Below are 57,671 nucleotides of genomic sequence, written 5' to 3'. Positions count from 1 at the left end.
CGGTACTCGTTGATTCGACTTCACCATGTTCTATTTTACACTTGCAAGAACCACAAACACCGGCGCGGCATGCGCCAATAATCGGCAATTGCCCTGACTCAAGAATATGAAGTAAATTTTCATCGTAAGGGACGGTTTGTTCAAAATCAAAGCTGGGTATACTAACGGTGACAGAAGGATGAGAATTTATGTGAGTTGCGTTAGTTGACTCAACATGAAAGCTTTCATGATAGAAATGGGCCATATCAAAGCCCAATGTATTGAGTGATTGCGTAATGTCTTGCATAAAGCGCTGCGAGCCACACAAAAAGATCGTGTATTGTTGTATGCGATTATAGTTCGCGCTTAAAAATTCAGGTGTCACACGACCAACCGATGAACAGTCAAGTGCCTGCGTACTGATACGTTTTTTTAAACGTAAATGATAATGAAATTGCGTGTTTAATTCGGCTAATTGTGGCAGTTTAGCATCATAAATAATGTTATCTTCATCTTTTGCACAGTGTAAAAAGTCTATTTCTATATCGCTTTGATGGTTTAATAAATAATTGGCCATTGAAAAGACTGGTGTAATACCGCATCCCGCACTGATGAAGAGTATTTTTTGTCGATAAGGACGGTCGATAATATTAAATTCTCCCGCAATATCTTGTACCAATACTTCTTGGTTAGGTTGAAGATGATCAATTAACCAATTAGAGACAAGTCCATTGTTTACTCGTTTAATGGTTAATTGAATAATTTGGTTATTTGGCTGAGAGCTGATTGAGTAAGCTCGTACTTGCGTTGTATTATTAATTGTCACGCTGAGTAAAATAAACTGACCAGGTTTAAAATTAAGTGGTGAGGCTTCTTTCGTTTGAAAATAAAAACTTTCCGTATCCTCGGTTTCTGCGTGACGCTTAATCAGTACTAAAGAAGTCGTTTTAAATGACATGGTTTGACCTTAACTTATTATTGTAAGCCCTTATAAAATAAGGGCTACATTGAACTTAACGATGATTAAGCGGCTTTTGGCGCTAAAATTTTTGTTAAATCATCAGTCGCGTCAGTGGTGGCGCGTAAATCAAATTTTTCTTGTAAAATATGAATCAAATTATCGGTTAAAAACCCCGGCATCGTTGGTCCGGTATAAATGCCTTTAACACCCAGTGCTAAAAGCGTTAATAAAATCACGATCGCTTTTTGTTCAAACCAAGAGAGAACCAGCGTAAGGGGTAATTCATTGACGCTGCAATTAAAGGTTTCGGCTAAGGCAAGTGCTAATTGAATTGCGGAATAGGCATCATTACATTGACCAATATCGAGTAAACGTGGGATACCATTGATATCACCAAAATTTTGTTTATTGAATCGATACTTACCACAGCCTAAGGTAAGAATGACACTATCTTGTGGCACTTGATTTGCCATATCGGTGTAATAATGACGTTCACCTTTACTTCCATCACAACCCCCAATAAGAAAGAAGTGTTTGATATTGCCAGCTTTGATTTGTTCCACAACAGTTGGCGCGACATTCATTAAAGTATTACGTGCAAAACCAATTGTAATATAATGTTCTAATTCAGTATGCTGAAATCCTGGTTGAGCGAGTGCTGCATCGACAACCTGACTTAAATCATCACCTTCAAGGTGGGTAACGCCAGGCCAGCCGACAATACTGCGGGTAAAAATACGGTCGGCATATTGACCAACAAACGGGTTAATGATGCAATTTGACGTCATAATTACCGCGCCCGGAAATTTAGCAAATTCGCTTTGCTGATTTTGCCATGCACTACCAAAGTTACCAACTAAGTGAGAGAATTTTTTTAATTCTGGATAAGCGTGGGCTGGTAGCATTTCGCCATGAGTATAAATGTTGATCCCAGTGCCTTCGGTCTGTTCTAAAATTAAACGTAGATCATGAAAATCATGTCCAGAAACCAAAATACACTTACCAGCAATCGGCTTTGTATTCACTTGAGTTGGTGTCGGATGTCCAAATGTATTGGTTTCACCATTATCAAGCATTGCCATGACTTGATAATTTAATGTACCAATGTCCATTGATAATGTCAGTAATTGATTAAGATCCGTTGGATTATCACCTAATATGTTCATAATGCGATGGTATTCAGTACAAATTTGGTCATTAAATTGACCTAATACAGCGGCATGTTCCATATATGCAGCGGCACCTTTTAAACCATACAAAGCAAGGAGACGCAAGCCGATGATATCCTCACTCACTTCACCTTTACCCCGATTAAGGATGACATGCGGTGCCATTTTTAATAGCTCTTCTTTACTGTTTGGATAACGAATTTGTGCGCAATAAGTCAGCGAAGGTAAGGTATGATTTGCTTGTAACACAGCAGCTTTCGCTAATTGTTCAAGCTTTTGACTATTGATTTCAGCTTGTTGAATGTAATTTAACATTCGTTCAGGATCAAAATTAACATTGGTTAATGTCGAAAAAAACGTTTGAAAAGACCAACGGTCAATATCACGATCTATAATTTGGTATTGGTGGCAGATTGAAGCCCAAAACGAAACACGTTGTAATGCTGCGACTAAAACATCTTGCAGATCGGATACTTCAGCCGTTTTACCACACATGCCTTGTGCATAGCTACATCCTTTAGATGCAGGCGTTGTTATAGTTTGCTCACATTGAATACAAAACATCATTGCTCCTTTAATTATTATTTATTGTTTATTGATATAAATCTTATTATGCTTAAAACATATATATAAAATACATGTTTAAGATTTAAAAAGCAAAATGATTTTGAAACAACATTAAAATTTACATAATATTTAACCAAAGATAATGATTGTTAACAGATTTTGTTGGAAAAAATCTTTACAATTAAAAGCAGTGTTACATCAAATATTGGAGATGTGTTATGAAAAAAATTATGTTAACGGCGTGTTCAATTGTTTTTGTTTTATCTGCTCAAAATGCCCTCGCTGAAACAGATCATCATGCTGTTAAGCAAAATGCGAATACTATGACAGTTGAGTATATGAAAGCCATGGATGATATGCATAAACCGATGATGGATGGTGTGATGTCACAAGATCCTGATGTTGCGTTTGTGAAAGGAATGATCCCACATCATCAAGGGGCGATTGATATGGCTAAAATTGAATTGAAATATGGTAAAGATCCTGAGATTAAAGCGTTAGCTGAAGAAGTGATCAAGGCCCAAGAAAAAGAAATTGAATTTATGAAACAGTGGCTTGAAAAACACCAAGCCAAATAGTTGATCTTTTAATGAAAAACAGGCTAGTAATAGCCTGTTTTAGTGTTAACAAAATTTATCAACGAAATACTGCATAATTCTTGCATCGCCAGTCAGCTCTGGATGAAACGAACAAACTAAAATATTATCAGACTCAGCCATCACACAATGATCATCAATATAAGCAAGTGGTGTGACATTACCTGCAAACGATTCGATGTAAGGGGCTCGAATAAAAACAGCCGGAATGTGCTGACCAATGTTTACAATATCCAGATTCGTTTCAAAACTATCCACTTGACGTCCAAATCCATTACGTTCGACCACAATATCAATCAGTGCTAATGGCATTACCGTTCGATCGGCCTGAGTAATGTGTGTTGTTGTTTTAGCACATAAGACTAATCCGGCACAGGTACCAAAAATGCCTTTACCCGATTTTGCTAACTGTTTGATGGGGTCATACAGGCCATTTTCTTTAATTAATCGGCTAATAGCGGTCGATTCACCGCCAGGAATAATTAAGCCATCTAACGATTGAATCTCATCCGGTTGTTTCACTAGTATTGGTTTAACGTTATCTAGTTTAGCTAACATGGTTAAATGTTCGCTAACCGCACCTTGTAGATTTAAAACCCCGATCCGTTTCATTACCAACCTCGATCTTGCATACGCTCGGAATCTGCAAGTTTACTGATTTCAATCCCTTTCATTGCACTACCCAAGTTTTTGGATAATTCAACAATACGCGGGTAATCATCAAAATGTGTCGTTGCTTGTACAATTGCTTTTGCAAATTTTTCAGGATTATCTGATTTAAAGATACCAGAACCAACAAATACTCCGTCAGCACCAAGTTGCATCATTAATGCGGCATCAGCGGGTGTGGCGATACCGCCTGCTGCAAAGTTAACCACAGGGAGTGTTCCTAAACTTTTAATTTGTAAAACAAGTTCATAAGGAGCGCCGATCTCTTTAGCGTAAGTCATTAGCTCATCATTATTTTTACTTGTTACAATACGAATTTGTTCATTAACTTTACGCATATGTCTGACGGCTTCAACAATATTTCCCGTACCTGGTTCACCTTTAGTTCTTAGCATTGAAGCGCCTTCACCAATACGACGTAACGCTTCACCTAAGTCACGACAACCGCATACAAAAGGGACAACAAATTCATTTTTTAATAAGTGATATTGTTCATCAGCAGGCGTTAATACTTCACTTTCATCAATGTAATCAACACCCATTGCTTCCAGTACGCGAGCTTCGACAATATGACCAATTCGGGCTTTTGCCATGACTGGGATTGAAACGGCATTCATGACGTCTTCGACGATCGTTGGATCTGCCATTCTTGCAACGCCACCTGCTGCACGGATGTCTGATGGCACACGTTCAAGAGCCATAACCGCAACGGCTCCTGCTTGTTCAGCAATTCGAGCTTGTTCTGCATTGATAACGTCCATAATCACGCCACCTTTTTGCATTTGTGCCATCCCGCGTTTTACCGTTTGTGAACCTAATGTTTTATTATTCATTTTTCTCTCCAAATCCAGTTTCTATTCGACTTGGTTATTATGGAAAAATAATTAAAGCAAAAAAACAGCCAATTGGACTATTTTTATACCATCCAATTTTGTATGATAGTTGACGAAAATACTTTAAATCGGGGAGCAAATTGACCCGGTGATGCATAAATTAGATTGCTACATAATAATTTTTTGTTTATCCGTCGCTTGTACAATCAATTACTGTGTTTTCAAATCATCTCGACTAGACCATGCTAAATCAGCTTCACAACGTTATTATGGCTGATTACATTGCCTCAGAAAATCGCGAAGGGCATAGGCTGGCTTAGTCAGTAGCCTTTAAACATTACATTATTAAACATTAGGCGAATTATGTGGACTCAACAACAATTAAACCAGTTTGATGGTGTACTATTTAAAAAGTTAATTGCACTGATCGAAAAACACATTGAGCAAGGTTTACTGATTCCTGATGAAAAATTACCAGCAGAGCGTGAACTGGCCAAAAAATTACAGATTAACCGATCAACGGTTGTTCATGCATTGGATCAATTAACGGAACGCGGTATTTTAGTCAGGAAACGAGGCAGTGGTACATTTGTGAATGCAAAAAAATGGGGATTACAAGTTTATCCTACCATTAATTGGCATTTGCCGACTAATTTTAATAAAACATATTCCGTTTATCAGCAAAAAACACAACAACGAAAAGACCAAGCTATTGCTAAACAACAGCCACTTTGCGATCTTGCCAATGGTGACTTGCCTGTTAGCTTAATGCCTAAATTGACGTTGCCTGAAATGACTTCGCAGGAGCTTGTTTATCAAGAAAAAAACAGTGATATGCTACAAACTGGATTACCATCACTTAAGTCACACATCGCAAACTATATGCAGCAACAATTTAATATGTCGGTGAGTCAAGACGAAATATTAATTACATCGGGTACTCAACAAGCATTGTTCTTAATTACGCAAGGGCTACTGAAGCCCGGCGATGCAATTGGGGTTGAAGCGCCTTCATATTTTTATTCATTACCGCTTTTTCAGGCTGCGGGGGTGCGTATCTATGGTATCAAAATGGATCATGAAGGGATTGTTATTGATGATTTACAAAAAACACATGACACCTTTCATTTAAAATGGATTTTTTTAAATCCGGTGTTTCAAAACCCTACGGGTACTGTGATGAGTGAACGCAGGAAGCAAGCGGTGTTATCTTTTTGCTATCAAGCATGCATTGGTATTGTTGAAGACGATGCTTATAGTGCACTCTATTTTGATTCACAGGTCAATTATCACCCAATAAAAAAAGTTGATAATCATAATCAAGTGATCTATCTGGGATCATTATCTAAATATATAGGGAAAAGTATTCGAATCGGTTGGATGGTTGCCCCTACCAAGATTATTCAGCGTTTGGCTGAAATTAGGCAACATATTGATTCGGGGTTAAGTATTTTGCCTCAATTATTGGCTGAGGACTATTTACAACATCACTATCAATACCATCAAGACGTTTTACGACATCAATTAAAAATAAAACGAGATCAATTGATTGAGCAGCTCAATGCCCACTATCCAAGTCAGATTACTTATTGTGTGCCACAGGGTGGGTTTCATTTGTATGCACACCTTAATGTTAAAAATAATAAACAATTTGATGAGTTTTTAAATATATGGTTAGCAAAATCTATTCTTGTGGCTAAAGGTGAAAATTTTGGAGATTCAATTGGAAATATTAGATTAAGCTATGGACATTTTTTAGGAAATCTGCTTTGATATACAAACTCTTTGTTTTATATATCATACAAACATGGAAAAATTTAATTGTCGAGTCACATCAAGTCATAAATTACTTTTGATTGCCGGAACGGGTTGGCTATTTGATGCCATGGATATTGGTCTATTGGCTTTTATTTTAGCTGCGTTAAAAGTTGACTGGCATCTTTCAGCTCAACAATTAGGATTAATTGGCAGTATTAACTCGATTGGGATGGCTGTTGGTGCATTTGTTTTTGGTCTTTATGCTGATAAAAAAGGGCGCAAATCTGCATTCATTATCACCTTATTGATGTTCAGTATTGCAAGTGGGCTAAGCGCTTTTGCCTGGGGATTAGGCAGTTTACTGGTACTTCGTTTTTTCATTGGTATGGGATTGGGTGGCGAATTACCCGTTGCCTCGACTTTAGTTAGCGAAAGTGTCCCTGCTGAAATTCGTGGTCGCGTTATTGTGTTACTTGAAAGTTTTTGGGCATTAGGGTGGATTTTAGCTGCTTTTATTGCTTATTTCTTAATTCCGTTGCCTGCAATTGGTTGGCGGGGTGTGATGTTGTTAAGTGCAATTCCTGCTTTTTATGCGCTCTATTTACGTTTTAATCTCGCTGATTCTCCTTGTTATCATGTGTTAAATCAGTCAGCTAAAAGCGAATCGATTTGGCTAAAAATCCAAATGTTATGGCAAAAATCCTATCGAAAAAGTACATTGATGCTTTGGATTTTATGGTTTTGTGTGGTGTTCTCATATTATGGGATGTTTTTATGGTTACCGAATGTGATGATGCTTAAAGGCTTTAGCTTGGTCCAAAGTTTTGGTTATATGCTTATTATGACGCTCGCGCAATTACCTGGCTATTTTACTGTCGCTTGGTTAATTGAGCGTGTTGGGCGTAAGTGGATTTTAGCCAGTTATTTATTGGGTACCTTAATGAGCGCTTATTTGTTTGGTATGGCTCAAACGACAGAAAGTTTATTATTGTTTGGCGTCTTATTGTCTTTCTTCAATTTAGGTGCATGGGGGGCCATGTATGCTTATACGCCCGAGCAATATGCCACGCATATTCGTGCAACCGGGGCGGGTATGGCAGCGTCGATAGGGCGGATTGGGGGAATACTCGGGCCTTTAATGGTTGGGTCAATGGTAACAGCAGGATTTGCGATTTCGACCATTTTTATGGTGTTTGCGATATCACTATTCATTGCTATTATTGCGGTTATCGTGCTGGGTCAAGAAACCAAACAGCAAAGATTACTTGATTAGTGAAGTCATCCTTCAACGTCGTTATTAACCACGTTGAAGGGCTGCAATTACTTAATCAAATCAGCTAAAATTTTAATACCTTGCTCAATTCGTTCTTCAGGTACGGTAACAAAGGCTAAACGTAAACAGTTCTTTTGTGGATGAGTCGCGAAAAACGATTCCCCAGGCACGAACGCCACGTTATTTTTGACTGCTTCAGCGAGTAATGTCGTCGTATCAATGTGTTCTGGTAATACCACCCAAATAAACATCCCTCCCTCTGGTTTTGTCCAACGTACTGATTTAGGCATGTATTTTTCAAGTTGTTCTAACATAAATTGACAACGTGTTTTGTATAATTCACGAATTTTAGGAATATGATCACCTAAATAGCCATCTTTGATCACGTGGTAGGCAATATGCTGTGTGTAACTTGGTGTATGTAAATCAGCAGCTTGTTTTAATTGGACTAATTTGCGAATAAAATCTGCAGGACCAACAACATAACCTAAACGCATACCGGGTGCTAAAATTTTAGAAAATGAACCCAGGTAAACGGTATTATCGGGCGCAAAGCTAAGTAGGCTTGGTAAACGATGTCCTTGATAATCCAATTCCCCGTAAGGGTCATCTTCAATCATGAGTAATTGATTGGCTTTTGCTTTATCGGCTAATTTTTTACGTCTTTCAGCTGATAAGCGTCTTCCCGTTGGGTTTTGGAAATTCGGGATGGTATAAAGAAAACTGGCTGATTGAGCAACACTATCGCTTAATTCATCAGGATTAAGACCGTGTTCGTCGCTGGCAATGGATACGTATTCAGGTTCATACTGGGTAAATGTCTGTAAGCCACCTAAATAGGTTGGGGTTTCAACCAGGACTTTAGTTCCCTTGTCAATCAGGGCCTTACCAATCAAATCAAGTGCTTGCTGTGAACCTGTAACAATCAAAACATTATCTGTGGTTAGGTTAGTCTGTTCGCGTTGGTTAATTAAGTTTACGACCCATTGACGTAATGGTTTATATCCTTCTGTAGGACCGTATTGTAAAGCGCTAAAGGCCTCATCACTGTTCATGATATCATCTACTGCTTGTTTGATCTTTTTAACCGGGAAGGTGTCTGGTGAAGGCAACCCTCCAGCAAATGAAATCACATGAGGAAGCTCTGTTACTTTAAGAATTTCTCTGATTGCTGAACTTTTTAGTGCGGCAGCACGCTTAGAAAATTGCCACATAGATGATGACATGATAAATACCTTAGAATTTTTATTTTAAGAATACAAATATAATACTTGCAAATTTGTTTGTCATTATTAAAAACAAAAATTAGAATAGATAATTGTATTTTGTGCCAGTTAGGTAACATCGGGGATGGTATCAATATATTCGGTAAACAATCTGATGATGATCTTCAACATAAAAAACCATACCAAAGATCGACACCGTAAACATGCCTTTCGTCCAATAACGTGATGATGTGAGCGGTATAAAACAAAAATATGATAATCAATAGAGATGAAAGAATGGAAAATCGAATCAAAGTGATCTGGAAAGTACTGTTTATTGTGATACTTATTTTAGTCTCACTGGTCCCGTTTTATTTTATGCAACACTATGCCCAAGCTGTCATCAATGAACAATCAACCTTGAATCATTTGGCTGCGCAATCCGCAAATTACCTTTCAGGATTAATGGATTCCGTGCAGGGGCAATCGACCACCCAACCGATGATAGATTTAAAAAGCCGTTATCAATTTGCGCTCAATCATCTACAAAGTGCACCATTGACGTTAGGCCTAGTGTTTCTATGGTTGCTGGTTATTGATGTAATAAATTCATCACGATTAAGTTTGGTAAGCTATCTGCTAGTGGGTGTTGGATTGGTGTTATTTTACTTAGTCGAATTAGTATTTGCACGTTATGTCCAACCCGGTTTTGCGTTTTTCATTCCAGCGATTATTTTTGCTTTATTATTGTCGGGTTATGTAACAAGCGCACTAAGGAATGTCGTTGCAGGTACAGTATTTGGTATTGGTTTATTAATGATTTACACATTGGCATTTTATTTGGTCAGTGAAATCGATAATATTTTAATGTATGGTGCGATTTGTTTAGTCGTTGCTTTTGTCGTGGTTATCATCATGACACGTCATATTGACTGGAATGCGCCAGCTGAGCGAGTCAAAGGCGGCGCTAAAAAACTAAATTAATAAATATAAGTTGAGAAGAATATGTCAATTGCGACAATTGAAGTCAGTTTAGGTGCGTTATGCCATAATGTGGCATTACTCAAACAATTAAGTCCAGCAAGTCAAGTTATGGCAATTGTAAAAGCCAATGCGTATTCGCATGGAAAAGAAAAACTGGCCAGTGTGTTAGACGATCGTGTTGATTATTTTGGTGTGGCTCGTTTAGAAGAAGGCATCGAATTAAGAAAAATTGGTGTTAAATCGCCCATCTTGTTACTCGAAGGATTTTTCCTACACGATAATATTCAATTGTTGCTTGATTATGAACTTGAAACAGTTATTCACTGCCCTGAACAATTGGCAAAATTGACTGAAATAGCATTACCTACCTCTTTAAAAGTCTGGTTTAAACTTGATACAGGGATGCATCGTTTAGGGTTTCGTTGTGATAATGCATTGTCCTACTTTACACAATTAGCACAGTGCCAAGCAATACAAAAACCGATTAATGTCATGAGCCATTTTAGCTCAGCAGATGTGCTAAACTCCGAACAAACTTTGCAACAACTTGCTAAATTTGATCAGTTTATTGATTCTGTTGCAGACTGTTCTATCGTTGGTAAACAATCGATTGCTGCGTCTGGTGGTATTTTAGCTTGGCCAGCGTCTCATCGGGATATTATCCGCCCGGGTATTGCATTATATGGTGTATCTCCATTTAACTATAATGAAGAGGGTAAAGCGACCGGTGTTGATTTCGGTTTACAGCCTGCCATGACGCTGAAATCAGAAATTATCACGGTACGTGAACATAAAAAAGGGGAATCAGTGGGTTATGGACTGATATGGCAAAGTGCTCGCGATACGCTACTTGGTGTGGTGGCAATGGGATATGGTGATGGTTATCCAAGAGATATTTTGCCAGATACTCAAGTCTGGGTGAACGGACGATTAGTACCTATTGTCGGGCGTGTTGCAATGGATATGATCTTGATTGATTTAGGGCCAGATACCCAAGTGCAAGCCGGCGATGAAGTTGTTTTTTGGGGGAATGAATCACTCCCTGTTGAAAAAATTGCAGCACATTCCGGGATGAGTGCTTATGAACTCTTAACGCGCCTAACAGAACGCGCTAAATTACATTATGTTGATTAATCATTTATGAAAAAGAAATGCTTTATTTATGGTTTACTGGTATTGATGCTGCTTCTCAGTGGTGTCATTGGTTCCGCGTATTGGTATTTGCAAAATTTTGCACAAAAGCCTATTCACTTAGAACAACCTGACCAAATTTTTACTTTAAAACGTGGTACTTCCGTTAGCCACTTTGTTAAACAAGTCGAGCAACAAGCACTTGTTGACGATGCATATTTAATCCCTTATCTGATGAAACTCAATCCAACTTTGCGAGAGATTAAATCGGGTACTTATGTTTTATCACCAACGATGACCGTAGAGCAATTTTTACAACTGCTCGTGAGTGGTAAAGAAGTGCAATTTGCGATTCAATTTGTTGAAGGTAAACAAGCAAAGGAGTGGATTAGTGCGCTGGAAGCAGCCCCAGATATTGAGCGTAAACTCAGTGGTCTGTCATTAGCTGAAATCAGCCAACAACTCGGTATTGATACCTCTATTGAGGGATGGTTATATCCCGATACGTATCATTACACGATGAATACCTCAGACGTAGCCATTTTAAAGCGTGCTTATCAAAAAATGCAAACAGCACTGCAAACCGTTTGGGATGAACGTGATGAGGGTTTACCGTATAAAACACCGTATGAACTACTCATTATGGCATCGATCATTGAAAAAGAAACGGGTGTGGATGCTGAACGCAGTAAAGTTTCATCTGTTTTTGTTAACCGCTTAAAATACAAAATGCAACTGCAAACAGATCCAACTGTAATATATGGCATGGGCGATAGTTACAATGGACGCTTACTGAGTAAAGATCTACGGAATAAAGACAACCCCTATAATACTTATGTGATTGCGGGCTTGCCACCAACACCGATTACGATGCCCAGTTTAGCTTCGCTAAAAGCGGCTGCGCATCCGGAACAAACAAATTATCTGTATTTTGTTGCTGATGGATATGGTGGGCATACGTTTACCACCAATTATAAGCATCATAAGCAAGCCGTTGATGAATATTGGCGTTTAATGCGTGAAAGAAACAAAACCAATGATACAAAATAATATACTCAGGGCGTCATCCAATGATCATCCCGACATATTATCAATTTGGTATCGTTCCGTTAAAGCAACCCATCTGTTTTTAACTGAACTTGATATTCAGACACTTTATCATGGGTTAAAGACTCAGTGGCTCAGTAGCGTTGAATTATGGGTCATTGAACATCATCAGCGCATTGTCGGTTTTATCGGGTTTGATGAACATAAAATTGAAATGTTGTTTGTTGATGAGCCTTATCAAGGACAAGGTTTTGGCCGCCAATTGATTGATTTTGCTAAAACCCGTTATGACCCTTTATTCCTTGATGTGAATGAACAAAATCCTGCGGGTTTCGCTTTTTATCAAAAACAAGGTTTTACCCTTATAGGGCGCAGCGCAACAGATGCTCAAGGTAATCCATTTCCATTGATGCATATGCAATACATTCAGTGAGTTTTTACACTATAATTATAGGTTATGACAATAATTTAACGAAAAAATAGCCCACATTGAGTGGGCTATTTTATTCTGTCATGATGAATTATGCGACTTTAGCTGCCTGTTTTAAACGATCTTTGAGTTCTGTATACAATTTTTGTACATGTTGCTCTGCCCAACGTTGATCATCGATTTTTAATACATTCACGGCTGAGTGTTTATATTCCGGCGTTCGAGAAACCGGATCAAGGTGATCTAAGGTCAGCTCATTACACGCACCAATCCACCATTGATATGTCATGTATACTGCACCTTTGTTTGCTCTTGGGGTAATGTCAGCACGGGTGATGACCTTACCACGTCGTGATTGAACATATACCAAATCCCCTTGTTCTATGCCTAAACGGCTTGCGTCAGCAGGATTGATTTGTACATGACCGGGCTCATCTGCCAACGTTTGTAATGGACGGCAATTGCCTGTCATCGAACGACAAGAATAATGGCCCACTTCGCGGACAGTACACAATACCATTGGGAATTCCTCGCTTAATTGCTCCTTTGGCGGGATCCAATCTGCACTGACTAATAAGCCTTTGCCATTAGGTCGGTCAAATTTATTATCATGGTACAAATATTGTGAACCAGGGTGATCTTCATTTGGGCAGGGCCACTGAACATAACCTAAATCAGCCATTTTTTCATAGGTTGCGCCTTGATATTGATCGCAAAGCATACGCAATTCATCCCAAATTTGTTTGGTATTATCGTAGTGCATTGGATACCCCAGCTTTGTGGCAATTAAGCTAATGATTTGCCAATCAACTTTGACATTGCCAGTTGGTTCAATGGCTTTTTCAAAATACTGAAAGCCCCTGTCCGCACTGGTATAAACCCCTTCATGCTCTCCCCATGAGGTTGCGGGTAAAATCACATCAGCTTCAGCGGCTGTTTTCGTCATAAAAATATCTTGTACTATCAAAAAGTCGAGTTTATTGATCGCTTCACGCATTGTTGATAATTCAGGATCAGTTTGTAGTGGGTCTTCCCCCATAATGTAATACGCTTTAACGTGACCTTCTAAAATTTTATGAGGAACTTCGGTGATGGTATAGCCTGGATTTTCAGGTAATGTTTTGACTTTCCAAGCTTTAGCAAATTTTTTGCGTACATGTGTATCAGCCACTTTTTGATAGCCAGGATAATCTTTGGGCGTAGCGCCCATATCACATGCACCTTGTACATTATTTTGACCACGTACCGGCCCCACACCAACGTTCGGTCTACCAAGGTTTCCAGTAATTAAGGCCATACTGGATAACCCTTTAATGACATCTGTACTTTGCCCCCATTGTGTCACCCCCATTCCCCATAAAATGGTGGCAGCGGAAGATTTACCGTACATATAGGCGGCTTCGCGAATCTGTTTTGCTTTTAAGCCAGTGATATCTTCGACATATTCAGGTGTATATTTATCAATGACGGCTTTGAGTTCTTCAAAACCTTCAGTATTTCGGTCTACATATTCTTGGTTATAGAGGTTTTCATTAATGAGCACATTTAAAAAGGCATTAACTAACGCCATATTGCTACCATTTTTGAGTGGTAACCAAATATCCGCAATGCGCGCAGTCTCAATGTAGCGTGGATCACACACAATAATTTTTGCCCCTTTTTCTTTGGCTTTAATGATACGCCTTGCCACAATAGGATGGGAGTCTGCGGCATTGTAACCAAAAATGAGTAGGCATTTTGTATCTTCAAGTTCGACAATTGAATTACTCATCGCGCCGTTACCGAGCGTAACTTGTAGGGCAGCAACAGAAGGACCGTGGCAGACCCTTGCACAGCAATCAATGTTATTGGTACCGATGACAGCACGGGCAAATTTTTGCATGACATAGTTAGTCTCATTGCCAGTACCGCGTGATGATCCGGTTAACATAATTGCATCAGGCCCATGTTGCTGCTTAATATCACTTAAGCGATGTGAGACATAATCAATCGCTTCATCCCAGCTGACGGCTTCAAATTTACCGCCTTTTTGACGACGGATCATGGGGGTTTTAAGGCGTGGGGTTAAAATTTGTGTATCATTTAAAAAATCCCATCCGTAATATCCTTTTAGACATAACTCACCTTGGTTGGTAACACCATTAGCACCTTCTGCAGCAATGATTTTATTATCTTCAACTAAAAGATTAATTTTGCAGCCTGAAGCACAATATGGGCAAACGGTTAATGATTTCTTCATAATCTGGCTCTCTGTTTATTAGGTGTGAATATTCAGCTGATGCCGTGCCTATTTGCATAGCACATAACATTCGATTATTGATTTTAAAGCTGAATAAAAATGTTCATTTCCTCAAGGGCTGTTCGTCTTTGTTTTTCTTGAATCATTTTGTCAACAGCACGCGGTTCAACGAGTGTTAAGGTTTTGGTTGGACAAACTGAAACGCAAGCTGGACCATTAGGGTTTTCTGCACAGAGATCACATTTTAGGGCTTGTGTTTGATACTGTTCACTGCCACGAGCTTGGTCAAAGCCTAAGTTTTGCGTCACCACTGACATCGCACCAAAAGGGCAAGCAATGACGCAGGTTTTACAGCCAATGCAACGTTCTTGAATGACTTGGATACTGTTATTTTTACGAATAATCGCATCAGTCGGGCATGCATTAGCGCAAGGTGCGTTATCGCATTGTCGACACATGACTGGCACCGTAACGTTCATGCCTTTAATGACACGTAAACGTGGGTTAAAGTTATCTGAAGTCATATTGATATCATTAGCATGTGACATCACACAGGCTATTTCACATGTTTTGCAGCCAATACATTTATTGGCATCGGCTATAATAAATCGGTTTGTCATGATGCTTTCTCCATATCGGCTAATTGGTTTGATTGACTATTCTCAGCAACATTCAAGTACTGCATAATACTTTTAGCGGCCATTCGACCATCCGAAATTGCGGTAACAACTAAATCTGCGCCTCGTACTATATCGCCACCTGCAAAAATTTTAGGATTGTCGGTTTGACAGGCCAATTTTTGGTATGTGATTGGAATCGCCGCGATCGTACCACGACGAGTTAATTGAATGCCTTCTGCACGTAGCCATGAGATGTCATGCGGTAAAAAACCAAATGCAACAATCACCACGTCGGCTTCAAGCACGAACTCAGACCCTTCAATTGGTTGTGGACTACGACGACCTTTGGCATCCGGTTGGCCAAGTTCTGTTTTGACCATACGAATACCAATGACATGATTGTTTTCATCTACCTCTATTTTGATTGGCTGCATCATAAACATAAATTCAGCACCTTCTTCACGGGCATTTTTAACTTCTTTTTTTGAACCCGGCATATTGCTTTCATCACGTCGATAGGCACAAATAGCGCTTTTGGCGCCTTGCCTAATCGATGTACGTAAACAATCCATTGCCGTATCACCGCCGCCGAGTACCACAACCCGTTTGTCTTTGGTATCGATATAAGGTTCAGTCTCCAGTTGTGTTAGCCCCATGACCTGTTTGGTATTGGCGGTTAAAAAAGGCAATGCCTGATATACGCCATTAGCATCTTCATTTTCAAGTTTTGCCTTCATTGATTCGTAGGTACCTATGCCCACAAATACGGCATCATAATCATTTAATAAATCGGTCATCATGATATCTTTGCCAATTTCGGTATTCAGCTGAAATTCAATTCCCATTTCAGTAAATATTTCACGCCGACGCACCATAATCGTTTTTTCAAGTTTAAATGCGGGTATACCAAAGGTCAGCATGCCGCCAATTTCAGGATGGCGATCAAACACGACCGGTGTTATGCCGTTTCGGATTAACACATCCGCGCAAGCAAGCCCCGCTGGGCCGCCACCAATCACGGCGACACGTTTTCCGGTAGACTCAACATAAGACGTGTCTGGACGCCAACCCATAGCGAACGCTGTTTCTGTCACATAACGTTCAATGTTACCAATCGTGACTGCATCACCTTCGTTTTTCAGTGTACATGCACCTTCACACAATCTATCTTGTGGGCAAACACGGCCAGTAATTTCAGGTAAACTGTTAGTACTATTTGATAGTTTTGCGGCCTCAATGATGTTGCCTTCTTTTGCCAGTTTTATCCAATGGGGAATGCGGTTATGTAGTGGGCATGTCCATTCACAAATTGAATTAGGCCCACAGCTAAAACAGCGTGATGCTTGTAATTCTGTTTGTTGTTTAGTAAACCCACGATAGATTTCATGGTAAGTGGTTTTACGTTGTGCTAATGGCGTTTTCTCGGCATCCAATCGGGGAATGGAAATCAACCTAGCAAACGGTGTTTCTTCACTGGTAAAGGGGGAAATTTGTTTACGCGTGATCGCTCTATCTTGTGTTGTACTAAAGGCGGTTTGCTGTTGTTTTTGCATGCGCTGTTCATAAAGCTTATCGATACTGACCAATTTAATTGAGCCAGTAGGGCAGGCAGCTTGACAAGCTGGGCTTTCACGTCGCCCATCACACAGATCGCATTTATGGGCGACAATCGTATTAAAGACGCCTTCACTGTTACCGATGCCGAGTGAACCTTCAATCGATTCATCAACCATACGGATTGCACCAAATGGGCAAGCGACGACGCATGCCTTACAGCCAATGCACAGTGATTTATCTAAGTAGACTTTTTCTTGCCCTTGCTTAAGTGCATGCGATGGACATGATCTGACACAGGGGGCATTTTCACATTGACGACATGCTAAAGCCGTATAGACTTTTTTGCGTCCTTGAGTAATTTTGTGAACTTTTATTCTTGGCTGAAATTGCTCACGTATATCAGGATGTTGGCCCTGATGATAGGTGAACACACAGGCAACTTCACAAGCGTGGCACCCAATACAAGTTTGGGGATTAGCGATAATAAATTGCGTCATATTTGCTCCAATTATCAAATAACACGTACAGCAACAGGCAGAAAATCGTCAGTCCATTGACAGATGCTTTTCTACTGATATCCGTATGTCTTATTTTTGTACTATTACTTCGTGTGTAATTATTATTTTTTTGATAATTGAAGATTAAATTGTCATCAATTATAAAGAATTTTTTAAAATAAAAAATAATAATTATTAATATCTCTTACTAATAACCATATGAAAGCTAATAACTTATTTTGCAAATTTTATAAAAATGGTTAAATTTTTTTAGGTTTAATTGTTTAATTTGATAAAGATCAAATTAAACAGCTAGGCTCTGTTTGAGCAATTAATAATCAAGTATTAATCGTTAATAAATATTAAATGAGAGTGATTGTTATTTGGTTTTTTTGCATTAAATAACTTATTTGAGATTGTATGGGCTCATAATTCGTTGCACGGAGAAAGTCAGCAAAAATGAGAGGAATCGAGATTTGCCGATAACGTTCATTTTCAAGTTGATTGCATGTATGATAAAATTGTCATAATTTGCCTAAGTTAGGCGCATCGAATAGCAAAAACAATTAGGTGTATTTTGAAAAAGTCAGACACAGCTGTAAAGAAACCCCCAAAAACGAAATTTACCAATAGACAAATTGGAATTGAAGTCCTTTTATTGTTAGTGACTGTGGCCGCAGTATACCTGTTACTTTCACTTATTTCATTTGATCCCGCCGATCCAGGTTGGTCACAAACCGCTTGGCATGAGCCGATTCGCAATTGGGGCGGGGTTGTTGGCGCTTATTTATCGGATATATTATTGCAGTTTTTTGGATTTGTTGCTTATAGTGTGCCCATTTTGATGGTTGTGCTTTGTGTTCAAGCGATGATTCATTATTACTACCATAATGATAAGCCAGTAAATTATTTCAGTTTATCACTGCGAGTAATTGGTATTTTAGCTTTTTTATTTAGTGCAACGGGCTTTTTTGCGCTTAATATTCAAGACTTAGAACAATTTCAAGCCGGTGGCATTTTAGGTGACATTGTTGCAGATGAAGTATTGCCTTTTTTCAATCATATTGGCGCTTCAGTCCTATTGTTTGCTATTTGTATTGCTTGTATTACCTTATTAACAGGCCTGTCGTGGTTATTTATTGCCGAAATGGTGGGGGCATGTGTTGTGATGATCGCAACGCCTATTTTGACCCTCATCGTATCGTTATTTAAACGCTCGACACATAAAATTAAACAGCGTCAAGATGATGAACAAAATCGGCAGCTTGATATTGAACTGGCGGAAGTTGAAGATTTGGCTCCGATTGAATCATCAACATCTCAAATCAAGGCATCACAAGATACCTCTGAATTACAAGACGACAATCAGCAGGATTCACATGAGGTACAGCAACATCAGGTAACAACAACAGACTTATCGCATCATGAAAGTGCACTCATTCAAGCGGAACAGCCTGATCCTGTTGCAGAGGTTACACATCAAGTGTCAACGCAACTAATGGCTGAGGAAGAAGAACCGATTTATGCCTCACATCAGCATGAACAACAGAGTGTCATTGATGAAAATAATCCGCCACCTAAATTAGTCGAACACGAGGCAGTCGTTCAACATCATGATTTTACGATTAATCCAGACTATTACTCGCCATTATCATTAGCTAAAGAAGAACATGTGCCTGTTGATGATGAGCAAACCATTGCAATGGTCAAAATTGAAGAAGATGACGTGATAGCACCGGTGGGAAGTTATGGGGCCGTTGATGAGCAGAAGCCACATTCCGTGACAGCAAATGTCGATGAAGTTGTTGATGATTTTGAAGATGAACTTCCTGTGAATAAAATAACCAAAGAGAATATCCACGATAGTTTAATTCATCCTTTATTACAAAAAGAGAATAAGTTGGTGCAGAAGCCAACGACGCCATTACCGTCTTTAAGTTTATTAACAGCACCACCAGTAAAACAGGTGGAAGTTGATCATGTTGCACTTAAAGCAACGGCGGATTTGATTGAAAAAAGTTTAGCTGACTTTAGAGTCAAAGCGCGAGTTGTCGATTATTTACCTGGGCCCGTCATTACTCGCTTTGAAATTGAACTAGCACCCGGTGTTAAAGCGTCGCGTATTTCAACCCTTGATCGCGATTTAGCACGTTCATTGTCAATGCCATCGGTACGTGTAGTTGAAGTCATTCCAGGCAAACCCTATGTCGGGATTGAGTTACCTAATTTACATCGACAAACTGTCTACTTTAGGGAAGTGCTTGATAGTCCTCAATTTAAAGGTGCCCAATCACCGTTAACTGTTGTTCTTGGCAAAGATATTGCCGGGCAATCCGTGGTTGCTGATTTAGCCAAAATGCCACATTTATTGGTTGCAGGTACAACGGGATCAGGTAAATCTGTTGGTGTCAATGCCATGATTTTAAGCATTTTATTTAAATCGCAACCTGAAGATGTGCGGTTTATTATGATTGACCCTAAAATGCTCGAGTTATCGGTTTATGAAGGCATTCCTCACTTATTGACCGATGTAGTGACCGATATGAAAGATGCTGCCAATGCCCTTAATTGGAGCGTTAACGAAATGGAAAGACGTTACCGATTAATGTCAGCATTAGGCGTGCGCAATATTGCTGGTTACAACGAAAAAATAAAATTAGCAGAAGAGATGGGACGACCTATTCCCGATCCATTATGGCGACCAGGTGATAGCATGGATATTGATATGCCGATGTTGGAAAAATTACCTTATATCGTGGTAATGGTCGATGAGTTTGCTGATCTCATTATGGCTGTCGGGAAAAAAGTTGAAGAGTTGATTGCTCGTCTTGCTCAAAAAGCTCGTGCAGCAGGGATTCATTTAGTGCTGGCAACGCAAAGGCCATCGGTTGATGTTATTACTGGGTTGATTAAAGCAAACATCCCTACACGAATCGCTTTTACAGTGTCGAGTAAAATTGACTCACGTACGATATTAGATCAAATGGGAGCCGAATCCCTATTAGGGATGGGGGATATGCTTTATTTAGCACCTAACAGTTCGATACCCGTGCGTGTTCATGGTGCATTTGTTCGAGATGAAGAAGTGCATAGTGTGGTGCAAGACTGGAAAGCACGAGGGATTCCTACCAAATTCATTGAAAATATTACTAGCAGCTCAGATGATGGTGACGGAGATGGATTTGATAATAGTGATGAAGAGCTTGACCCGTTGTTTGACCAAGTGGTAGCTTTTGTGGTGGATAAACGACGGGCTTCTATTTCAGGGGTACAACGTCAGTTCCGAATTGGTTATAATAGGGCAGCAAGAATTGTTGAACAGATGGAGTCGCAAGGTATTGTGAGTGCGCCAAGTCATAATGGTAACCGTGAAGTATTAGCCCCACCGTCAGGACAAGATTATTAATCGTAATTGTCACCTACTTAATCAGTTGAGTTTATTGAATCATGATTAAGTAGGTGTGTTATCTATCGATCTATCGTGAATTTAGCATCGACCCAGTCAATTTAACAATTCGTGTTATTAGACCATAAAAATATGTTTATTTATACAGTTGTTACGTTCATAATAGCTGATAAATTATTTATTTTGCTTTATTATAGTTGTCTATTTAACCGTTGATATGGGCAGGTACTTGGTGAAAAAACTTATTTTAGTATTGGGATTATTAGTGTCTTGCTCAGTATGGGCTGATGCGAAAGAGGTATTACAGCAACGTCTGGATAAAGTGGATGGCTTTTCTGCACGCTTTACACAAACGGTAACAACGGCTGAAAAGCAATTAATTCAGCAAGGTAAAGGTGAATTATGGGTTAATCGTCCTAATTATTTCAATTGGACGATGACTGAACCTGATGAAACCGTTATTTTGTCAGATAATCAAAACTTATGGATTTACATGCCAATGGTTGAACAAGTCACGGTCATGTCGTTAAAGCAAGCTGTTGATAACCGATTATTACTGTTAATTACCGATAGCCATAATGCGGTGTGGAATGAATATCAAGTTGCTCGGCAACAAAATACTTTTACGTTAACGCCCAATGATAATTCAGCACAGCATTTTGTGATTAGTGTTCTCCCAACTGGAATGATTGCTGATTTCACGATTGTTGAAGGTGATGGTCAACGTAGCCAGTATGAACTGTCTCATCAATCATTAGGTAAAGTTGATATGAAACATTTTAAATTCACTATCCCAGATAATGTGACTGTGGATGATCAACGCTAGTTGGAAGGTAGGATGTCGACGTTTTCATTTGATTTCTCTAACGAACAATTTAAGCCTTTAGCGGCCAGAATGCGTCCGCGGACTTTGTCCGAATATATTGGGCAAAGTCATCTGTTGGGAGAGGGTAAACCTTTACCTAAAGCAATAGAAGCGGGTCATTTGCACTCCATGATTTTATGGGGCCCGCCTGGAACTGGAAAAACAACACTCGCTGAGATTATTGCGCATCATGGTCACGCAAAAGTTGAGCGGTTGTCTGCGGTGACATCAGGGATTAAAGATATTCGTGAAGCGGTTGAACGCGCAAAGCAAAATCAACAAATGGGGTTTAGAACCATCTTATTTGTTGACGAAGTACATCGGTTTAATAAAAGCCAACAAGATGCATTCTTACCGTTTGTTGAAGACGGTACGGTAACCTTTATTGGCGCGACGACCGAAAACCCTTCATTTGAATTGAATTCAGCACTGTTATCACGCGCTAGAGTTTATCTACTTAAATCATTAACTGAACAGGATATTGAGCAGATCCTGACTCAAGCAATGCGAGATAAAGATCGGGGCTATGGTAGTACCTCATTTGAATTATTAGATGATACCAAAACACAGATTGCACAATTTGTTGGTGGTGATGCGCGACGTGCATTAAACACACTTGAATTGCTGGTTGATATGGCTGGTGATCATCAAATGTTAACCCCTGAATTGTTAAAAGAAGTGGTTGGTGAGCGTAGTGCGCGTTTTGATAATCAAGGCGATCGATATTATGATCTCATTTCAGCTGTACATAAATCGATTCGAGGCTCGGCGCCCGATGCGGCGCTGTACTGGTATGCTAGAATTATTAGTGCAGGAGGCGATCCTCTTTATGTTGCTCGTCGTTTGCTGGCAATTGCTTCAGAAGATGTGGGTAATGCCGATCCAAGAGCGATGCAGGTAGCCTTGTCAGCATGGGATTGTTTTACGCGCGTGGGACCGGCAGAAGGCGAACGTGCTATTGCTCAGGCTATTGTATATTTAGCCTGTGCACCAAAAAGTAACGCGGTCTATATGGCCTTTAATCAAGCAATGAAAGACGCACAAAGTTTGCCTGATTATGATGTTCCCGAGCATTTACGCAATGCGCCAACCAAGCTAATGAAAAGTTTGGGCTATGGTCAGGAGTACCGTTATGCACATAATGAAGATAATGCTTATGCGGCTGGAGAAAATTATTTCCCACCAGAAATTGCAGACCGTCAGTATTACCAGCCAACCGAACGCGGTGCAGAGCGGCAATATAAAGAAAAACTGACTTGGTTAGCCGATTTAGATGCGAAAAGCAGTATAAAACGCTATAAAAAATAGGTATTTATTCTATAACCGCTGATTTACATTAAAGTCGAGCTAACGACGACCGATTGCAATATTGTTATGTCACTTGTACTTGTCATCATAGGATGGCTCGTTTTTTTGCAATGTGTTCACAATCCATTGATAGTCGTGAGCGCTTTGCTGATAAACGATTTGCCAAAATCTGATTTTGTATACTAAATGTTTGAGAACAAGATGCTAGGACTATTTAATATCGATTTAGATCACGCTTATTGATAAATATTATTCAGATAAAAATAATGTGTTGACCTTGTAGTGACTTTAGGGTTTAAAGTGCTAACTATCAAATAAGGCTTTTGTTGGTCTTTCTAACAAAGCCATTAATCCTTTAATTTCATGAGGTCAGCTATGAGTCAACATCGTCACCAATCTACAACGTGTTGCGATTCACCACAAACACCTGAGCATGACGCCGTTTCAGAATCGAACAATGCAAGCTCATGCTGTAGTCATACTGCTGTAAGCATAAATTTAAGTGATAACAATCGCCTCCCAGTGAGTAATGATACACAAGCAGTGTACCGCATTAATAATATGGATTGCCCAACCGAAGAAGCGCTGATTCGTAAAAAACTGGCTAACATGGATGGTATTATTGGTTTAGAGTTTAATTTGATGCAACGTTTGTTAACGGTGCATCATCAGCAAGCATCATTAACGGATATAGAAGCTGCCTTGATTGCGATTGATATGGCACCTGAAATCATTTTAGCAACAGATACACCACAAAATGCGAATTATTCGCCTGTGATTAAATGGAAACGATTGGTTACGGCAGGCATATTTGCATTCGCATCAGAAATTACCCATTTTATTGCTGGACCGGATTGGCTCGTTTTGACTCTAGCCATTTTAGCGATTGTTTTAGGCGGCTTTACAACCTATAAAAAAGGCTGGATTGCCCTCAAAAATTTTAACTTAAATATGAACGCGTTAATGTCGTTTGCGGTTACAGGCGCATTGGTGATTGGGCAATGGCCAGAGGCCTCTATGGTTATGGTGCTATTTACTTTAGCTGAAGCGATTGAAGCAAAATCAATGGATAGGGCACGTAATGCAATAAAAAATCTATTGAGTTTAACACCAGAACAAGCCATGGTACGGCAAAGTGATGGCAATTGGCTTAAAGTTGATGTTAAAACGGTAACCGTTGGGAATGTCGTTCGCGTCAATCCGGGTGAACGTATTGCATTAGATGGCCAAATCATATCCGGCCAGTCGACAATAAACCAAGCTCCAATCACGGGCGAAAGTTTACCAATTGAAAAAACGGTTGGTGATCCGGTATTTGCCGGTACGATCAATGAATCAGGTTCATTTGAATATAGTGTGACAGCATTGGCAACGCAATCAACCTTATCACGAATTATTAAAGCGGTTGAATCTGCTCAAGGCAGTAGAGCACAGACACAACGTTTTGTTGATAATTTTGCTAAAGTGTATACACCTGTGGTGTTTGTCATTGCATTAGGTGTTGCCCTTATTCCTCCGTTATTCATGAACGGTATTTGGTTTGATTGGGTTTATAAAGCATTGGTCTTACTTGTGATTGCTTGCCCTTGTGCATTGGTTATCTCAACACCGGTCACAATTGTTAGTGGTTTAGCCGCGGCGACGCGATACGGTATTTTAATTAAAGGCGGGATGTACCTTGAACAAGGACGCAAATTATCCGCACTTGCATTAGATAAAACGGGCACAATTACATACGGTAAACCTAAACAAACCGATTTTATTGATATAGGTCATCTTGACCCGCAACAGGTTAAACACATTGCGGCAAGTCTTGCAGCCCGTTCAGATCATCCGGTTTCTAAAGCCATTGCAGCGTCTGCACAAATGGAGCAGATTACACTCGAGAATGTGAGCAATTTTGTTGCGATATTAGGGCAGGGTACACGAGGTGAAATTAATGGTGAGTTATGGTATTTAGGTAATCACCGCATGGCAGAAGCGTTAGGGGTATGCAAGCCATCCTTAGAACAGCAAATTAATCGATTAGAGCAACAAGGCAAAACAGTCGTTATGCTAATGGAGCCGCAAGGTGTGCAGGGCATATTTGCTGTCGCGGACACCATAAAAGAAAGCAGTGTTACGGCAATTTCTGAACTAAAAAGTTTAGGCATTAAAACGGTGATGTTAACTGGTGATAATGTTCATACTGCGAATGTGATTGCAAAACAAGTCGGTATCACTGAGGCTAAAGGTAATTTATTACCTGAAGATAAATTAAATGTTGTTAATCAATTAGCACAGTCAGGTATTGTTGGTATGGTGGGGGATGGCATTAATGATGCACCTGCGCTTGCCCGAGCGGATATCGGTTTTGCCATGGGGGCGATTGGAACGGATACAGCGATAGAAACCGCTGATGTGGCTTTAATGGATGATGATTTACGTAAAATTCCACAATTTGTTCGTTTATCGAAAGCGACGTTTTCGATATTAGTACAAAATATCGTATTTGCCTTGGTAGTAAAAGCGGTGTTCTTTATTTTAACATTTACTGGTGAGACAAATATGTGGATGGCCGTATTTGCAGATATAGGGACAAGCTTATTAGTTGTTGCAAATGGATTGAGATTATTACGAAAATAGCACAAATTCATACTGAATCATTTGATGGTCGGCGTATCATATTGAACAATCATCAATATACTAAGGAAAATAATTATGAAACTCATTGTTGATAATATGACATGTAATCATTGTGTTAAAGCTGTAACAAAAGCCATTAATGATGTTGATCCTAACGCAAAAGTATCGGTCGACCTAACCAAAAAAGAAGTCACTATTGATGGTGGTTCTATTTCTCAAGAGGCTGCTATTAAAGCGGTTGATGATGCAGGTTATCAATTTGTTGGTATTGGCTATTAATTTAATTTAGGGATTGTCTTAAATCTGTCTTTGCTTTAAGACAATCCTTGAATCATAAGATTGATATGTGATTAGCGACGAATATCATAAATGATATTACTGTTTTTTAATTCTATAATTTCCGGTTCCGTTAAAGCGACAATTTCGTCGTCATTTTCCACATACTCAATGGTTGATAGCGTTTTGGGGATGCCTTTTTTCTTATCATAAGCGACGTTAGCAATTGCAAATAAATAATATTCATCTTCAAAACCGACGAGTTTCATCGTGCCATAAGCATGAATTTCACTGTTATATCCACTACTGTCAATTTTCGCTAAATCGGCAAAATAGATATCATTGACTTGTGGTTGAGTCATATATTGATTAACGAGTGCAGCCTCTTGTTTACTACTGTATATTGCATAGCTTACTAAAAACACCATGAGTAAACAGCTGATAAGCCAGCCCCACTTTCGAATAATCGGAATCTTCTCTTTGTGATGGGTTTGCTTGAATTCTGATTTCGTTATGTAGGCTCCATGGCCACAACGTTCGCAAACAACAGCATATTGTCGAGAAGTCAGAAAACTAAAGAGATACCATAAGTGAAAAAATCGATAATCGATAACCGTGTTGAATTGAGTGACATCATTGCACGTACTGCATGTTTGATGTGTCGCTTCTCCAGCCGTAACTCGATTACCACCTCTCCCCCAGATGAAAAACATACCTACTCCTTATATTATATTGTTATTATTTATCTTTTTTTATTTTTTAAGTGGTATCATATGCAGAGTTATATTGATACGGCCGTGATTATAACGAGAAACTGTTACGCTATCAATTAAGTTAAACTGATAATCGACTTAGCGAAAACGAATGTATTGCATTTTCGCTAAGAACGATATGACGGTTATTGAAAATCAGCGAGTCTTTCAAAGATACTTAAGTTATCACTTTTATTGACATCTTGCACATCTTCTAATTTTTCAACTTGGCTGATCATTTGGGATAATCGCTCGTCATTTTGCACTAAGAGCCAAATACGGCTATAGCCTGAACCGTTTAGAGGTAAGCATAAAATACCCTCAACATTAAATGCGCGACGAGCAAATAATCCGCAAATATGCGTCATAACGCCGGGGTGGTTAAGGACGGTTAAGGTTAAAACTATTTGAGTTGCGGGTTGTGACATATTATTCTCCTACCATTTCAATGTTTGCAGCGCCTGGTGGTACCATTGGATAAACTTTTTCATTAATATCAATGTACGCATGAATTAAACAAGGCCCTGGTGTGTTGATTGCTTGGGTTAGTGCGTGTACTGGATCAGTCTGATCATTTAAATTGCATGTATTTAAGCCGAATCCTTGTGCTATTTTGATAAAATCAGCTTGATAGGGAAACGTTGATGAAAAAATACGTTGACCATAAAATAACGTTTGTTGTTGATGAACTAGACCTAGCGCCTGATTATTCAATAAAATAATTTTTATATTGAGATTATGTTCAGCAGCTGTTGCCAGTTCTTGGATATTCATCATAATACTGCCATCGCCGGTAAAACAGATAACCACCTGTTCAGGACTAACCAGCGCGGCACCGATTGCAGTAGGTAGCCCAAATCCCATCGTACCAAGACCGCCTGAGGTGAGTAGTTGCCTTGGTCGACTAAACGGATACGCTTGAGCTACCCACATTTGGTGTTGGCCAACATCTGTCGTAATGACAGCTTTAGGGCCGGCTATTTTTGCCACAGCTTGAATTAATCCATAATGGCTGAGTGGATCATTACTGTGATGTGAGCATGGAAACTGATGTTTGATATGCTCAATTTGCTTCAACCATTCATGTCTTGGTTGCGGCGTAATGTTGGCTAATAGTTGTTGCAAAACGTCAGCAACATCAGCATGAATCGCAATATCGGGTTGCTTAACCTTACCTAATTCAGCGCGATCGATATCAACATGAATAATCTTGGCATTGGGACAAAATTGTTCAGTTTTACCAATCGCTCGGTCATCAAAGCGTGCACCAAGTACAATCAGTAAATCAGCTTCTTGCAAAATTAAGTTAGTGCTACGTTTAGCATGCATGCCCAGCATACCCAGTGATAATGGGTGATCACTTGCAATACAACCTAATGCCATCAATGTTGTTGTGGTCGGAATATTTGACTTTTCAATTAATGCCAATGCGGCTTCATGTGCATCAGCAAAAACAATACCGCCACCAAGATAAGCAATCGGACGTTTAGCATCATTAATTAAACTTGCTGCCTGTTCAATTTGCATACTCTCTATCTGGGGATGCGGATGATGGACAGAAAAATCGGGTAAGGCTTCAATCTCAATGGTTGCGGTTTGAATATCTTTAGGCACATCCACCCATACCGGCCCAGGTCGACCAGATTGCGCAATCCGAAATGCATTTTGCATAACACCGGCTAATTCTTCAATACTGCGGACTAAATAGTTATGTTTTGTAATGGGAATTGAAATACCATAGGTATCCACTTCTTGGAATGCATCAGTACCAATCGTTGATGAGGAAACTTGCCCCGTAATACAGACGATTGGAATTGAATCCAGTTTGGCATCTGCAATCGCTGTTAACAAATTGGTTGCACCAGGCCCACTTGAAGCAAGGCATACGGCAGGTTTACCATTGGTTCGCGTCATTCCTTGAGCAATAAATCCTGCAGCTTGTTCATGGCGTGTAAGAATATGTTGTATCTGTTGGCTTTGTCCTAATGCATCATATAAAGGTAAGATTGCACCACCAGGTATACCCGCAACTTGTGTGATACCATAATGTTCAAGAATTTTTACAATAAGCTCGGCACCCGTTAAGCGCAAAGGTTGTGTGGTATGGGAAGATTGCATCGCTCTTTATCCTTATCATTCTATTGCCGGGATAACATGAGCAGGATACTAAAAAGAAACCCCGCTCGGTGTTTGCACCGGCGGGGTTATCGTCAACGTGTTGATTTAATCCCGTCGCGGCGCATTGCCGACCACCACACGCACGACGACGAGCACTGAATTAATCAGTGTAGCAATAAGCTGTGTCGACGTTAATGTAGTCATGGGATCATTTTCTCTTTGTTATTAATTGGGAGTTATAACAACATAATTTTTCTTGCTAAGCAATAATTTTTCGAAAAAAAAGCCAAATCAATATAAAAATGTGAAAAAGATCACGAAATTTGGTTTAGCCTAAATTTTTTTCTATTTCACAAAAATCAGGACGTAACATATAGTTTACATTAACTGACGCATATAAAATTTCTCTGTTTGGTGCAATCACATAGCTTGCAGGTATAGGTAATTGATAGCTATCATCTCCATTAAAATTTGCAATATTAGCGCCTAAATTTTGGTATAAGGTTCGAATATCCTCTGGTAATGTAAAAACTAAGCCAAATTTTTTAGCGACTAGGTTTCCTTTGTCTGAAAGTAGGGTAAAGTTAATATGATGATCATGTTTTAACTGATTATTGATTGCTGGGGTTTGGGGTGAAATAGCAATAACTGTGGCTTGTTTACCTGCTAAAAGTTTATCACGATAGTGTTGTAATTGTGCGACACAAAATGGGCACCAACTACCACGAAAGAAAAAGATAAAAGTTGGATCTTGTTTATTCAGTAATTGTGTTAATGAGTAAATATTACCTTCAGAGCCAGTTAGTGTAAAATCAGGCGCTATATCATGAGCTTTGAGTGCATTTTTATCCAGATTTTGTTTAAGCATATCAGTCAAAGACGATTCTAATTGTGCTGTTATCTCTGGCGGTAATTGTCTTAATAATTGTGTTTGAATATTTTGCAATGTGGTAAGTAAAGTCATTTTATTATTCCTTGTCTCTAAGGTTATTCAACAGCTTGGTGAGTAATTGAGTTAATTGTTCAGCTTCCCCCTGACTGAAATTATCGGTTAATTGTTCTATCCATTTCGTATGAATTGAAAACAGTTGACTAATTAATTGGCGACCTGTTTTGGTTAGGGTAATGATCTGTTTACGACCATCTTGTGGATCGAGTGCTTTATTGATGAATTGATCTTTAATTAAAGATTGCAGTAAAGCCGAAATAGTAGCTTTTGTTACTCCGCAATGATGAGCGATTTCTAAAGGTGATAAGTGGTCATATTGCATTAATAAAGCCAAAATCAGAAATCGTCCTTCTGATAGATTATAGTGTGACAGCTTATCTGCACAGCTTTTATCAATTCTGTTTGCTGCGGACAAAACATGCAAACAAATTGCGATTTTTTTTGCATGATGGGGATCTTGATGTTTAACAAGATCAATCAGTGTTAAGTATTTTTTCTCTAGGTTTATCATATTGTTTAGTAAAATTAGTTAGCCATCTAACTAATTTATTGCAGCGAATCATAATTGTCAACCATAGTCTGTTGGATTATTTAATTAAGGCTAACTGTCCATTCATCTTCAAATTGTTTGACAAAATCAACCAGAATTTGATGGCGTTTTGCGGCGAGTTTTTTTCCCGCATGGGTATTCATCTGATCTTTAAGTAGAAAGAGTTTTTCGTAAAAATGGTTAATCACGGTATTAGGGCGCTTATAATCGTCTTCCGTCATGTCACTGCGTGGCAACACTTTTGGGTCATGCATCATATTTTTTTTATTACCACCATAATAAAACGTGCGACCAATGCCGATTGCACCTAATGCATCGAGCCTATCCGCGTCTTGTACGATTTGTCCCTCTTTACTCAAGGATTGTTTGGTGGATAAATTTTTACGAAATGACATATTGTCAATGATGTCCAAAATCGCATTTTGCACAGATTCAGTCACAGATTGTTGCTTGAGAAATGTGATAAGATCTTGTCGTGCCTGTTCACTATTATCGGTGACTTTATCATCAATAACATCATGCAAATAGGCACTCATTGTGACAATAAAAAGATCGCTTTCAGGTTCGGTTGTTTGAATATGCGTGGCGAGTTTAACGACACGTTCGATATGGGCAATATCATGACCCGAAAAATCATGAGCAAGTTTTTCTTTTACGTAATGATGTGTATTGATTATGATTTGTTGAGATTGGCTTAGCATCGTTAACTTGTTAATATTAAACTGGAACAATAATATGAATTATACACAACAATCCGTTATTTGGTGAGTGAATAAATTTTTAGAGGTCGTGTGATGAAACTCGTTGTACTGGTTGATAATAATACCCTGATTGATCACTATTATTTGGGTGAACCCGGTGTTTGCTATTATATTGAAGATGAAGGGCAAAGGTTATTGTTGGATGTTGGTTATTCTGATATTTTCATTAAAAATGCGAAATTAATGGGGATTGATCTCACCACTGTTTCAACAATTGCGATTTCTCATGGTCATAACGATCATACTCGAGGATTGCAATTTTTAGCCAAAGAAATGGATCTAAAAATGGTTAATCTTGTTGCTCATCCCGATGCATTTAAAACGAAAATATTTGAAAATGAATCGATTGGTTCACCTTTTGATGAATCACAACTGCAAACAATGTGTTCATTACAATTATCGAAAACCCCAATCAAAATTAGTCCAAATATCACGTTTTTAGGCGAAATCCCATCATCCAATGATTTTGAACACCGTCAGCATTTTGGCTGTATTGTCGATCCATGTCATCATGAGATGGACGTTGATTACGTGTTAGATGACTCGGCATTAGTGTATCAAAGTAGAACAGGACTATTTATTATTACCGGTTGTTCACATAGTGGTATCTGTAATATTGTTGAATATGCTAAGCAGGTTTGTAATGAAACCAAAGTGGTGGGCATCATTGGTGGCTTTCATTTATTTGAACGTTCTAAACAACTCAGCCATACAGTTGAATATTTTGTGAAAAATGAGATTAGACAGCTTTATCCGTGTCACTGTGTCTCATTTATCGCAAAATCTGAGATTAATCAGGCGATTCCTGTGCATGAGGTCGGGGTAAGTTTGACCCTAGAAATTGACTGATATGGCGTGCAGTTTGTCAAAAGAATAAATTAAAATAATTGGATCGTGATTTTATTGTTTAAACATAATAGAATAATTTTAGTCTAAATTTATTTAATATTTTGTCAGGAGTCGGTATGAAAGATCGTTTAAAATGGGTTGATGAATTCTGCTTTATGGGTGAGACGGCAAGTGGTCACACATTAATTATGGATGGTGGCGTAGAACATGGCGGTCGTAACCGCGGAGCAAGACCAATGGAACTATTGCTTCATGGTGCAGCGGGTTGTATGGCATATGATATTACGGCGATTTTAAAAACAGCAAAACAAGATGTCCGTGATATGTGGATTGATATTGAAAAGACACAAGCTGACACCTCTCCTAAAGTTTATACCACCATTAATTTCCATATTGTGATTACAGGGAAATCAGTGACCAATGAATCCGTTGAAAGAGCAATTCAACTCGCATCTGAAAAATATTGCAGTGCGTCAATCATGTTAGGTAAAACGGCAAAAATGAGTTATACCTACGAAATTAGAGAACAAAACTAATTTACTCCCCTGTTTGAAAGTGCCTAAATTTAGGCACTTTATCCTATCTACGGCAATAATGTGTCGGTTTTGTCTTCCATTATTATCTATTGTATCTGATCCAGAACATAAACTGATATTGCTCGATAAAGAGTGGTGTCATTATTGCTTATCGGCATACTGGCAATACGCCCATTTTTATATAACTGATTGGAATAAGATAATGCGGATAAATTCTTAGCATATTTTAGTAATCTCATTATGATATCAGCATGTGGTTTAACGAATTGAGATAATCTATGCAACAATTAACAAAAAGTATGCGGTTTCGGGATTTAGTAATTCTTGGTCTGCTTTTCATTGGCCCCGCCGCTCCCGTGGGTTTATTTGGTGTACTTGATGCCATTAGTGATGGTGCAATTGCATTAGTGTATATTGTTGCCACGGGAGTGATGGCATTTACGGCATTTTCTTATGCCAGAATGTCTCGTGAGCTGCCACATGCAGGTTCAGTTTATGCTTATTGTTCTGCGGGCATCCATCCTAACGCAGGCTTTCTCGTTGGTTGGTTATTATTGCTCGACTATATGTTTATTCCTGCTGTTGCATATCTGTTTAGCGGCATTTCATTAAATGCCATTATTCCAAGTGTACCTGTTTGGGTATGGACATGTATTGCGGTAGCGCTAACAACCACATTAAATTTGGTCGGAATCAAAAAATCAGCCAAAATTACCTTGATCATTTTAGTCCTTGAAATTGTGGTATTAGCGGCTGTATTGATTATGGGGATTTGGATTTTAATTACCAGCGGTGCGCAAAGAGACTGGTTACATCCATTTGTCGGTGGGGCGTTATTTAGTTGGAGTAATTTATTTACGGCTGTCTCGATTGCTGTTTTATCCTACTTAGGGTTTGACGCGATCGCCACATTTGCTGAAGAAAATGGGGGAAAACGCAGCTTAGTCAGTAAGGCTATCATCGGATGTTTAATCTTGGCCGGGACATTATTTGTGGTTCAAACGTATATTGGCGCTTTATTAAGTCCATATTCACCAGAATATTTACGTGCTAACCCTGGCTTACAAGGCAAAGCATATTATGACATTGTCAATCAAGAACTCGCTGTTTGGTTAGGTTGGGCTCTCGCTCTAATGAAAGCGATTGGGGCTGCATTTGCGGCCATGGTAGGTCAAGCCGCCGCCAGCCGTTTATTGTTCGGCATGGGGCGTGATAAACGGTTACCCTCAATATTAGCCAAAGTAGGTAAACACAGTGGTGCACCAACGATTGCGATTTTATTTGCCGCTGGTTTCAATTTATGTTTGGCAGCGATTGCAGCCAACAGCGCTAAAGGGCTACCGACTTTAGTCTCTTTTGTCGATGTGGGTGCATTAAGTGCGTTTATTATGTTACATGTTGCAGTAATTGGTTATTTTAAATTTAAGAAAAAAACGCGTGGGTTATCCGCTTTAGTTAGCGATATTGTTGTCCCTATTATCGGTATCATTGTTTTATTGCCCGTATTATTACATATCGATATTGATGCGAAAATGGTCGGGGTAGGGTGGTTGATTATTGGCGTGCTTATCTTATTTTTTAATCATGATAAATCTGATTTGACTTGGCTTGATGCTGCAAAATAGGATGAAGAGCTGTTTTTCGTGATATGATAGCGTTTTATTATTTTAGAGTAGATTGTCAACATGAAAAATAACGCAATCACAATTCGTCCTGAAAAGACACAAGAACTCGATGCCATTTATCATTTGATTAAAACAGGTTTTATGACAGCTAAGGTATCAGATGGTAACGAACAGGATTTTGCAAATCAACTCCGAGAAAGTGACAATTATATTGCTGATTTAGCGCTAGTTGCTGAATCAGCAGGTGAATTGATAGGGCATATCATGCTGACTAAAACCGACATTATTCAGACTGACTCACAATCTATCCCCACACTGTTACTCGCTCCTATTACGGTAAAACTAGAATACCGAGATCAGGGTGTGGGTCGTTTATTAATTCACGAAGCATTTAAACGAGCGAAGCAGCTTGGTTATACGAGTGTATTTTTAGTCGGTGATCCAAAATATTATGCGCGTTTTGGTTTTAAATCGATTAGTGAATTTAATATTGTGTCGTCAACAGCTATACCAGAACCTTATGTTATGGGGATCGAATTAATCACTGGTAGTTTACTGAATGTAAGTGGTAAATTAGCTGCTTGTTAAGCAATTTTTGACATAATATCTGTGATATACTGACTTACTTAGTTTTGTCTTTTGTCACCAAAATAAAAAAAATGAGGTAAACACCATGGTTAAAGTGATTAATTCAGATAAAGCGCCAGCCGCTATCGGTCCTTATGTGCAAGCAATTGATTTAGGTAATTTATTGTTTGTTTCTGGTCAAATCCCATTAGACTCATCAACAGGTACGATGCCTGATGATGTGAGTGAGCAAGCGAAACAAAGCTTAGCTAATGTGAAGGCTATTTTAGCTGCCGCGGATTGCCAGCCAGCAAACATTGTTAAAACAACCATATTTTTGGCGGATATGAATGATTTTGCAGCAGTGAATGCTGTATATGAGCAGTTTTTTAAAGAACATAATGCCGGATTTCCTGCTCGTTCATGTGTTCAAGTCGCTCGTATTCCAAAAGATGCCAAAGTCGAAATTGAAGTTATTGCGGCTCGATAATTACGCTTGATAGATCTATTCCCAATTTTGTTTAACCGGACTTTGTCCGGTTAGCTATCAACCCAAATCGTATCAAAACACTCATTATCTTCTTGTTTAACTTTGATTCCTTAAGGCACTATGTGTTGTTTGGGCATATTGATGTTATTTTTTATTCCTTGCCTGTCCTTTTTAGACTTGAATATCGTATCGAATAAGCGATAAAATCTTAGCTCACCTTTGTATCAATCGGTACGCATAAAATGGATCGTAAGCGATACGCTGTATTAAAAAAACGCCTTTCTTTTATTCATAAAATTCGCAGTATGCAAGATAGAGCACCTATTATGGTATTAGTTATTGCTGCCATTATTGGTAGCATTACTGGCTGTATTGGTGTTGCATTTCAATATCTGGTTATTTGGGTTGAACATGCTCGGATAACGCTCAGTCTAACATGGTCATCTTCATTTTATTTTGCTTATATCGCGTATTTCATTGTCGCTGCATTGATGGCAGGAATGGCGTATTGGTTAGTGAGGCGATTTGCACCAGAATCGGGTGGTTCAGGTATTCCTGAGATCGAAGGTGCATTGGCTAACTTACGTCCGGTGCGCTGGCAACGAGTATTACCCGTTAAATTTATTGGTGGCTTAGGTGCTTTAGGATCGGGGATGGTTCTTGGGCGGGAAGGGCCCACCGTACAAATTGGTGGCAATGTGGGTAAAATGGTTGCTGATTTTTTCCATGTAAGGGGGGACAGCTATTTACATACCTTTATTGCAACGGGTGCCGCAGCAGGGGTCACGGCGGCATTTAATGCGCCATTAGCGGGCATATTATTTGTTATTGAAGAGATGCGGCCACAGTTTCGCTACAGTTTGACATCGATCAAAGCCATATTTGTTGGGGTGATTATGGCTAGTGTGATGTACCAGTTTTTAATTCAACCCGGCTCAGTGTTTCACATTGGTTATTTCCATGCCGTGCCCGTCAATTCGTTATGGTTGTATTTGTTGTTAGGGTCCTGTTTTGGGGTTATTGGTGTGATAGCGAATCAATGTGTATTAAGCTGTCAAAAATATTTTCAGCAATTTTATCAACAGGGAAAATACCGTTTTGTGGCTACGGGGGCTGTATTAGGGGGGGGATTTGGTATCCTCTCGTTTGTGATGCCAGAAATCACTGGTGGTGGCTTTGCCTTTATTCCTTCCGCAATAGCTGGTGATTACTTTTTTTACATGCTTTTGACCATCTTTATTCTGCGATTTGCGGCAACAATATTATGCTTTAGTTCTGGTGCGCCAGGGGGAATATTTGCACCAACGTTAGCATTAGGAACCATTTTAGGGATTTTATTTGGCATGCTGATTCAACACCTTTTTCCCGATTACCAAATTGAATTGGGCGCCTGTGCGATTATCGGGATGGGGGGCTTATTTGCTGCGACTATCCGCGCGCCACTCACGGGGATTGTGCTTGTTATGGAGATGACAGATAACTATCAATTGATCTTACCCATGATTATTACCTGTTTAGGCGCAACGCTAGCTGCTCAGGCTCTCGGCGGTAGACCTTTGTATTCGAGTATATTAGAAAATATTTTGTTACGTTCTGCACAACAAAAATAAACGATTATTTTTGCGGCGTAATATTCCATTCTCTGATGGGTTGATGTATTGTTGATTTATCGATTTGACTGAATGGCCAAATACGTAATTGAGACTTTCTGATAATAGTAAAATTTGATTTGATAAGGCGACACATATGACCAATATTGCTAAACTGTTGTTAATCACGCTCTTATTTGGTGTCAGCAGTTCCTCTTTTTCATCGTTAATTGAAAATAAAGATTATGTCGTATTAGAAGGGCATGCTAAAGCGTATTCAATTTATAAAGATAAAATTGAAGTTGTTGAGTTTTTCTCTTATGGTTGTCCTTATTGTTATGTGGTTGAAGATGAAATTTCACAATGGCTAGCGGATAAACCTGAAAATGTGGTTTTTACCCGTGTAGCAATACCACGTAAAGGAAAATGGATCGAGTATGCACGTTTATACTATGCATTAGGCATGATCTCACCTCAAGAACAAGCACGTATTACAACATTAATGTATAGTGCAATTCATGAACAAAAATTGAATTTTGAGAATGCTAATGAAATTTTTGATTGGGCAGAAAGTGAACACGTTGACCGTAGCTTGCTCGAACACTATTACTATTCAAATGAAGTGACTGAAAAGTTAGCACAAGCGGTCGAAATGTCACATGCATATCAACTTAAATATGTGCCATCCATTTATGTGAATAATCAATATCAGTTACTGCTTGATAGCTCGAATCATTATCAAGGGACTAAAGATAAGCTAAATGAACTTATCAAAATGTCAGGTGAATAATCGATGAAAACCGCATTTATTGGTATAGATTATATTATTGATATCATGCACCCCGATGGCAAAATTGCGCGTTCTGCAGAACAAGCAACACAGAGCGATGTGATCAGTAAAGCGAATCAGATTTTACATTTGGCTGAACAACGCGGTTGGTTAAAATTATTGGTCAAAGTGGGCTTTTCTGCAAATTATGTGGAACAGCCAAAAGATTCACCTATGTTTAGTAAAGCCAATCAGTTTGGTGCGTTAATGTTAGGTCACAAAGGGACTGATTTTCATCCTGATTTACACGCTGATAAAGTGGACATGGTGATAATTAAACCTCGTGTTAGTGCCTTTTATTGTACAGAACTCGAAGCTGTTTTGCGTGCCAACAAAATTGAACGGTTGGTGATCGCCGGTGTGAGTACTGTGATGACAGTACAAAGTACTGCCAGAGACGCGCATGATCGAGACTACCAAGTCGTGATTGTTGAAGAGGCTTGTGCGGCACCCACTCAAGTTGAACACGAGAGCTCGATTGCGTTTCTAAAGCAAATCGCCAGTGTCGTTAATTGCCAGCAATTGAGTGAAATGGTTTAAGACGGATATATTAACAACGCTATCGACATGGTATGTCATTTCGATCGCATACAATGCAAGTATATTCGATATAGGTTCATTGGAACATGACCTTTTTTATACATAAAACATATCACAGATTATCCCTACTAATCTTTGTGCTTGATATTGTCATCTGATTAAAAAATGATTATTATTCAGGGTCTTTTTTAGGTGTGATCCCGATACATTAGGATGGATGCTGTGCGTGAGTCAACGGCCAATTTCTACAATGTCCTGTTTCATATCAATTCTTTCACTTTTTCAATAGGTTTTTTATGCTCTTCCTTTCAAAACGTCAGGACTGGTTAGGTAATGTCCGCGGTGATATTTTATCGGGTACTGTCGTCGCTTTGGCGCTAATTCCTGAAGCCATTGCCTTTTCAATTATTGCTGGCGTTGATCCTAAAGTCGGACTTTATGCCGCATTTTGTATTGCCGTTGTTATTTCATTTGTCGGGGGAAGGACTGGGATGATTTCGGCTGCAACAGGTGCTATGGCATTGCTAATGACAACGCTGGTACGCGATCATGGTTTGCAATATTTACTTGCTGCCACGATTCTAACAGGGGTTTTGCAATTATTAGCAGGTTATTTAAAACTGGGTAGTCTAATGCGATTTGTATCTCGCTCAATTGTCACCGGTTTTGTTAATGCCTTAGCGATTTTGATTTTCTTGGCACAGCTTCCTGAACTCACTAATGTCAGCTGGGTCTTCTATGCGATGACTGCGGGTGGCTTGGCCATCATTTACTTATTTCCTTATATCAATAAAGTCATTCCATCGCCGCTAGTCTGCATCTTAGTGATGACCATTATCTCAATTGTAATGAGTTTAGACATTCGTACGGTTGGTGATATGGGGGATTTACCAGATACATTGCCGATATTTATGTTGCCAGATATTCCGTTAAATTTAGACACATTATGGATTATTTTACCTTATTCAATGGGATTGGCGATTGTTGGTTTACTTGAATCAATGATGACGGCTACCATCATTGACGATTATACACAAACCAAAAGTGATAAAAATCGTGAATGTAAAGGACAAGGTATTGCGAATGTTTGTGCTGGTTTTATTGGTGGAATGGCAGGGTGTGCCATGATCGGTCAATCTGTCATTAACATGAAATCGGGGGGACGAGGGCGTTTGTCAACGTTTACTGCCGGTATTTTATTATTAATTTTAGTGGTTTTTTTAAGTGATTGGGTCGCTAAGATTCCAATGGCTGCGTTGGTTGCGGTGATGATTATGGTGTCGATAAGTACGTTTTCTTGGGATTCAATTCGAAAACTACGTGTGTATCCGCTGTCCGCCAACATCATTATGTTAACAACCGTTATCGTGGTTGTTTTTACCCATAATCTTGCTTACGGTGTTATTGCTGGCGTATTGTTAGCATCCTTATTTTTTGCCAATAAAATTGCACGATTTTTATGGGTTGAAACGTCATATGATGACAATACACAAACGATGACCTATTCCGTGATTGGCCAGCTATTTTTTGCCTCGTCTGACCGATTTATTAGCTATTTTGACCACGATGAACCATGCCTGCATGCGGTTATTGATTTAACCCGCGCACATTTATGGGATATCACTGCGGTTAATGCACTTGATAAAGCAGTGCTCAAATTACGCCAAAAAGGCATAACAGTGAAGGTAATAGGTATCAGTCAGGCGAGTGCCAATATTGTTGATAAGTTTGGTCAGTACGATAAACCGTCACTCTAAACCGATTTTTTTAAAGTCTAACAGCGCCACTGTTAGACTTTTTTTTGATTATTGAACGTGTTTTTACACTATAATTAGGGGTTATGATAAAAATTTAACGAAAATTCAGTAAAAATATTTAATATCAGCGGTTAAATAAAAATATCTCGTTATACATATTGCTTGGATAAATAGTTGATGTAATAATCGAAAAATTAATATTTTCATTATCACTCTAATAAGAAAAGGCATCATTATGTTTGAAAAAGTTGAATCATATGCAGGCGATCCGATTTTATCTTTGGTTTATGATTTTAATAATGATCAAAGAGAAAAAAAGGTTAATTTAAGTATTGGTTATTACTATGACGAAAATGGTATTGTGCCGCAATTAGAGTGCGTCAAAAAAGCAATCGATCATTTGTATCATCATCAAAAAGGGGCGGCGCTTTATTTACCGATGAGTGGTTTACCCTCTTATTGTTCTGCCGTTCAAAAACTCTTATTTGGTGCAACGTGTTCAGCTGTCGAAACAGGACGCATTACCACAATTCAAACATTGGGTGGTTCAGGGGCATTAAAAGTGGGCGCTGATTTTTTATATCGCTATTTCCCTGATTCGCAAGTTTGGGTCAGTGACCCAACTTGGGAAAATCACGTCGCTATTTTTAATGGTGCCGGATTCACTGTCAATCGTTACCCCTATTTTGATGCAAACACAGGGGGAGTAAACTTTGATGGAATGATGCAAACCCTAAGTCACATGCCGGCTAAAAGTATTGTATTGCTCCACCCATGTTGCCACAATCCAACGGGTGCAGACTTAACCCCTTCTCAGTGGGATGACGTTATTGCGTTATTAAAACAGAAAGACTTAATTCCATTTATGGATATTGCTTATCAAGGTTTTGGTAAAAGCATTGATGAGGATGCGTATGCAATCCGCGCTTTAGCGGCATCGGGGCTATGTGGTTTGGTCGGGAACTCATTTTCGAAAACTTTTTCACTCTATGGTGAACGAGTTGGAGGATTGTCTGTGCTTTGTGAAGATAAAGCCGCTGCAATGCGAGTACAAGGGCAACTCCAGTTTACCGTAAGACGTAACTATTCAAGTCCTGTTAATACTGGCGCTCAGATTGTCTCTTATGTTTTAAATGATCCACAACTTAACGCCTTATGGATTAAGGAAGTTAATGCTATGCATGATCGTATTATGCAAATGAGAACGGTATTAGTTGATACACTAAACGTTTCTGTTCCAAACCGTAACTTTGATTTTTTATTACAGCAACAAGGTATGTTTAGTTATACAGGGTTCACAAAAGCACAAGTTGAAAAATTGAAAACTGAATTTGGTGTATATTTAGTTGGCAGTGGCAGAATGTGTGTTGCCGGATTAAATAATCACAATGTTGATCAAGTTGCTAAAGCATTTGCTGCATTATAATGAAAATAGACCTGTGAGGAGATAAATATGTATCGTAAGATTATTGCTGTATTATGTGCAATTATGGTTGTTGGCGCAGTAACTGGGTGTAACACGGTTCGTGGTGTTGGGCAGGATGTTGAAGCGGGTGGCAAAGCGATCTCTAAAGCAGCAAGTTAATTGGCTTAAGTAACCAAATAAAAAACGGGGTTTGATAATGAATTCAAGCCCCGTTTTTATTTGTCTTTCATAAATAGTGGTATTGAGTGAGTCACGCCATGAATAGAATATGTTTATTGCTTTTATCCGTTTTAACCCTGACGGGGTGTCATGCGCTTAATTTTCAAACTGAACCAGACATTGCACCGCAATGTGATTATAGGGCGATGACAGGCATCGAATTTAAATTTAATCAATTGCCGGATAATCAACAAAAGAAAGGGTTTAATCATGTTTATGTTGCGCAAAGCAAAGGAAGTGCAACATTGCCTGCAAGTTATCAAGGTTTAAAAGGTAAACTCACCGGGCAAGTGATTGAACGGAACTATCCTCAAAATTATTTATGGGGGCATAGGGGGAGTCCATTTAGGAATTCATTTTTATATGATGATGACCGATATGATGATTTTTATCTAACAGCAAGACAGCGACAACTGCGAGAACGCAAAGCGAAATCTGTGTTTCAACAAGCCATTTTAGAAAACTGTCAGATTGTGTATATTTCAGTTGACTCATTGGCTCAGGATCTTGATAATCCACTCTTAATAAAACGTGCAGAATTAAACATTATTCATCAATAATAACAAGTAAGGAAATAAAATGGAAAACGTTAACGTCAATAATTCTCAATTTAATCATCTCAAAGGGATTGGTGGCTGGCTTATTTTAGTCGCTATATCACTCGTTATTACAGCTATTCGCTTTGTGATTGATCTTATGTCTTGGTGTAGCAGTGTATTTAGTTCAGACAGTATGGAAGTGATCGCGGATGGTGATTATCCTTTTTTGTTACCCTTTCTGATTTTTGAAGGCGTAACTAATTTATTATTTTTCATTGCGTATATTTACTTAAATATACAATTTTTCACCAAAAACTATCGTACGCCAAAACTGTTTACGATGATATTATTAGGAAATCTGGCTTTCATTGTCGTTGACGCCATTTTTGCAGGATTGATATTTGATGAGCCGATGTTTGATGGTGAAACAGCAATTGACCTTATCCGTCTCGTAATTTACTGCGCTATCTGGATTCCTTATTTTGCAGTTTCAATTCGTGTGAAAAATACCTTTGTCGAAGGTAAACCAAGTTGTGATATGATGGGGCAAAAGCCGACGTTAGTCAGCTAACTGTCTGATTGAGTAAAGGATAAAATATGAATACGAATTTTGTTTGTTCATTAAAAGGTAAAGTCACCAAAGCCGTTATTCCTGTAGCAGGGCTTGGTACACGTATGTTACCTGCGACTAAAGCAATCCCAAAAGAGATGCTACCTGTGGTTGATAAACCACTGATTCAATATGTAGTCAAAGAGTGCATTGCAGCTGGAATCACCGAAATTATCTTTGTGACTCATTCCTCTAAAAACTCAATTGAAAACCACTTTGATACCAGCTTTGAGCTTGAAGCCATGCTTGAAGCACGTGTAAAACGCCAGCTTTTATCAGAAGTACAATCTATTTTGCCTAAGCATGTGACGATTACAAGTGTGAGACAAGGTTTGGCAAAAGGTCTCGGTCATGCGGTGTTATGTGCCTATCCATTAGTTGGCAATGAACCTTTTGCGGTAGTATTGCCTGATGTGCTCATTGATGAATATTACAGCGATTTATGTAAAGATAATTTAGCCGCAATGATTGCCAATTATCATGATACTAAACGCAGTCAAATTATGGTTGAACCTGTGCCCCAGGCGCTGGTTTCATCATATGGGATTGTGGATTGTCATGGTGAAGCGCTATCTGCCGGTTGCAATGTGCAAATGTACGGTGTTGTAGAAAAACCATCGGTTGAGAACGCACCCTCTAACCAATCAATTGTTGGTCGTTATGTGTTATCTGAAAAGATTTGGCCATTATTGGCAAAAACGCCACCGGGTGCCGGCGATGAAATCCAATTAACGGATGCTATTGCGATGTTGTTGGAACATGAAGCAATTGATGCTTACTGCATTAAAGGGCATAGTCATGACTGTGGCAATAAGCTAGGTTATGTACAAACCTTTGTTGAATATGCGATGCGCCATCAAGATTTAGGTCAAGATGTGACGGCATGGTTAAAAACATTAAAGTTATGAGTTTCGTGTTTAGTTAATATGGCAAATTTATCTGCTTATCAATCACTACTTGTACCAATTGATGATTTTTTATTATGTCAAACTCCGACAGCATGGCTGATTGAGGCAAGTAAACCCTCAAATCTGCCTATGTTATTAATTGATCACATGATTTGTGAACTGAAAGCGGCACAAACTGCCGCTTGGTTAATACGTAAATATGCTGTCGATGAACAAAGTGCAACGGTATTACTCGCATGGTTAGCACCTTATGAAAACTTTATTTATCGTAAAGAAGGCTCATTAGCGGATTTGGCTCAGCAGCAGCAGACTATTTCAAAAAAATTGACGTTGCGTAAGCACTGCCTTTATGGTGAAGATTTAGTTGATAAAATGGTGATGTTGATAAAAGAAGAATTACACCATTTTTATCAAGTGTTAGAGATAATGACTCAGCGTCAAATTCATTATCAGAGTATTAGTGCAGGTCGTTATGCAAAAGGATTGATGGGGCAAGTGCGTACACATGAACCCGCGATGCTAATTGATAAATTAATTTGTGGCGCATACATAGAAGCGCGTTCGTGTGAACGATTTGCACGTTTATCCCCTTATGTAGATGATGATCTCGCTCAGTTTTATATTTCCTTACTGCGTTCAGAAGCTCGGCATTATCAAGATTACCTCAAACTTGCTCAGCAAATATCTGCGGATGATATTTGCGAACGAGTCGCCATTATCGGGCACACCGAAGCAGAATTAATCCAGCTGCCTGATACGGAATTTCGTTTCCATAGCGGATTACCGGCATAAAAAAACCTGCAAAATGCAGGTTTTTTTGATTGCTTGACTACACCTTTAGGCGATCTGGCCAGTCATTTTGGGTTAATGTTAAAAATTCTTTAACCACTTTGGGATTACCAGCAACAATGTTTCCAGAAACCATATAGTTGTTTGCGCCAACGAGATCGGTCATAATCCCACCCGCTTCACGTAAAATCAGTTCACCGGCTGCGATATCCCACGGTTTTAAACCCAGTTCAAAAAAGCCATCAAAACGGCCAGCTGCAACATAGGCTAAATCTAAAGCTGCAGAGCCACTACGACGAAAATCACCACATTTAGTAAAGACTTTTTGCAGCACATTGAAATAACAATCACTATATTGTTTTTGTTTGAATGGGAAGGCCATAGCAAGTAAGGTACCCTCTAAATCTTTGGCATTTGAAACGCGGATACGGTAACCATTAAGTTGAGCGCCTTGACCACGGGTTGCCGTATACAGTTCATTTGCCATTGGGTCATAAACCACAGCAACTTCAGTTTTGCCTTTAAGACGAACAGCAATTGAAACGCTACAGTGTGGAATACCTTTGATAAAATTTGTGGTGCCATCAATAGGATCTATAATCCACTGAACATCATTATCACTGCCTTTAACAAGTCCACCTTCTTCGGCAATAATGGTGTGATCTGGGTAAGCTTTTTTGATTGTTTCAACAATCAAGGCTTCGGCGGCTCTATCCACGTTAGTTGCAAAGTCATTTTCCCCTTTCGTGTCCACTTTGACTGAAGCAGGGTTCTCATATGATTTAATAATTACATTGCCAGCTTTACGGGCAGCGCGAATAGCGATATTCAGCATCGGATGCATAGTATTTTTTCCAATTGATGTTAAAGAACAGAAAACACATTCTCCTAATGAGCGGAGAATATTTTGTCGCATAGTATAGCAGTATTTTAGGCTTTTTCTAGTTTATGTTAGAATGCCTGTAAAATTTTTATGGGATACTAGGTTAATGTCATTACTCGATCAAATTAAAATTGTACTAATTGAAACTTCACATACTGGAAATATGGGCTCTGCTGCTCGAGCGATGAAAACCATGGGGTTGTCTAAATTGTGTTTAGTTAATCCAATAATTAAACCAGACTCGCAAGCTATCTCGCTTGCCGCAGGTGCTAGCGATATCATTAAACAGGCTCAGATTGTTAATTCAATGGATGATGCGATTGCCGATTGTCAGTTAGTGATTGGTACCAGTGCTAGATTACGTCATCTTGAATGGCCACATTTAGAATCCGATCAAAGTGGTCAAAAAATGATGGAAGAAGCATTGTTGGGCCATAAAATTGCATTAGTTTTTGGGCGCGAACGTGTTGGTTTGACGAATGATGAGCTACAAAAGTGTCATTATCATGTGTCAATTCCAGCAAATCCTGATTATAGTTCATTAAATTTAGCAATGTCAGTTCAAGTATTGTGTTATGAAATTCGTATGGCATATTTAGCACTACAACAAAATAAATCAACCGTACATCACGAACTTGAATACCCAAAAAGTGATGATATCGAACGTTTTTATTGTCACTTAGAGCAGACGTTATTACAAACTGGATTTATTAATCCCAATCACCCAGGTCAAATTATGGGCCGATTACGCCGCTTATTTACACGAGCTCGAATTGAGCAGCAAGAGATCAATATTCTGCGTGGTATTTTGACGTCGATTGAACGAGATAAAAAATAACGAGGGGCTTAGCCTGATTTAAATAAAATCCGCATAGCGAAAATTTGAATCTGTGCTAAAATTGCCGCATTATTCAAGGCTAAGTTATACTTAGTCAGATTTAGAGGAATTATTATGCAAACTATCGAAGGTCAAGTTGCTGCACCTAAAGCAAAAGTTGCTATCATCGTGGCACGTTTTAATCACTTTATTAATGACAGTTTAGTTGAAGGCGCAGTAGATGCGTTAAAACGCGTTGGTCAAGTCGATGATAAAAACATCACCATTATCAAAGTGCCAGGCGCTTATGAAATCCCTTTAACCGCAAAAGTAGCGGCACAAAGCAAAAAATATGATGCCATTGTTGCATTGGGGACGGTGATTCGTGGTAGTACAGCTCACTTTGATTTTGTTGCGGGCGAATCAAGTTCAGGTTTATTATCCGTCTCTTTAGAGTATGCTATTCCAGTCGGTTTTGGGATTTTAACCACCGAAAATATTGAACAAGCGATTGAACGTGCTGGGACGAAAGCGGGCAACAAAGGTGCCGAAGCTGCTTTAACGGTGCTCGAAATGTTAAATACCTTAAAAACAATTAAGGGGTAAGGTGTGAGTACAACGGTTAACCCTAGACGTAGAGCGCGTGAGTGTGCAGTTCAAGCGATTTATTCATGGCAAGTTTCTAAAAACGATCTGTCTGATGTTGAAGTCGGTTTTATGGCTGAACAAGATATGAAAGGCGTTGATAAAAAATATTTTCGTGAACTATTAAATGGTGTTGCACTTAATACGCATGAAATTGATAACAAAATGGAACCTTTTTTAAATGAACGTTCATTAGATGAGTTAGGTCAAGTTGAACGAGCCATTTTACGGATTGCGGTATATGAATTACTAAAACGTGAAGATGTTCCTTATAAAGTTGTGATAAATGAAGCGATTGACCTAACGAAAACATTTGGCGCTGAAGAGAGTCATAAATTTATTAATGGTGTTCTTGATAAAGTTGCACCAACCATTCGCACACGCTAAATAGTGAGATCGATATGAGTGACAATGAGTCATCAAATAATAAAGCTAAACCGACGATTTTTTACGCACAAAAATCACAGGAAGACAAATCAAAACGTCCGTATGCAAAACGAGATGGTGATAAATCAAAACCGTCAGGACGCGGTGGATACGGAAAACCATCTGGCGATAAACCTCGTTCTAATCGTCCTCGTAACGAAAATAGTCGTGCTAGCGATAGCCGAATTGAGACGTTTAAACCTCGTGGTCAGCAATCGGTAAGTCGTGATGGTGATTCGCCTTGGAAAAGTCGTTTTCAAAATACCGAACAGTTACCGACCTTCGATGCAGATAATAAAGCACCTGTTGTCCATGAGCAGATTAAGCGTCAACGTAAAGAAGAGACATTAGTTTATAGCGAAAACAGCTGTAAAGCGGTCTTTGAAAATCGACCAGAAACGATCATTAAAGCGTTTTTTGTTCAAGAAAAAACCTACGAATTTAAAAGTCTGATTGCGCATTTAGTTGAATATCGTTTAGGTTATGATGTTATCACTGATGAACAAATGACTAAAATTGCTCAAACACCTCACCATGGTGGTGTTTGTCTAATTGTGAAAAAGCGTAAAGCTGAATTAGTTGGTGATTATTTATCAAAAAGTGCACAAGTTGAACAAGATTGCGTGTTAGCGATTGATGATATTAGTAATCCTCACAATTTGGGTGGTATTGCTCGTACGGCCGCTTTTTTCGGTGTGGGCGCGATGTTATTAAGACAGCCTGATATTTTAGAAAGTGGTGCAGCGCTGCGTGTTTCTGAAGGTGGTGCGGAATCGTTAACACCTGTAAAAGCCGATGATCTGTTAGCATCGATTGATCAGTTTAAACAACAAGGTTACCAAATTGTTGCCTTATTACCATGTAAAGTGAGCTCGTTGAAGGCGGATACACTCACTAAAGTTAAAATGAGCCGTAAAACGGTTTTTGTGATTTTCCAACAAATTAATCCAAAATTGGCTACACTGGCAGATCATTGTGTTTATTTGCCTGGTAGCGAAGCCATGTCAGCGCTGAATATCTCTGTTTTAACGGGGATTTTATTGGCTAAGTGGCAAGAAAATATCACGAATCTTTAATGTCTCTTTTTCGCCCATTAAGCCAGTCATTAATGGGCGAAATCACAAAATACCGATCAACTGATTAAATAGCATCTTTTGAATAGAAAGAAATTAAATTTTGGTTAGAGTGTATAATTATTCACAACCAAAATTTGCAATATTATATGAATATTCAAGCGGCTAAAAAACATCAAGTTGGTTTAATTTTTGGTAAGTTCTATCCATTGCACTGCGGGCATATCTACTTGATCGAAAAAGCAGTCAGTCAGGTTGATGAATTACATGTTATCTTAGGTTGTGAACACGATCGTGACTTAAAGCTGTTTGAAGAGAGTCATATGCCGAAGCAGCCACACGTTCAAGACCGTTTCAATTGGTTACAAGATACCTTTCAAGGTCGTCATAATATTCATATTCATATCTTAGATGAAGCGGGTATTTCTTACTATCCAAATGGTTGGAAAGACTGGAGCGATCGTGTTAAATCTATTCTCCAAAAACAGCAGGTCACGCCGACCGTTATTTTTACCAGTGAACCGCAAGATGTGCAAAATCACCAACAATATTTTGGCTGTGACGTAAAATTAATTGATGCTAATCGTGAGTTTATTAATATTAGTGCAACGAAAATTCGTCAAGCACCGTATCAAAATTGGCCATTTATTGCAAAAGCTGCCAGACCTTTTTTTGTTAAAAAAATTGCGATTGTGGGGGGCGATATCGATAAATTACCAATTCAGCTTGCTAATATCTATAACACTCAATATGTTTCAAATGGTTATATTAATTATATCTATCATCGACGTGCAGATAATAAACAGCTAGCCTTATCGGAAACCGATTTTATACGCATCGCAATGTTACATGCACAGCGAATTGATGAAGCACTTATTACGGCAAATCAGGTTTTATTTACATCACCTGATTTTTCAACATTACATCGTTATTATCAGTCTGCATTTAAACGGAAAAATGCCACGCTAACTGAGTTAGAAAATCGTTATCCATTTGATCTGGTGATTGATCAAGCTGAGTTTAAGCAAAAAGAAAGCAATGTTGCTATTTTTGAAACTGCCCTTAAAAAGGTTGATGCGCAATTATACTAATTATCTGCGCTAAAAATAGTACAGTGGCAGACTCTGTGGTAAGATAAGCAAAATTTTTGTTCACGGTTATACTATTATGTCGAATGATCAAGACCATAAAAATCCTAACAATACCCAAGAAACAATTGATTTTGGTTATCAGCAGGTACCTAAACAAGAAAAGCAAAAACGCGTTGCGGAAGTGTTTCACTCGGTGGCTGATAAGTATGATGTCATGAATGATTTAATGTCATTAGGCATTCATCGTATTTGGAAAAAAATCACTATCGAATACAGTGGCGTCAGACGAGGGCAAACCGTCCTTGATTTGGCCGGTGGTACGGGTGATTTAACCGCTAAGTTTTCGCAATTAGTTGGCGATGATGGTCTGGTTGTCTTAGCTGACATTAATGAATCTATGTTACGTGTTGGACGCGATAAGTTACGTGATAAAGGTTTATTTAAGAATATTGAATATGTGCAAGCTAATGCGGAAGCATTACCGTTTGCGGATAACACATTTGATTGTATAACCATTTCATTTGGTTTACGCAATGTGACCAATAAAGATCAGGCACTGCGTTCTATGTGGCGTGTGCTAAAACCTGGCGGACGTTTATTGATCCTTGAATTTTCAAAGCCAGAATATAAACTGCTTAGTAAAGCTTATGATCTTTATTCATTTACGATGTTACCCTTGATGGGTAAACTTGTTGCCAATGATTCTGAAAGCTATCGTTACCTTGCCGAATCAATTCGTATGCACCCAGATCAACCTAAACTTAAGCAGATGATGGAAGACGCGAAATTCAAAGATGTGCAATATCATAATTTAACGGGTGGTATTGTTGCCTTACATATTGGCTTTAAATTTTAACGAGTATTACTGTGAAGTATTCAAGACTGTATAACATTATTACGATCTTTAAAGCGTATCAATTAGGCGAGCTGTTACCTAAACACAACCTTTCATCAAAATTTAAATTTGCTTTAGCCCTTATGTTTTGGGTAAGGAAAAAGGCAAAAAATAATGATATTGGTGAACGTTTACGCCTTGCTTTACAAGAACTTGGTCCGGTATGGGTTAAATTTGGTCAAATGCTATCAACTCGGCGTGATCTACTGCCGGATAACGTTGCGGTTCAGCTGGCAAAGTTACAAGATCAAGTTCCCCCTTTTGAGGGTGAGTTAGCCAAGCACATCATTGAAAAAGCATTAGATGCACCTATTGAGCATTATTTTGATGATTTTAATTTGACGCCATTGGCTTCGGCTTCGATTGCACAAGTTCATACGGCAACGCTTAAAGAGACCGCTGCACAAGTCGTTATCAAAGTCTTACGTCCTGATATTATGCCGATAATTCAAGCTGATATTGAATTAATGTATTGGTTTGCTAAGCAGGTCGAAAAAAATGTGCCGAATGGAAAACGATTACGTGCTGGTGAAGTCGTTAAAGATTATGAAACAACCATTTTAAAAGAACTGAACCTGCAACAAGAGGCAGAAAACACACGGCGTTTGCGTGACAACTTTATCAACAGTGATATGCTCTATATCCCTTACGTTTATCGCGAGTTATGTCGTAAAAATGTGATGGTCGAAGAGCGTATAGCAGGAATTCCAATTGGCGATACAGCGCAACTTGTTGCTAAGAACGTTAATGTGAAATTGTTAGCTGAACGCGGTGTCAAAGTCTTTTTTACACAAGTGTTTCGAGATAATTTCTTTCATGCTGATATGCATCCTGGCAATATTTTTATTGATGCAACTGATCCGGTCAATCCTCGCTATATTGGTATTGATTGCGCTATCATGGGTGAACTAAGTCTTGAAGATCAACGATTTTTAGCTCAAAATTTTATTGCTTTTTTTAATCGCGATTATCAAAAAATTGCAGAGCTCTATATTTCATCAAATTGGGTCGATGAAGATACCGATAGGTTTGCTTTAGAAGCGGCTATGCGTGAAGTGTGTGAACCGATTTTTGCGAAACCACTCGGCGAAATTTCGTTTGCGCAAGTGCTGTTTAATCTTTTCAAAGTAGCACGTCAATTCAATATGGTGATTCAGCCTCAATTAGTCTTACTTGAGAAAACATTATTTTATATTGAAGGATTAGGGCGCCAGTTGTACCCTCAGCTTGATTTATGGTCAACCGCAAAACCTTTCCTTGAGTCTTGGTATCAAGAGCAGATGAGTGTTAAACATATTGCTAAGCAGTTTATGAATACCTTACCGCTGTGGCAAGAAGTATTGCCCGCGTTGCCCGCTAAAATTAAACAATATGAAAGAGAGCATCAGCATTTAAATCGTCATATTGCAGAATTAACCGAACAGTTAAAACGGTCCCAACAAAAGCAAAATCAGTTTTGCTATTTAACGATAGGTTTAATTGTGTTAGGTATTGCCGTTTCCATTATTTTATAAGTGAAAGTTGTCAACTTAACCGATTTATGAAATGGTTAACGCCAAAATAGTCACAGTGTAAAATTGTGCTGTGCTTTGTTCGGTCAAGTATATCCGGTACAATTTTAAATAAATTGCGTGTATAATAAAGCGTTTTCATCAATTAAGAGGTACAGATCATGATGCCAAGTTGGCCACAACTGCTGATACTAATCGCGGTTATTGTATTACTATTTGGAACCAAAAAATTACGGACATTAGGTTCAGACCTTGGTGCAGCCATCAAGGGTTTCAAAAAAGCCATGAATGATGACGATGATAAAAAAGACAGCAGTAATGATGCTAATTTTTCATCAAATCAATCAAATGGTGGTGTTGAAAATAATCCAAATAGCGATAAAAAAGAGTAAGTTGTGTTTGATGTTAGTTTTGGCGAACTGCTACTTGTCTTTATCATTGCTTTGATTGTGTTAGGGCCGGCCAAATTGCCTGAAGCGATTAAAACGGTAGCAAGCTGGATAAAAGCCTTAAGGCGTCTTTCGGCAACCGTGCAACTTGAATTGAATAAAGAACTCAAGCTACAGGAATTGCAAGACAGTTTAACTAAAGCTCAACAAAGTGGTTTAGATAAAATTACACCTGAAATTAAAGCATCTATTGATGACCTTAAACGTGTGACGGAATCCATTCAAAAAGAGTATCGTGATGTTACCACCGATAGTTCAGATAATCATAAAGTTAACGCTGACAATGAAGTAGCGAAATCGCCATCAGGAATCGATGACAATGTCAGAAGATAATGCACAACCACTTATTAGCCATCTTATTGAATTGCGTTCACGTTTATTACGGTGCTTGATCTGTATTGTTGTCGTGTTTTTAGCGCTACTGTATTTTTCTAATGATATTTATTCAATTGTCGCCAATCCGTTAGTTAGGCAATTGCCTGAAGGGAGCGTGATGATCGCAACCGATATTGCCGCACCTTTTTTTACACCGATAAAATTGACGGCTATCGTTGCACTGTTTGTTTCGATTCCCTATATTCTTTTCCAGATTTGGGGCTTTATCGCACCAGCACTTTATCAAAAAGAAAAACGTTTAGTGTTACCGCTTGTTGTTTCAAGTACGATTCTTTTTTATATCGGTTTGGCTTTTGCATATTTTGTGGTATTCCCTCTGGCTTTCTACTTTTTTATCAATAGCGCTCCACCTGATGTCGCGATTAATACTGATATTACAAAATACCTTGATTTTGTGATGTCTTTATTTGTGGTATTTGGTTTCGCTTTTGAAGTACCGGTTGCGATTATTTTATTATGTTGGTCGGGTGTTACTTCAACACAAAGTTTGAAAAAGAAGCGACCTTATATTATTGTCGGTGTTTTTGCAGTAGCAATGTTTTTAACGCCACCAGATGTATTTTCGCAAACATTACTTGCAATCCCGATGTGTTTACTTTTTGAAATTGGTCTATTTTTTGCTCGGTTCTACACACCACGTCAATCCGAGCCAGACGAAGAAAATATTGATTAACATTCTTTGTATAGATTACTATGTTAAATATATATTATTTTTTGATTAGGATATCAAAATGAAAAATTCATTACCCGGTTTTAGTTCTGCCAATGTTTTAGTGGTTGGTGATATTATGCTTGACCGTTACTGGCATGGCGCAACAAATCGTATCTCACCAGAAGCCCCCGTGCCTGTAGTTAAAATCGAATCTTTAGAAGAACGTCCTGGCGGTGCAGCTAATGTTGCAATGAATATTACTTCACTCGGGGGACAAGCTCGGTTAATCGGCTTAACGGGAATCGATGAAGCCGCTAAAATCCTTGACGAAAAACTCGCTAAACACCATGTTCACTGTGATTTTGTGGCATTATCGTCTCATCCAACAATTACGAAACTACGTGTATTATCGCGTAATCAACAGTTAATTCGCCTTGATTTTGAAGAAGGCTTTGCAAACGTCGATCCAACGGTACTTCATGAACGCATAAAACAAGCCTTACCTCATGCCAAAGTCATGATCGTATCGGATTATGCAAAAGGCGTGCTATCTTCCGTACAGAAAATGATTCAATTAGCCAATAACGCAAATGTACCGGTATTAGTGGATCCTAAAGGTACTGATTTTGACCGTTACCGGGGTGCAACGCTATTAACGCCAAATATGTCGGAATTTGAAGCCGTGGTTGGTCGTTGTGAAAGTGATGATGATATTGTCGAAAAAGGTTATCAACTGATTGAGGATTATGATCTTAAAGCACTCTTAGTGACTCGCAGTGAAAAGGGCATGACATTGTTACAAATTGGCAAGCCAATTTATCATTTACCGACGCAAGCAAAAGAAGTTTATGATGTTACTGGTGCGGGTGATACGGTGATTGCCACACTTGCGGCAGCACTGTCAGCGGGTTGTACTCTGGAAGAGAGCTGTTTTTTCGCTAATGCGGCAGCAGGTGTGGTAGTGGGTAAACTGGGCACATCAACGGTATCACAGGTTGAACTCGAAGATGCTTTACGAGCTCGTACTGATAATGGCTTTGGTGTGATGACCGAAAATGAGTTACAAGATGCCGTTACCAAAGCGCACTTGCGTGGTGAAAAAATTGTGATGACCAATGGCTGTTTTGATATTTTACATGCTGGACATGTCTCTTATTTAGCCAATGCGCGTAAATTAGGCGATCGTTTGATTGTTGCCGTCAATAGTGATAGTTCTGTTAAAAAATTAAAAGGTGAATCACGACCGATAAATCCTTTAATGCAGCGAATGATTGTATTAGGGGCATTAGATTCGGTTGATTGGGTCGTTGCATTTGAGGAAGAAACGCCACAACGCTTAATCGCGAAGATTTTACCTGATATCTTAGTAAAAGGTGGGGATTATAAGCCTGAACAAATTGCGGGTGGTCAAGAAGTGATTGCCGCAGGGGGAGAAGTAAAAGTACTCAACTTTGAAGATGGGTGTTCTACCACAAATATTATTAATGCAATCAAGAATCAGCGTTAAATTTTATCATTCTTTTCTTTAACATCTCGTCTCTTTTATCATATGGTAGAAGGGGCGATTTTGTATATTAAGCCCACATATTATGAATGAACTGAAAAAAGAGTTAGGTTTTACACAAGGTGTTGGATTATTAGCTACATCTTTACTGGGTACTGGTGTTTTTGCCGTGCCTGCGATTGTCGCGCAAATAGCGGGTTATGATGGATTATGGGCTTGGCCAGTGTTGCTATTACTTGTTTTCCCCATCGCGATTATTTTTGCTGAATTGGGTAAACTGTATCCAAGCGCTGGCGGCGTGGCCTATTTTATTGCTCGCGCTTTTAATCCCCAGCTTGGACGAGTTACCGGCTGGGCTTTTTTATCAGTCATTCCCTTTGGATTACCTGCTGCACTTTATATTGCCTCTGGATTTTGGCGTTCATTATTTTACCTACCACCTGAAACTGAATTGGCTATTCAGGTAATGACATTGGCATTCATCTGGTGTATTGGTTTATTTGGTGCAGGTGCAAGTGGCTGGATACAATCTATTATCGCCATTTTAATTATTGCATTAGTTGCCGCAATTTGCTTTGCATCGTCACCATCAGTACTTACCATACAGTGGCCAGCACTCACTGACATTAACCTTGAGCCGGTTTTGAGCGCTTTAGCTGTGATGTTCTGGTGTTTTGTAGGGTTAGAAGCATTTGTACATTTAACCACTGAATTTAAACGACCAGAAAAAGATTTTCCAAGGGCATTAATGATTGGGTTGGTGTTAGCTGGATTTATTTATTGGGCATGTACTGCCGCTGTGATCTTTTATGCACCGCATGTCAGCAGCCCAACAATAGCACTCCCGTATATTGTTGAAACATTATTCGGTCAATCAGCACTCTGGTTTTTTTGCATTATTGGTTATTTAGCCTGCTTTGCATCCATTAATATTTATTGTCAAAGTTTTGCAAGGCTAGTGTGGGCTCAAGCCGCAATGGATTATTCATCTAGTCGATTTGCTCAGTTATCCAAACGACACACACCGGTAAATGCACTTAGTTTAGTTATCTTATTAAGCCTATTTTGTCTATGTGTGATTCACTTTTTTAGTCTTTCACTCAATAGTTTATTAGAGTATGCCAATGGTGTATTTGTACTCATTTACCTGTTAGCAATGATAGCTGCGGTTAAACTACTTAAAGGTAAATCAAGAATATTATCCATTATTTGTGCAATCATTTGTATGGGGCTGCTGTGTGTCATTGGTTATAAGAGTTTGTATGCAATAGGAATATTTGCCATATTTTGGCTCATCGCTAAAAAATGGACTAAATGTAAAACGTCTCATTAATTTTTACACTATAATTAGCTATTATGATAATTATTTAACGAAATATCTGATACAACATTAACACGAGAGTTATGCTGTATCAGATTTGATTACGTCTCGTTATTAAACGCTTTTCTTACGCCAAATTGTACCTGTCGGGCTATCTTCAAGTACAATATTTAGCGCATTTAGCTCATCACGAGCTTTGTCTGCAAGTGACCAATTTTTAGTCGTGCGAGCATCATTACGCTGTTGAATCAGCGCTTCAATTTTTGCCACATCGACATCGTTTTGATGTGTACTTTGCAAAAATGCAATAGGATCTTGTTCAAGCAAACCGAGCACTTCTGCTAAATAACGTAATTCGGCTGCTAACTCGTTAGCTTGAGGCATATTATTATCTGCTTTTGCTTTATTGATTTCACGAACTAAATCAAATAATACTGAATAAGCTTCAGGCGTGTTAAAATCATCATTCATTGCTTCACAAAAACGGCGATAATAGTCACTATCAGGTGTGGTATGTGGAGTATTGGCATCCGTATCTCGTAAAGCAGTATATAAGCGTTCTAATGCTATACGCGCTTGCTTTAAATTATCTTCACTGTAATTAAGCTGACTACGGTAATGACCTGACAGGAGAAAATACCGTACCGTTTCGGCATCATAATGTTTTAACACATCACGAATCGTGAAAAAGTTACCTAATGATTTTGACATTTTTTCTTGATCGACCATGACCATACCTGAGTGCATCCAATAGTTAACATATTGGCCATCATGGGCACAGGTTGATTGAGCAATTTCATTTTCATGATGAGGGAACATCAAATCAGATCCGCCACCATGAATATCAAAATGTTGACCTAATTCATGACTATTCATTGCAGAACATTCAATATGCCAACCGGGTCTGCCTTTACCCCATGGTGAATCCCAGCTAGGTTCATTAGGTTTAGACATTTTCCATAATACAAAATCCATTGGGTTACGTTTCACGTCAACAACATCAACACGCGCACCTGCTTGTAACTGGTCTAAATTTTGTCTCGATAAAATGCCATAGGTCGGATCGCTATCAACAGCAAACATGACATCGCCATTATCCGCGACATATGCATGATCTTTTGCTAATAATTTTTCAACTAACTCGATAATTTGAACAATATGGCGTGTTGCACGCGGTTCGCTATCGGGTCGTTTGATATTGAGTGCATCAAAATCAGCATACATTTCATCTAACATACGCTGTGTTAATTCATCACAAGTTTCACCATTTTCAAGTGCACGTTTAATGATTTTATCATCTACATCTGTAATATTACGCACATAAGTTAGGTCATAACCCAAAAATCGTAGATAACGTGTAATGACATCAAACGCAACAAAGGTACGACCATGACCAATATGGCATAAATCATAAATAGTAATACCACAAACGTACATGCCAACTTTATTATGATGGATCGGTTTAAATAGCTCTTTTTCACGCGTTAATGTATTGAAGATTTTCAGCATCTTTATCTACTTATTTTATTGAGTTCACATTAATGGCTAATATAGCAAAAATTTGTGTCAGGTGAAATTACTTATAAAGTATAAGGGCAAATAATCATCTA

55 protein-coding genes (1 of these 55 cut by a window edge) are annotated in these 57,671 nt (G+C 38.8%); 39 read left to right on the top strand and 16 right to left on the bottom strand.

What is annotated here, in order from left to right:
* Together ABEA36_RS07865 and hcp are read right to left on the bottom strand one after the other, a co-directional pair.
* Window positions 1-937: the 5' portion of a flavin reductase family protein gene (locus tag ABEA36_RS07865; RefSeq protein ID WP_345490608.1), read on the bottom strand. 89 nt of this gene lie to the left of the window's left edge; 937 of the gene's 1,026 nt are visible here — the first part of the coding sequence; its start codon is at window positions 935-937; the stop codon falls past the left edge of the window.
* Between the two features lie 65 nt (window positions 938-1,002).
* On the bottom strand, window positions 1,003-2,673 hold the full coding sequence (hcp, locus tag ABEA36_RS07860; RefSeq protein ID WP_345490606.1) for a hydroxylamine reductase: 1,671 nt from the start codon (window positions 2,671-2,673) through the stop codon (window positions 1,003-1,005).
* A gap of 221 nt (window positions 2,674-2,894) precedes the next feature.
* On the opposite strand from hcp, the gene copM reads away from it, so the two are divergent.
* Window positions 2,895-3,254, top strand: coding sequence for a CopM family metallochaperone (gene copM / locus ABEA36_RS07855; protein WP_345490604.1), 360 nt, complete (start codon window positions 2,895-2,897; stop codon window positions 3,252-3,254).
* A 45-nt stretch (window positions 3,255-3,299) separates the two neighbouring features.
* On the opposite strand, the gene pdxT is transcribed toward copM, so the two are convergent.
* A complete protein-coding gene (pdxT, locus tag ABEA36_RS07850) occupies window positions 3,300-3,884 on the bottom strand; it encodes a pyridoxal 5'-phosphate synthase glutaminase subunit PdxT (protein WP_345490602.1) in 585 nt (194 codons plus the stop codon).
* A complete protein-coding gene (pdxS, locus tag ABEA36_RS07845; RefSeq protein ID WP_345490600.1) occupies window positions 3,884-4,774 on the bottom strand; it encodes a pyridoxal 5'-phosphate synthase lyase subunit PdxS in 891 nt (296 codons plus the stop codon). The genes pdxT and pdxS overlap by 1 nt, the downstream gene beginning before the upstream one ends.
* A gap of 363 nt (window positions 4,775-5,137) precedes the next feature.
* Here pdxS and ABEA36_RS07840 point away from each other — a divergent pair, with 363 nt between their 5' ends.
* Window positions 5,138-6,547 (top strand): aminotransferase-like domain-containing protein, encoded by a 1,410-nt coding sequence (locus tag ABEA36_RS07840; RefSeq protein ID WP_345490598.1) that lies wholly within the window; start codon window positions 5,138-5,140, stop codon window positions 6,545-6,547.
* 34 nt (window positions 6,548-6,581) lie between these two features.
* Complete coding sequence (locus ABEA36_RS07835; protein WP_345490596.1) at window positions 6,582-7,805, top strand: MFS transporter; 1,224 nt, start codon at window positions 6,582-6,584, stop codon at window positions 7,803-7,805.
* A 47-nt stretch (window positions 7,806-7,852) separates the two neighbouring features.
* Here the strand turns inward: ABEA36_RS07835 and ABEA36_RS07830 are convergent, their stop codons facing one another.
* Window positions 7,853-9,031: an aminotransferase-like domain-containing protein gene (locus ABEA36_RS07830; protein WP_345490594.1), complete on the bottom strand. Its 1,179-nt coding sequence runs from the start codon at window positions 9,029-9,031 to the stop codon at window positions 7,853-7,855.
* A gap of 276 nt (window positions 9,032-9,307) precedes the next feature.
* Between ABEA36_RS07830 and ABEA36_RS07825 the strand changes: the two genes are divergently transcribed.
* The 4 genes from ABEA36_RS07825 to ABEA36_RS07810 are packed head-to-tail and all read left to right on the top strand — an operon-like array spanning window position 9,308 to window position 12,605.
* Complete coding sequence (locus ABEA36_RS07825) at window positions 9,308-9,994, top strand: inner membrane CreD family protein (RefSeq protein WP_345490592.1); 687 nt, start codon at window positions 9,308-9,310, stop codon at window positions 9,992-9,994.
* A gap of 21 nt (window positions 9,995-10,015) precedes the next feature.
* Window positions 10,016-11,128 (top strand): alanine racemase, encoded by a 1,113-nt coding sequence (alr, locus tag ABEA36_RS07820; protein WP_345490590.1) that lies wholly within the window; start codon window positions 10,016-10,018, stop codon window positions 11,126-11,128.
* A gap of 6 nt (window positions 11,129-11,134) precedes the next feature.
* On the top strand, window positions 11,135-12,175 hold the full coding sequence (gene mltG, locus ABEA36_RS07815; RefSeq protein ID WP_345490588.1) for an endolytic transglycosylase MltG: 1,041 nt from the start codon (window positions 11,135-11,137) through the stop codon (window positions 12,173-12,175).
* Entirely contained in the window at window positions 12,162-12,605 is a 444-nt protein-coding gene (locus tag ABEA36_RS07810; RefSeq protein ID WP_345490586.1) for a GNAT family N-acetyltransferase, read from the top strand. Before mltG ends, ABEA36_RS07810 begins: the two co-directional genes overlap by 14 nt.
* A gap of 88 nt (window positions 12,606-12,693) precedes the next feature.
* Here the strand turns inward: ABEA36_RS07810 and fdhF are convergent, their stop codons facing one another.
* The 3 genes from fdhF to aegA all read right to left on the bottom strand — a co-directional run bounded on the left by fdhF (window position 12,694) and on the right by aegA (window position 17,515).
* Window positions 12,694-14,841 (bottom strand): formate dehydrogenase subunit alpha, encoded by a 2,148-nt coding sequence (gene fdhF, locus ABEA36_RS07805; RefSeq protein ID WP_345490584.1) that lies wholly within the window; start codon window positions 14,839-14,841, stop codon window positions 12,694-12,696.
* 83 nt (window positions 14,842-14,924) lie between these two features.
* Window positions 14,925-15,461, bottom strand: coding sequence for a 4Fe-4S dicluster domain-containing protein (locus ABEA36_RS07800; RefSeq protein ID WP_345490582.1), 537 nt, complete (start codon window positions 15,459-15,461; stop codon window positions 14,925-14,927).
* Window positions 15,458-17,515 (bottom strand): formate-dependent uric acid utilization protein AegA, encoded by a 2,058-nt coding sequence (gene aegA / locus ABEA36_RS07795; RefSeq protein WP_345490580.1) that lies wholly within the window; start codon window positions 17,513-17,515, stop codon window positions 15,458-15,460. Before aegA ends, ABEA36_RS07800 begins: the two co-directional genes overlap by 4 nt.
* A gap of 577 nt (window positions 17,516-18,092) precedes the next feature.
* On the opposite strand from aegA, the gene ABEA36_RS13270 reads away from it, so the two are divergent.
* The 5 genes from ABEA36_RS13270 (at window position 18,093) to ABEA36_RS07765 (ending at window position 25,998) form a co-directional block, all read left to right on the top strand.
* The gene (locus tag ABEA36_RS13270) at window positions 18,093-20,921 is read left to right on the top strand and encodes a DNA translocase FtsK (protein WP_425571880.1); all 2,829 of its coding nucleotides are present in this window, start codon (window positions 18,093-18,095) and stop codon (window positions 20,919-20,921) included.
* A 232-nt stretch (window positions 20,922-21,153) separates the two neighbouring features.
* Window positions 21,154-21,747: an outer membrane lipoprotein periplasmic chaperone LolA gene (lolA, locus tag ABEA36_RS07780; RefSeq protein ID WP_345490578.1), complete on the top strand. Its 594-nt coding sequence runs from the start codon at window positions 21,154-21,156 to the stop codon at window positions 21,745-21,747.
* Between the two features lie 12 nt (window positions 21,748-21,759).
* Window positions 21,760-23,094 carry a replication-associated recombination protein A gene (locus ABEA36_RS07775; protein WP_345490576.1) on the top strand — a complete coding sequence of 445 codons (1,335 nt, stop codon included), beginning with the start codon at window positions 21,760-21,762 and terminating at the stop codon, window positions 23,092-23,094.
* Window positions 23,095-23,469: 375 nt separating this feature from the next.
* Complete coding sequence (locus ABEA36_RS07770; protein WP_425571879.1) at window positions 23,470-25,719, top strand: heavy metal translocating P-type ATPase; 2,250 nt, start codon at window positions 23,470-23,472, stop codon at window positions 25,717-25,719.
* 75 nt (window positions 25,720-25,794) lie between these two features.
* Window positions 25,795-25,998 carry a heavy-metal-associated domain-containing protein gene (locus ABEA36_RS07765; RefSeq protein WP_345490574.1) on the top strand — a complete coding sequence of 68 codons (204 nt, stop codon included), beginning with the start codon at window positions 25,795-25,797 and terminating at the stop codon, window positions 25,996-25,998.
* A 71-nt stretch (window positions 25,999-26,069) separates the two neighbouring features.
* Here the strand turns inward: ABEA36_RS07765 and ABEA36_RS07760 are convergent, their stop codons facing one another.
* The 6 genes from ABEA36_RS07760 to ABEA36_RS07735 all read right to left on the bottom strand — a co-directional run bounded on the left by ABEA36_RS07760 (window position 26,070) and on the right by ABEA36_RS07735 (window position 31,065).
* Complete coding sequence (locus ABEA36_RS07760; protein ID WP_345490572.1) at window positions 26,070-26,708, bottom strand: hypothetical protein; 639 nt, start codon at window positions 26,706-26,708, stop codon at window positions 26,070-26,072.
* Between the two features lie 185 nt (window positions 26,709-26,893).
* Window positions 26,894-27,175: an acetolactate synthase small subunit gene (gene ilvN, locus ABEA36_RS07755; protein ID WP_345490570.1), complete on the bottom strand. Its 282-nt coding sequence runs from the start codon at window positions 27,173-27,175 to the stop codon at window positions 26,894-26,896.
* 1 nt (window position 27,176) lies between these two features.
* Window positions 27,177-28,838, bottom strand: a complete 1,662-nt coding sequence (gene ilvB / locus ABEA36_RS07750) for an acetolactate synthase large subunit (protein WP_345490923.1) — start codon at window positions 28,836-28,838, stop codon at window positions 27,177-27,179.
* A 355-nt stretch (window positions 28,839-29,193) separates the two neighbouring features.
* Window positions 29,194-29,829, bottom strand: coding sequence for a peroxiredoxin-like family protein (locus ABEA36_RS07745; RefSeq protein WP_345490567.1), 636 nt, complete (start codon window positions 29,827-29,829; stop codon window positions 29,194-29,196).
* Window positions 29,830-29,833: 4 nt separating this feature from the next.
* A complete protein-coding gene (locus tag ABEA36_RS07740; protein WP_345490565.1) occupies window positions 29,834-30,325 on the bottom strand; it encodes a MarR family winged helix-turn-helix transcriptional regulator in 492 nt (163 codons plus the stop codon).
* 80 nt (window positions 30,326-30,405) lie between these two features.
* A complete protein-coding gene (locus ABEA36_RS07735) occupies window positions 30,406-31,065 on the bottom strand; it encodes an HD domain-containing protein (RefSeq protein WP_345490562.1) in 660 nt (219 codons plus the stop codon).
* A gap of 93 nt (window positions 31,066-31,158) precedes the next feature.
* On the opposite strand from ABEA36_RS07735, the gene ABEA36_RS07730 reads away from it, so the two are divergent.
* From ABEA36_RS07730 to miaE, 15 genes are all read left to right on the top strand, one after another.
* On the top strand, window positions 31,159-31,974 hold the full coding sequence (locus tag ABEA36_RS07730; protein ID WP_345490560.1) for an MBL fold metallo-hydrolase: 816 nt from the start codon (window positions 31,159-31,161) through the stop codon (window positions 31,972-31,974).
* 116 nt (window positions 31,975-32,090) lie between these two features.
* A complete protein-coding gene (locus ABEA36_RS07725) occupies window positions 32,091-32,510 on the top strand; it encodes an OsmC family protein (protein ID WP_345490558.1) in 420 nt (139 codons plus the stop codon).
* Window positions 32,511-32,788: 278 nt separating this feature from the next.
* Window positions 32,789-34,135, top strand: a complete 1,347-nt coding sequence (locus tag ABEA36_RS07720) for an APC family permease (protein ID WP_345490556.1) — start codon at window positions 32,789-32,791, stop codon at window positions 34,133-34,135.
* A gap of 60 nt (window positions 34,136-34,195) precedes the next feature.
* Complete coding sequence (locus ABEA36_RS07715; protein ID WP_345490554.1) at window positions 34,196-34,723, top strand: GNAT family N-acetyltransferase; 528 nt, start codon at window positions 34,196-34,198, stop codon at window positions 34,721-34,723.
* 85 nt (window positions 34,724-34,808) lie between these two features.
* The gene (locus ABEA36_RS07710; protein ID WP_345490552.1) at window positions 34,809-35,192 is read left to right on the top strand and encodes a RidA family protein; all 384 of its coding nucleotides are present in this window, start codon (window positions 34,809-34,811) and stop codon (window positions 35,190-35,192) included.
* 242 nt (window positions 35,193-35,434) lie between these two features.
* Window positions 35,435-36,802, top strand: a complete 1,368-nt coding sequence (clcA, locus tag ABEA36_RS07705) for a H(+)/Cl(-) exchange transporter ClcA (RefSeq protein WP_345490550.1) — start codon at window positions 35,435-35,437, stop codon at window positions 36,800-36,802.
* Between the two features lie 136 nt (window positions 36,803-36,938).
* Complete coding sequence (locus tag ABEA36_RS07700; RefSeq protein WP_345490548.1) at window positions 36,939-37,571, top strand: thiol:disulfide interchange protein DsbA/DsbL; 633 nt, start codon at window positions 36,939-36,941, stop codon at window positions 37,569-37,571.
* A gap of 3 nt (window positions 37,572-37,574) precedes the next feature.
* Window positions 37,575-38,150: a cysteine hydrolase family protein gene (locus tag ABEA36_RS07695; RefSeq protein WP_345490546.1), complete on the top strand. Its 576-nt coding sequence runs from the start codon at window positions 37,575-37,577 to the stop codon at window positions 38,148-38,150.
* 296 nt (window positions 38,151-38,446) lie between these two features.
* Window positions 38,447-39,907 (top strand): SulP family inorganic anion transporter, encoded by a 1,461-nt coding sequence (locus ABEA36_RS07690; protein ID WP_345490544.1) that lies wholly within the window; start codon window positions 38,447-38,449, stop codon window positions 39,905-39,907.
* A gap of 235 nt (window positions 39,908-40,142) precedes the next feature.
* Window positions 40,143-41,333 (top strand): amino acid aminotransferase, encoded by a 1,191-nt coding sequence (locus ABEA36_RS07685; protein ID WP_345490542.1) that lies wholly within the window; start codon window positions 40,143-40,145, stop codon window positions 41,331-41,333.
* 27 nt (window positions 41,334-41,360) lie between these two features.
* Entirely contained in the window at window positions 41,361-41,492 is a 132-nt protein-coding gene (locus tag ABEA36_RS07680) for an entericidin A/B family lipoprotein (protein WP_345490540.1), read from the top strand.
* A 98-nt stretch (window positions 41,493-41,590) separates the two neighbouring features.
* Window positions 41,591-42,112: a hypothetical protein gene (locus tag ABEA36_RS07675; protein WP_345490538.1), complete on the top strand. Its 522-nt coding sequence runs from the start codon at window positions 41,591-41,593 to the stop codon at window positions 42,110-42,112.
* 19 nt (window positions 42,113-42,131) lie between these two features.
* On the top strand, window positions 42,132-42,662 hold the full coding sequence (locus ABEA36_RS07670) for a DUF2569 domain-containing protein (protein WP_345490536.1): 531 nt from the start codon (window positions 42,132-42,134) through the stop codon (window positions 42,660-42,662).
* A 26-nt stretch (window positions 42,663-42,688) separates the two neighbouring features.
* Entirely contained in the window at window positions 42,689-43,609 is a 921-nt protein-coding gene (gene galU / locus ABEA36_RS07665) for a UTP--glucose-1-phosphate uridylyltransferase GalU (protein ID WP_345490534.1), read from the top strand.
* A gap of 18 nt (window positions 43,610-43,627) precedes the next feature.
* Complete coding sequence (gene miaE, locus ABEA36_RS07660) at window positions 43,628-44,401, top strand: tRNA isopentenyl-2-thiomethyl-A-37 hydroxylase MiaE (protein ID WP_345490532.1); 774 nt, start codon at window positions 43,628-43,630, stop codon at window positions 44,399-44,401.
* 37 nt (window positions 44,402-44,438) lie between these two features.
* Here miaE and suhB read toward each other — a convergent pair whose 3' ends face one another.
* Window positions 44,439-45,242, bottom strand: a complete 804-nt coding sequence (gene suhB, locus ABEA36_RS07655) for an inositol-1-monophosphatase (protein WP_345490530.1) — start codon at window positions 45,240-45,242, stop codon at window positions 44,439-44,441.
* A 145-nt stretch (window positions 45,243-45,387) separates the two neighbouring features.
* Between suhB and trmJ the strand changes: the two genes are divergently transcribed.
* The 12 genes from trmJ to yjeH all read left to right on the top strand — a co-directional run bounded on the left by trmJ (window position 45,388) and on the right by yjeH (window position 56,073).
* On the top strand, window positions 45,388-46,119 hold the full coding sequence (gene trmJ, locus ABEA36_RS07650; protein ID WP_345490528.1) for a tRNA (cytosine(32)/uridine(32)-2'-O)-methyltransferase TrmJ: 732 nt from the start codon (window positions 45,388-45,390) through the stop codon (window positions 46,117-46,119).
* A gap of 114 nt (window positions 46,120-46,233) precedes the next feature.
* Complete coding sequence (gene ribH, locus ABEA36_RS07645) at window positions 46,234-46,704, top strand: 6,7-dimethyl-8-ribityllumazine synthase (RefSeq protein ID WP_345490526.1); 471 nt, start codon at window positions 46,234-46,236, stop codon at window positions 46,702-46,704.
* 3 nt (window positions 46,705-46,707) lie between these two features.
* Entirely contained in the window at window positions 46,708-47,130 is a 423-nt protein-coding gene (gene nusB, locus ABEA36_RS07640) for a transcription antitermination factor NusB (RefSeq protein WP_345490523.1), read from the top strand.
* A 14-nt stretch (window positions 47,131-47,144) separates the two neighbouring features.
* Window positions 47,145-48,245: a tRNA/rRNA methyltransferase gene (locus ABEA36_RS07635; RefSeq protein ID WP_345490521.1), complete on the top strand. Its 1,101-nt coding sequence runs from the start codon at window positions 47,145-47,147 to the stop codon at window positions 48,243-48,245.
* A gap of 146 nt (window positions 48,246-48,391) precedes the next feature.
* Window positions 48,392-49,333: a multifunctional transcriptional regulator/nicotinamide-nucleotide adenylyltransferase/ribosylnicotinamide kinase NadR gene (gene nadR / locus ABEA36_RS07630; RefSeq protein WP_345490519.1), complete on the top strand. Its 942-nt coding sequence runs from the start codon at window positions 48,392-48,394 to the stop codon at window positions 49,331-49,333.
* A 76-nt stretch (window positions 49,334-49,409) separates the two neighbouring features.
* Window positions 49,410-50,189: a bifunctional demethylmenaquinone methyltransferase/2-methoxy-6-polyprenyl-1,4-benzoquinol methylase UbiE gene (gene ubiE / locus ABEA36_RS07625; protein ID WP_345490517.1), complete on the top strand. Its 780-nt coding sequence runs from the start codon at window positions 49,410-49,412 to the stop codon at window positions 50,187-50,189.
* Between the two features lie 11 nt (window positions 50,190-50,200).
* On the top strand, window positions 50,201-51,742 hold the full coding sequence (gene ubiB, locus ABEA36_RS07620; RefSeq protein WP_345490515.1) for a ubiquinone biosynthesis regulatory protein kinase UbiB: 1,542 nt from the start codon (window positions 50,201-50,203) through the stop codon (window positions 51,740-51,742).
* Window positions 51,743-51,900: 158 nt separating this feature from the next.
* Window positions 51,901-52,131: a twin-arginine translocase TatA/TatE family subunit gene (gene tatA / locus ABEA36_RS07615; protein WP_345490513.1), complete on the top strand. Its 231-nt coding sequence runs from the start codon at window positions 51,901-51,903 to the stop codon at window positions 52,129-52,131.
* A gap of 3 nt (window positions 52,132-52,134) precedes the next feature.
* Window positions 52,135-52,521 carry a Sec-independent protein translocase protein TatB gene (tatB, locus tag ABEA36_RS07610; RefSeq protein WP_345490511.1) on the top strand — a complete coding sequence of 129 codons (387 nt, stop codon included), beginning with the start codon at window positions 52,135-52,137 and terminating at the stop codon, window positions 52,519-52,521.
* Window positions 52,508-53,257, top strand: coding sequence for a twin-arginine translocase subunit TatC (tatC, locus tag ABEA36_RS07605; RefSeq protein ID WP_345490509.1), 750 nt, complete (start codon window positions 52,508-52,510; stop codon window positions 53,255-53,257). The genes tatB and tatC overlap by 14 nt, the downstream gene beginning before the upstream one ends.
* 58 nt (window positions 53,258-53,315) lie before the next feature.
* Window positions 53,316-54,743, top strand: coding sequence for a bifunctional D-glycero-beta-D-manno-heptose-7-phosphate kinase/D-glycero-beta-D-manno-heptose 1-phosphate adenylyltransferase HldE (gene hldE, locus ABEA36_RS07600; RefSeq protein ID WP_345490507.1), 1,428 nt, complete (start codon window positions 53,316-53,318; stop codon window positions 54,741-54,743).
* Between the two features lie 82 nt (window positions 54,744-54,825).
* Entirely contained in the window at window positions 54,826-56,073 is a 1,248-nt protein-coding gene (gene yjeH, locus ABEA36_RS07595; RefSeq protein WP_345490505.1) for an L-methionine/branched-chain amino acid transporter, read from the top strand.
* A gap of 102 nt (window positions 56,074-56,175) precedes the next feature.
* Here yjeH and cysS read toward each other — a convergent pair whose 3' ends face one another.
* A complete protein-coding gene (cysS, locus tag ABEA36_RS07590) occupies window positions 56,176-57,570 on the bottom strand; it encodes a cysteine--tRNA ligase (protein WP_345490503.1) in 1,395 nt (464 codons plus the stop codon).
* Between the last annotated feature and the right edge of the window lie 101 nt (window positions 57,571-57,671).

The organism is Orbus sasakiae, assembly GCF_039542345.1.
Lineage (GTDB): Bacteria > Pseudomonadota > Gammaproteobacteria > Enterobacterales > Orbaceae > Orbus > Orbus sasakiae.
This window is presented reverse-complemented; position numbering and strand designations above follow the sequence as displayed.

Excerpts from the sequence above, each read along its gene's own strand:
- hcp (WP_345490606.1), bottom strand. The coding sequence starts at position 2,673 with ATGTTTTGTATTCAATGTGAGCAAACTATAACAACGCCTGCATCTAAA.
- copM (WP_345490604.1), top strand. The coding sequence starts at position 2,895 with ATGAAAAAAATTATGTTAACGGCGTGTTCAATTGTTTTTGTTTTATCT.
- pdxT (WP_345490602.1), bottom strand. The coding sequence starts at position 3,884 with ATGAAACGGATCGGGGTTTTAAATCTACAAGGTGCGGTTAGCGAACAT.
- pdxS (WP_345490600.1), bottom strand. The coding sequence starts at position 4,774 with ATGAATAATAAAACATTAGGTTCACAAACGGTAAAACGCGGGATGGCA.
- ABEA36_RS07840 (WP_345490598.1), top strand. The coding sequence starts at position 5,138 with ATGTGGACTCAACAACAATTAAACCAGTTTGATGGTGTACTATTTAAA.
- ABEA36_RS07835 (WP_345490596.1), top strand. The coding sequence starts at position 6,582 with ATGGAAAAATTTAATTGTCGAGTCACATCAAGTCATAAATTACTTTTG.
- ABEA36_RS07830 (WP_345490594.1), bottom strand. The coding sequence starts at position 9,031 with ATGTCATCATCTATGTGGCAATTTTCTAAGCGTGCTGCCGCACTAAAA.
- ABEA36_RS07825 (WP_345490592.1), top strand. The coding sequence starts at position 9,308 with ATGGAAAATCGAATCAAAGTGATCTGGAAAGTACTGTTTATTGTGATA.
- alr (WP_345490590.1), top strand. The coding sequence starts at position 10,016 with ATGTCAATTGCGACAATTGAAGTCAGTTTAGGTGCGTTATGCCATAAT.
- mltG (WP_345490588.1), top strand. The coding sequence starts at position 11,135 with ATGAAAAAGAAATGCTTTATTTATGGTTTACTGGTATTGATGCTGCTT.
- ABEA36_RS07810 (WP_345490586.1), top strand. The coding sequence starts at position 12,162 with ATGATACAAAATAATATACTCAGGGCGTCATCCAATGATCATCCCGAC.
- fdhF (WP_345490584.1), bottom strand. The coding sequence starts at position 14,841 with ATGAAGAAATCATTAACCGTTTGCCCATATTGTGCTTCAGGCTGCAAA.
- ABEA36_RS07800 (WP_345490582.1), bottom strand. The coding sequence starts at position 15,461 with ATGACAAACCGATTTATTATAGCCGATGCCAATAAATGTATTGGCTGC.
- aegA (WP_345490580.1), bottom strand. The coding sequence starts at position 17,515 with ATGACGCAATTTATTATCGCTAATCCCCAAACTTGTATTGGGTGCCAC.
- ABEA36_RS07775 (WP_345490576.1), top strand. The coding sequence starts at position 21,760 with ATGTCGACGTTTTCATTTGATTTCTCTAACGAACAATTTAAGCCTTTA.
- ABEA36_RS07770 (WP_425571879.1), top strand. The coding sequence starts at position 23,470 with ATGAGTCAACATCGTCACCAATCTACAACGTGTTGCGATTCACCACAA.
- ABEA36_RS07765 (WP_345490574.1), top strand. The coding sequence starts at position 25,795 with ATGAAACTCATTGTTGATAATATGACATGTAATCATTGTGTTAAAGCT.
- ABEA36_RS07760 (WP_345490572.1), bottom strand. The coding sequence starts at position 26,708 with ATGTTTTTCATCTGGGGGAGAGGTGGTAATCGAGTTACGGCTGGAGAA.
- ilvN (WP_345490570.1), bottom strand. The coding sequence starts at position 27,175 with ATGTCACAACCCGCAACTCAAATAGTTTTAACCTTAACCGTCCTTAAC.
- ABEA36_RS07745 (WP_345490567.1), bottom strand. The coding sequence starts at position 29,829 with ATGACTTTACTTACCACATTGCAAAATATTCAAACACAATTATTAAGA.
- ABEA36_RS07740 (WP_345490565.1), bottom strand. The coding sequence starts at position 30,325 with ATGATAAACCTAGAGAAAAAATACTTAACACTGATTGATCTTGTTAAA.
- ABEA36_RS07735 (WP_345490562.1), bottom strand. The coding sequence starts at position 31,065 with ATGCTAAGCCAATCTCAACAAATCATAATCAATACACATCATTACGTA.
- ABEA36_RS07730 (WP_345490560.1), top strand. The coding sequence starts at position 31,159 with ATGAAACTCGTTGTACTGGTTGATAATAATACCCTGATTGATCACTAT.
- ABEA36_RS07725 (WP_345490558.1), top strand. The coding sequence starts at position 32,091 with ATGAAAGATCGTTTAAAATGGGTTGATGAATTCTGCTTTATGGGTGAG.
- ABEA36_RS07720 (WP_345490556.1), top strand. The coding sequence starts at position 32,789 with ATGCAACAATTAACAAAAAGTATGCGGTTTCGGGATTTAGTAATTCTT.
- ABEA36_RS07715 (WP_345490554.1), top strand. The coding sequence starts at position 34,196 with ATGAAAAATAACGCAATCACAATTCGTCCTGAAAAGACACAAGAACTC.
- ABEA36_RS07710 (WP_345490552.1), top strand. The coding sequence starts at position 34,809 with ATGGTTAAAGTGATTAATTCAGATAAAGCGCCAGCCGCTATCGGTCCT.
- clcA (WP_345490550.1), top strand. The coding sequence starts at position 35,435 with ATGGATCGTAAGCGATACGCTGTATTAAAAAAACGCCTTTCTTTTATT.
- ABEA36_RS07700 (WP_345490548.1), top strand. The coding sequence starts at position 36,939 with ATGACCAATATTGCTAAACTGTTGTTAATCACGCTCTTATTTGGTGTC.
- ABEA36_RS07695 (WP_345490546.1), top strand. The coding sequence starts at position 37,575 with ATGAAAACCGCATTTATTGGTATAGATTATATTATTGATATCATGCAC.
- ABEA36_RS07690 (WP_345490544.1), top strand. The coding sequence starts at position 38,447 with ATGCTCTTCCTTTCAAAACGTCAGGACTGGTTAGGTAATGTCCGCGGT.
- ABEA36_RS07685 (WP_345490542.1), top strand. The coding sequence starts at position 40,143 with ATGTTTGAAAAAGTTGAATCATATGCAGGCGATCCGATTTTATCTTTG.
- ABEA36_RS07680 (WP_345490540.1), top strand. The coding sequence starts at position 41,361 with ATGTATCGTAAGATTATTGCTGTATTATGTGCAATTATGGTTGTTGGC.
- ABEA36_RS07675 (WP_345490538.1), top strand. The coding sequence starts at position 41,591 with ATGAATAGAATATGTTTATTGCTTTTATCCGTTTTAACCCTGACGGGG.
- ABEA36_RS07670 (WP_345490536.1), top strand. The coding sequence starts at position 42,132 with ATGGAAAACGTTAACGTCAATAATTCTCAATTTAATCATCTCAAAGGG.
- galU (WP_345490534.1), top strand. The coding sequence starts at position 42,689 with ATGAATACGAATTTTGTTTGTTCATTAAAAGGTAAAGTCACCAAAGCC.
- miaE (WP_345490532.1), top strand. The coding sequence starts at position 43,628 with ATGGCAAATTTATCTGCTTATCAATCACTACTTGTACCAATTGATGAT.
- suhB (WP_345490530.1), bottom strand. The coding sequence starts at position 45,242 with ATGCATCCGATGCTGAATATCGCTATTCGCGCTGCCCGTAAAGCTGGC.
- trmJ (WP_345490528.1), top strand. The coding sequence starts at position 45,388 with ATGTCATTACTCGATCAAATTAAAATTGTACTAATTGAAACTTCACAT.
- ribH (WP_345490526.1), top strand. The coding sequence starts at position 46,234 with ATGCAAACTATCGAAGGTCAAGTTGCTGCACCTAAAGCAAAAGTTGCT.
- ABEA36_RS07635 (WP_345490521.1), top strand. The coding sequence starts at position 47,145 with ATGAGTGACAATGAGTCATCAAATAATAAAGCTAAACCGACGATTTTT.
- nadR (WP_345490519.1), top strand. The coding sequence starts at position 48,392 with ATGAATATTCAAGCGGCTAAAAAACATCAAGTTGGTTTAATTTTTGGT.
- ubiE (WP_345490517.1), top strand. The coding sequence starts at position 49,410 with ATGTCGAATGATCAAGACCATAAAAATCCTAACAATACCCAAGAAACA.
- tatA (WP_345490513.1), top strand. The coding sequence starts at position 51,901 with ATGATGCCAAGTTGGCCACAACTGCTGATACTAATCGCGGTTATTGTA.
- tatC (WP_345490509.1), top strand. The coding sequence starts at position 52,508 with ATGTCAGAAGATAATGCACAACCACTTATTAGCCATCTTATTGAATTG.
- hldE (WP_345490507.1), top strand. The coding sequence starts at position 53,316 with ATGAAAAATTCATTACCCGGTTTTAGTTCTGCCAATGTTTTAGTGGTT.
- yjeH (WP_345490505.1), top strand. The coding sequence starts at position 54,826 with ATGAATGAACTGAAAAAAGAGTTAGGTTTTACACAAGGTGTTGGATTA.
- cysS (WP_345490503.1), bottom strand. The coding sequence starts at position 57,570 with ATGCTGAAAATCTTCAATACATTAACGCGTGAAAAAGAGCTATTTAAA.